This is a genomic window from Mesorhizobium sp. CNPSo 4670, from assembly GCF_057784235.1.
In genome coordinates this window covers 1-57,671 of record NZ_JBWJFQ010000031.1, presented here as the reverse complement: position 1 = coordinate 57,671, position 57,671 = coordinate 1, and the positions used below count along the sequence as shown (strand labels likewise).

46 protein-coding genes and 1 pseudogene (1 of these 47 running past the window's edge) are annotated in these 57,671 nt (G+C 60.0%); 19 read left to right on the top strand and 28 right to left on the bottom strand.

From position 1 onward, the window contains the following. Positions 1–109: the 5' portion of an aminoacyl-histidine dipeptidase gene (locus AC0ZT5_RS32910; protein WP_488499825.1), read on the bottom strand. The gene continues 1,394 nt to the left of window position 1, outside the view; only the first 109 of its 1,503 coding nucleotides appear in the window; its start codon is at positions 107–109; its stop codon lies beyond the left edge, outside the window. A gap of 201 nt (positions 110–310) precedes the next feature. Continuing rightward, positions 311–1,222 carry an SDR family NAD(P)-dependent oxidoreductase gene (locus AC0ZT5_RS32905; RefSeq protein ID WP_488499824.1) on the bottom strand — a complete coding sequence of 304 codons (912 nt, stop codon included), beginning with the start codon at positions 1,220–1,222 and terminating at the stop codon, positions 311–313. Positions 1,223–1,408: 186 nt separating this feature from the next. Between AC0ZT5_RS32905 and AC0ZT5_RS32900 the strand changes: the two genes are divergently transcribed. Genes AC0ZT5_RS32900 through otnC form a run of 11 tightly spaced genes read left to right on the top strand, consistent with a single transcriptional unit; the run spans position 1,409 to position 12,348 of the window. Then, complete coding sequence (locus tag AC0ZT5_RS32900; protein ID WP_488480650.1) at positions 1,409–2,539, top strand: substrate-binding domain-containing protein; 1,131 nt, start codon at positions 1,409–1,411, stop codon at positions 2,537–2,539. Positions 2,540–2,595: 56 nt separating this feature from the next. Continuing rightward, positions 2,596–4,182 carry a sugar ABC transporter ATP-binding protein gene (locus tag AC0ZT5_RS32895; RefSeq protein ID WP_488499823.1) on the top strand — a complete coding sequence of 529 codons (1,587 nt, stop codon included), beginning with the start codon at positions 2,596–2,598 and terminating at the stop codon, positions 4,180–4,182. Continuing rightward, complete coding sequence (locus AC0ZT5_RS32890) at positions 4,172–5,149, top strand: ABC transporter permease (RefSeq protein WP_488499822.1); 978 nt, start codon at positions 4,172–4,174, stop codon at positions 5,147–5,149. The genes AC0ZT5_RS32895 and AC0ZT5_RS32890 overlap by 11 nt, the downstream gene beginning before the upstream one ends. A gap of 33 nt (positions 5,150–5,182) precedes the next feature. Beyond that, positions 5,183–6,043 carry an NAD-dependent epimerase/dehydratase family protein gene (locus AC0ZT5_RS32885; protein ID WP_488499821.1) on the top strand — a complete coding sequence of 287 codons (861 nt, stop codon included), beginning with the start codon at positions 5,183–5,185 and terminating at the stop codon, positions 6,041–6,043. Between the two features lie 21 nt (positions 6,044–6,064). Continuing rightward, entirely contained in the window at positions 6,065–6,775 is a 711-nt protein-coding gene (locus tag AC0ZT5_RS32880) for a GntR family transcriptional regulator (protein ID WP_488499820.1), read from the top strand. 11 nt (positions 6,776–6,786) lie between these two features. Beyond that, positions 6,787–7,899, top strand: coding sequence for an isocitrate/isopropylmalate dehydrogenase family protein (locus AC0ZT5_RS32875; RefSeq protein WP_488499819.1), 1,113 nt, complete (start codon positions 6,787–6,789; stop codon positions 7,897–7,899). Next, on the top strand, positions 7,896–8,222 hold the full coding sequence (locus tag AC0ZT5_RS32870; RefSeq protein ID WP_488499818.1) for a putative quinol monooxygenase: 327 nt from the start codon (positions 7,896–7,898) through the stop codon (positions 8,220–8,222). The genes AC0ZT5_RS32875 and AC0ZT5_RS32870 overlap by 4 nt, the downstream gene beginning before the upstream one ends. A 2-nt stretch (positions 8,223–8,224) precedes the next feature. Further along, a complete protein-coding gene (locus AC0ZT5_RS32865; RefSeq protein ID WP_488499817.1) occupies positions 8,225–8,935 on the top strand; it encodes a haloacid dehalogenase type II in 711 nt (236 codons plus the stop codon). A 14-nt stretch (positions 8,936–8,949) separates the two neighbouring features. Further along, positions 8,950–10,428 carry an aldehyde dehydrogenase gene (locus AC0ZT5_RS32860; protein ID WP_488499816.1) on the top strand — a complete coding sequence of 493 codons (1,479 nt, stop codon included), beginning with the start codon at positions 8,950–8,952 and terminating at the stop codon, positions 10,426–10,428. 4 nt (positions 10,429–10,432) lie between these two features. After that, positions 10,433–11,704 carry a 3-oxo-tetronate kinase gene (gene otnK / locus AC0ZT5_RS32855; protein WP_488499815.1) on the top strand — a complete coding sequence of 424 codons (1,272 nt, stop codon included), beginning with the start codon at positions 10,433–10,435 and terminating at the stop codon, positions 11,702–11,704. Next, positions 11,704–12,348: a 3-oxo-tetronate 4-phosphate decarboxylase gene (gene otnC / locus AC0ZT5_RS32850; RefSeq protein WP_488499814.1), complete on the top strand. Its 645-nt coding sequence runs from the start codon at positions 11,704–11,706 to the stop codon at positions 12,346–12,348. Before otnK ends, otnC begins: the two co-directional genes overlap by 1 nt. Positions 12,349–12,432: 84 nt before the next feature. Here otnC and derI read toward each other — a convergent pair whose 3' ends face one another. The 6 genes from derI to tkt all read right to left on the bottom strand — a co-directional run bounded on the left by derI (position 12,433) and on the right by tkt (position 18,624). After that, on the bottom strand, positions 12,433–12,894 hold the full coding sequence (derI, locus tag AC0ZT5_RS32845) for a D-erythrulose-4-phosphate isomerase (protein ID WP_488499813.1): 462 nt from the start codon (positions 12,892–12,894) through the stop codon (positions 12,433–12,435). Between the two features lie 13 nt (positions 12,895–12,907). Next, complete coding sequence (locus AC0ZT5_RS32840) at positions 12,908–13,678, bottom strand: triose-phosphate isomerase (RefSeq protein ID WP_488499812.1); 771 nt, start codon at positions 13,676–13,678, stop codon at positions 12,908–12,910. Then, complete coding sequence (locus AC0ZT5_RS32835) at positions 13,675–14,451, bottom strand: DeoR/GlpR family DNA-binding transcription regulator (RefSeq protein WP_488499811.1); 777 nt, start codon at positions 14,449–14,451, stop codon at positions 13,675–13,677. The genes AC0ZT5_RS32840 and AC0ZT5_RS32835 overlap by 4 nt, the downstream gene beginning before the upstream one ends. A 108-nt stretch (positions 14,452–14,559) precedes the next feature. Further along, positions 14,560–15,612, bottom strand: coding sequence for a class II fructose-bisphosphate aldolase (gene fba, locus AC0ZT5_RS32830; RefSeq protein ID WP_488499810.1), 1,053 nt, complete (start codon positions 15,610–15,612; stop codon positions 14,560–14,562). Positions 15,613–15,622: 10 nt separating this feature from the next. Beyond that, positions 15,623–16,630, bottom strand: a complete 1,008-nt coding sequence (locus tag AC0ZT5_RS32825) for a class 1 fructose-bisphosphatase (protein ID WP_488499809.1) — start codon at positions 16,628–16,630, stop codon at positions 15,623–15,625. Then, positions 16,627–18,624, bottom strand: a complete 1,998-nt coding sequence (tkt, locus tag AC0ZT5_RS32820; RefSeq protein ID WP_488499808.1) for a transketolase — start codon at positions 18,622–18,624, stop codon at positions 16,627–16,629. Before tkt ends, AC0ZT5_RS32825 begins: the two co-directional genes overlap by 4 nt. A gap of 323 nt (positions 18,625–18,947) precedes the next feature. On the opposite strand from tkt, the pseudogene AC0ZT5_RS32815 reads away from it, so the two are divergent. Next, positions 18,948–19,469 (top strand): annotated as a pseudogene (locus AC0ZT5_RS32815) (NAD(P)(+) transhydrogenase (Re/Si-specific) subunit beta); the annotation flags it as partial. A 98-nt stretch (positions 19,470–19,567) separates the two neighbouring features. Here AC0ZT5_RS32815 and AC0ZT5_RS32810 read toward each other — a convergent pair. The 12 genes from AC0ZT5_RS32810 to AC0ZT5_RS32755 form a co-directional block, all read right to left on the bottom strand. Then, positions 19,568–20,470 (bottom strand): N-acyl homoserine lactonase family protein, encoded by a 903-nt coding sequence (locus AC0ZT5_RS32810; RefSeq protein ID WP_488499807.1) that lies wholly within the window; start codon positions 20,468–20,470, stop codon positions 19,568–19,570. After that, on the bottom strand, positions 20,406–20,906 hold the full coding sequence (locus tag AC0ZT5_RS32805; RefSeq protein WP_488499806.1) for a hypothetical protein: 501 nt from the start codon (positions 20,904–20,906) through the stop codon (positions 20,406–20,408). The genes AC0ZT5_RS32810 and AC0ZT5_RS32805 overlap by 65 nt, the downstream gene beginning before the upstream one ends. After that, positions 20,903–21,946, bottom strand: a complete 1,044-nt coding sequence (locus tag AC0ZT5_RS32800) for an aldo/keto reductase (protein ID WP_488499805.1) — start codon at positions 21,944–21,946, stop codon at positions 20,903–20,905. The genes AC0ZT5_RS32805 and AC0ZT5_RS32800 overlap by 4 nt, the downstream gene beginning before the upstream one ends. A gap of 234 nt (positions 21,947–22,180) precedes the next feature. After that, positions 22,181–23,137: an L-threonylcarbamoyladenylate synthase gene (locus AC0ZT5_RS32795; protein WP_488499804.1), complete on the bottom strand. Its 957-nt coding sequence runs from the start codon at positions 23,135–23,137 to the stop codon at positions 22,181–22,183. Then, the gene (locus tag AC0ZT5_RS32790) at positions 23,137–24,117 is read right to left on the bottom strand and encodes an aldo/keto reductase (protein ID WP_488499837.1); all 981 of its coding nucleotides are present in this window, start codon (positions 24,115–24,117) and stop codon (positions 23,137–23,139) included. The genes AC0ZT5_RS32795 and AC0ZT5_RS32790 overlap by 1 nt, the downstream gene beginning before the upstream one ends. Before the next feature lie 4 nt (positions 24,118–24,121). Next, positions 24,122–25,414, bottom strand: coding sequence for a 3-oxo-isoapionate-4-phosphate decarboxylase OiaX (gene oiaX, locus AC0ZT5_RS32785; protein WP_488499803.1), 1,293 nt, complete (start codon positions 25,412–25,414; stop codon positions 24,122–24,124). A gap of 5 nt (positions 25,415–25,419) precedes the next feature. After that, the gene (locus AC0ZT5_RS32780; RefSeq protein ID WP_488499802.1) at positions 25,420–26,454 is read right to left on the bottom strand and encodes an aldo/keto reductase; all 1,035 of its coding nucleotides are present in this window, start codon (positions 26,452–26,454) and stop codon (positions 25,420–25,422) included. A 71-nt stretch (positions 26,455–26,525) separates the two neighbouring features. Further along, entirely contained in the window at positions 26,526–27,524 is a 999-nt protein-coding gene (locus tag AC0ZT5_RS32775; RefSeq protein WP_488499801.1) for a substrate-binding domain-containing protein, read from the bottom strand. Positions 27,525–27,617: 93 nt separating this feature from the next. Further along, complete coding sequence (locus AC0ZT5_RS32770) at positions 27,618–28,580, bottom strand: ABC transporter permease (RefSeq protein ID WP_488480671.1); 963 nt, start codon at positions 28,578–28,580, stop codon at positions 27,618–27,620. Between the two features lie 38 nt (positions 28,581–28,618). Continuing rightward, positions 28,619–30,151 carry a sugar ABC transporter ATP-binding protein gene (locus tag AC0ZT5_RS32765; RefSeq protein WP_488499800.1) on the bottom strand — a complete coding sequence of 511 codons (1,533 nt, stop codon included), beginning with the start codon at positions 30,149–30,151 and terminating at the stop codon, positions 28,619–28,621. A 67-nt stretch (positions 30,152–30,218) separates the two neighbouring features. After that, a complete protein-coding gene (locus tag AC0ZT5_RS32760; RefSeq protein ID WP_488499799.1) occupies positions 30,219–31,106 on the bottom strand; it encodes a beta-keto acid cleavage family enzyme in 888 nt (295 codons plus the stop codon). A gap of 9 nt (positions 31,107–31,115) precedes the next feature. Next, positions 31,116–32,468, bottom strand: a complete 1,353-nt coding sequence (locus tag AC0ZT5_RS32755) for a four-carbon acid sugar kinase family protein (protein ID WP_488499798.1) — start codon at positions 32,466–32,468, stop codon at positions 31,116–31,118. A 147-nt stretch (positions 32,469–32,615) separates the two neighbouring features. On the opposite strand from AC0ZT5_RS32755, the gene AC0ZT5_RS32750 reads away from it, so the two are divergent. Both AC0ZT5_RS32750 and AC0ZT5_RS32745 read left to right on the top strand, forming a co-directional pair. Next, positions 32,616–33,434 carry an SDR family NAD(P)-dependent oxidoreductase gene (locus tag AC0ZT5_RS32750; RefSeq protein ID WP_488480675.1) on the top strand — a complete coding sequence of 273 codons (819 nt, stop codon included), beginning with the start codon at positions 32,616–32,618 and terminating at the stop codon, positions 33,432–33,434. A 32-nt stretch (positions 33,435–33,466) separates the two neighbouring features. Continuing rightward, positions 33,467–34,210 (top strand): FadR/GntR family transcriptional regulator, encoded by a 744-nt coding sequence (locus tag AC0ZT5_RS32745; protein ID WP_488499797.1) that lies wholly within the window; start codon positions 33,467–33,469, stop codon positions 34,208–34,210. Positions 34,211–34,579: 369 nt separating this feature from the next. Here AC0ZT5_RS32745 and AC0ZT5_RS32740 read toward each other — a convergent pair whose 3' ends face one another. The 4 genes from AC0ZT5_RS32740 to AC0ZT5_RS32725 form a co-directional block, all read right to left on the bottom strand. Continuing rightward, positions 34,580–34,873, bottom strand: coding sequence for a hypothetical protein (locus AC0ZT5_RS32740; protein ID WP_488499796.1), 294 nt, complete (start codon positions 34,871–34,873; stop codon positions 34,580–34,582). Positions 34,874–35,574: 701 nt separating this feature from the next. Then, positions 35,575–36,006, bottom strand: coding sequence for a ubiquitination-like system serine protease family protein (locus tag AC0ZT5_RS32735; protein ID WP_488499795.1), 432 nt, complete (start codon positions 36,004–36,006; stop codon positions 35,575–35,577). Beyond that, the gene (locus tag AC0ZT5_RS32730; RefSeq protein WP_488499794.1) at positions 36,003–37,190 is read right to left on the bottom strand and encodes a ThiF family adenylyltransferase; all 1,188 of its coding nucleotides are present in this window, start codon (positions 37,188–37,190) and stop codon (positions 36,003–36,005) included. The genes AC0ZT5_RS32735 and AC0ZT5_RS32730 overlap by 4 nt, the downstream gene beginning before the upstream one ends. Beyond that, complete coding sequence (locus AC0ZT5_RS32725; protein WP_488499793.1) at positions 37,165–37,620, bottom strand: multiubiquitin domain-containing protein; 456 nt, start codon at positions 37,618–37,620, stop codon at positions 37,165–37,167. The genes AC0ZT5_RS32730 and AC0ZT5_RS32725 overlap by 26 nt, the downstream gene beginning before the upstream one ends. Positions 37,621–37,804: 184 nt before the next feature. Here AC0ZT5_RS32725 and AC0ZT5_RS32720 point away from each other — a divergent pair, with 184 nt between their 5' ends. Beyond that, on the top strand, positions 37,805–38,185 hold the full coding sequence (locus AC0ZT5_RS32720) for a helix-turn-helix domain-containing protein (protein WP_023763549.1): 381 nt from the start codon (positions 37,805–37,807) through the stop codon (positions 38,183–38,185). Beyond that, positions 38,178–39,041, top strand: coding sequence for an ImmA/IrrE family metallo-endopeptidase (locus AC0ZT5_RS32715; protein WP_488499792.1), 864 nt, complete (start codon positions 38,178–38,180; stop codon positions 39,039–39,041). Before AC0ZT5_RS32720 ends, AC0ZT5_RS32715 begins: the two co-directional genes overlap by 8 nt. A 187-nt stretch (positions 39,042–39,228) precedes the next feature. Here AC0ZT5_RS32715 and AC0ZT5_RS32710 read toward each other — a convergent pair whose 3' ends face one another. Together AC0ZT5_RS32710 and AC0ZT5_RS32705 are read right to left on the bottom strand one after the other, a co-directional pair. Continuing rightward, on the bottom strand, positions 39,229–40,182 hold the full coding sequence (locus AC0ZT5_RS32710; RefSeq protein WP_488499791.1) for a hypothetical protein: 954 nt from the start codon (positions 40,180–40,182) through the stop codon (positions 39,229–39,231). A 413-nt stretch (positions 40,183–40,595) separates the two neighbouring features. Next, positions 40,596–41,561 carry a hypothetical protein gene (locus AC0ZT5_RS32705; RefSeq protein WP_488499790.1) on the bottom strand — a complete coding sequence of 322 codons (966 nt, stop codon included), beginning with the start codon at positions 41,559–41,561 and terminating at the stop codon, positions 40,596–40,598. 287 nt (positions 41,562–41,848) lie between these two features. Between AC0ZT5_RS32705 and AC0ZT5_RS32700 the strand changes: the two genes are divergently transcribed. Beyond that, positions 41,849–45,202, top strand: coding sequence for a DEAD/DEAH box helicase (locus AC0ZT5_RS32700; RefSeq protein ID WP_488499789.1), 3,354 nt, complete (start codon positions 41,849–41,851; stop codon positions 45,200–45,202). 309 nt (positions 45,203–45,511) lie between these two features. On the opposite strand, the gene AC0ZT5_RS32695 is transcribed toward AC0ZT5_RS32700, so the two are convergent. Both AC0ZT5_RS32695 and AC0ZT5_RS32690 read right to left on the bottom strand, forming a co-directional pair. Then, positions 45,512–48,982 carry an ATP-binding protein gene (locus AC0ZT5_RS32695; protein ID WP_488499788.1) on the bottom strand — a complete coding sequence of 1,157 codons (3,471 nt, stop codon included), beginning with the start codon at positions 48,980–48,982 and terminating at the stop codon, positions 45,512–45,514. After that, positions 48,979–50,238 (bottom strand): metallophosphoesterase family protein, encoded by a 1,260-nt coding sequence (locus tag AC0ZT5_RS32690; RefSeq protein ID WP_488499836.1) that lies wholly within the window; start codon positions 50,236–50,238, stop codon positions 48,979–48,981. Before AC0ZT5_RS32690 ends, AC0ZT5_RS32695 begins: the two co-directional genes overlap by 4 nt. A gap of 317 nt (positions 50,239–50,555) precedes the next feature. Between AC0ZT5_RS32690 and proA the strand changes: the two genes are divergently transcribed. Next, positions 50,556–56,543, top strand: coding sequence for an anti-phage protein ProA (gene proA / locus AC0ZT5_RS32685; RefSeq protein WP_488499787.1), 5,988 nt, complete (start codon positions 50,556–50,558; stop codon positions 56,541–56,543). A gap of 117 nt (positions 56,544–56,660) precedes the next feature. Next, on the top strand, positions 56,661–57,671 hold a 1,011-nt coding region (locus AC0ZT5_RS32680), incomplete at its 3' end, for an AAA family ATPase (RefSeq protein ID WP_488499786.1).

Here is a 57,671-nt window from a genome sequence, read left to right as displayed (position 1 = left end):
GCGGTATCGCGCTGATCTCCTCGAAGAACCCGAAGAATATCGCGGGCTCCAAACCCGACAGAACTGAATTGTTTTTTGAGCGCGCGACTATTCCAGCAGATACGTTCATCTGCCTATCCTCCCATGTGAATATCAGACAATATCTCAGCGTTCGCCGAATTATGTTCAGCGGCAGATAACGCTGTGATAGCTGCAATTCCTCCGTCTCAGCTCAGACGAACCGCTAAGGGCGCCTTTGCAATTGCAACATCATCTGTCTCTCTCGACATTTCAAACGCATTATTTGTCGAAATGGGTGAGAAAAATTCATCTAACGGCTAGGTGTCGTCGCGGCACCGGCCGCTGGCGCCGCTTGGTGTGCGCACCGCCTCATGTCTGCTGAAGCCAGCGCGGGAACTCGGCTTTCCAGTCGGGATGCCACCTCGACAGCGCCGGGCGGTTCTGAATCATATCTTCGGCTGCCCAGCGAATGCGCTTGGCGTCCAGCGCCGGCGTCACTGCATTGTCTGGACAGATGATGTAGAAGTCTTCGTTGTGGAACCGTTCGAGAAACAACTCCACGACCTGCTCGGCTGTCCATGGTTTCTTCGGGCTTCTGGTCGGACAGAGGGTTCAGACCGGAGAAGTTCATCGGCGTCCAGGTGTATCCGGGCGCCAGCAGATGAGCGGTCACCCTACCGTCCGTCGCCTTCAGGAGTTCGTGGGATAGTTGCTCAGTCAGAACCTTGATACCTGCCTTGGCTACAGAATAGGCGGCGTTCCCTGGCGGCGTCGTGATCCCTTCCTTCGATCCAAGGTTGACAAGCGCGGCAGGGCGATCGGCATCGATCATCCTGGGAACGAAAAGATGCTGGGCTTCGACAACGGCAAAGAAGTTCACGTCCATCTGCCGTCGCCAAAGCTTGCCGTCATCCCACGGGCCAGCTCGCTGAGCGATAGCTGCGTTGTTAATGAGCAACGCTACGTCTGCGAAGCGGTGATATACTTCATTGCATAGCTGCTCCACGGCAGACCGGTCCGCCACGTCGCCCACCATCGTGATGTGCTCCCCTTCGAGCGAAGACAACAAGTCGTCTAGGGCTCCAGCATCTTTGTCGAACAGGGCAAGCCGCATTCCCTCAGCGGCCAACCTTCGCGCTAACGCTGCTCCAATTCCCTTGGCTGAGCCGGTGACGACCGCGACTCTGCCGCGGGCGATGATCTGATCTGTTCGCTCGGCCATTTTTCCTCCGTTGGGTTTTAACGGCTCCAACACAGTCGGCGAATCGCGCGCGCAGCGTTGCCTGCTGATTGCTTGCGGCCTGAGAAGGGCACTACGAAATTGACTTGCATCAGGGCCTATTTTAATGCATACATTACCGAATGCAACGGCGTACTCATTGAAAATTTTGTCCATGGGAGGAACGAAATGAGCCTGGAGATCCGCAAACCAATTCGCAGCTTGGCGATGATCGCTGGGCTCGCGCTTAGCGCCGCCTATACGCCCAGTGCTTACGCGATCGACATTACGCAGCAAGTCAAGGAAATCGAAAGCAATCCCGCCCCCGGACCGAACGGCGAAAAGGCCACCCTCGCCAGCGACCTGAAGCTGACCCCTGAGGAGATCGAAAAGATAAAGGCGAAGAAGGCCACGGCTGCCATCGTCATGCACTACACGGCCTCGGATTGGGCCAAGGCTCAGATGGCTGGCCAGAAGAAGGCGCTCGATGAACTCGGCGTCAAGATCGTCGCCGTCACCGACGCCGGCTACCGTGCCGAGCAGCAGGTGGCCGACATCGAGAGCGTCATGGCGCTCAAGCCTGATATTATGATAACCGTACCTGCGGAGCAGTCGGCAACGGCCGCAGCCTACATGAAGGCTGCTGCAGCCGGGATCAAGATCGTCTTTCTCGACCAGGCGGGCGCCGGCATGAAGCCCGGCAAGGACTATGTCAGCCTGGTGTCGTCCGACAATCGCGGCATGGGGAAGGTCGCGGCCCTACTGATGGCGGAGGCGTTGGACGGCAAGGGCGAAATTGCGCTTATTCCGCACGCCTCCGATCTGTTCGCGACGGTCGAGCGCGTGGTCGGGTTCAAGGAAGCGATTAAGGCATTCCCCGATATCAAGGTAGTCGAGGAACAAGGCGTCGGTGGCCCCGACTTCTCTGGTGAGTCCGAGCGCATAGCTTCCGCGATGCTGACCGCGCACCCCAACCTGAACGGAATCTGGGCGGTATGGGACGTTCCAACGGAAGGCGTTTTGTCGGCTGCGCGGTCTGTCGGGGCGTCCACGAATCTTGTGATCACCACGTGCGACCTTGGCGTCAACATAGCGCTCGACATGGCCAAGAAGGGCTACGTCAAGGGCACCGGCTCGCAACGTCCGTTCGGCGCCGGATACGCGGAAGGCGTCCTGGCCGGTTACGCACTGCTTGCCAAGGAAGCTCCCCCCTACGTCGTGCTTCCAGCGCTCGCCGTTTCGCGTGAGAATCTGCTCAAGGCATGGCCTCTTTCCAATGGCGATCAGGCTCCCGAGATTCTCGTGAAGGCGATGAAATGAGGACCTGGGGAGCGGCGTTCGCCGCTCCCCACTTTAGCACAGCGATGGAAAGCGCTATGACCGACCCGAAGAAGGCGCATGATGATGTCGCGGCCGTCACCATGACCGACATCACGAAGTCCTACGGTGGTGTGCGGGCGCTGCGAGGTGTGAGCCTGACGATTCGGCCGGGCACCATTCATGCGCTGGTAGGCGAGAACGGCGCCGGCAAGAGCACCTTGCTCAAGATACTGCAAGGCGTGGTCACCCCCACCGATGGCTCGATCAAAATCTTTGGCGAGCCGATGTTGACCATTTCCCCGGAAAATTCGCGTCGCCTCGGAATCGAGATGATCTTCCAGGAGCTCAGCCTGATCCCCACGCTTTCGGTTGCGCAGAACATCTTCCTGAAGCGAGAGCCAAGGCGGTTCGGCATGTTGGTTGACCAACGCCGCGAGAACGAACTTGCAGCCTCGATCATCGGCGAGCTCAATCTGACGGTCGATCCGCATACGCCCGTTTCGGACCTAAGCCCGGGCCAGGCCCAGCTCACCGAAATCGCCAAGGCAATCTCCCAGAAAGCGCGCGTCCTGATACTCGACGAGCCGACATCATCGCTGAGCGCGCAGGAAGTGGACACGCTCTTTGGCATGCTGCGCAAATTGACGACCGTCGGCACGGCAATCATCTACGTGTCACACCGTATGACTGAAATCATGACGATTGCCGACGAGATCACGATCCTCAGGGACGGGCAGAACGTCACTAGCGGCAAGATGGCGGACTTCACGCTTGACCTTATCGTCCAGCATATGGTCGGCAAGCGTGTCACCGGCTTCGAATACCGCCCCCATCCCGTCGACAGGACGGGTCCACCGGCGCTCACAGTCCGGGACCTTTCGGGACCGCACGGAAAACCTGATCGCATCAGCTTCGACGTCCACAAGGGCGAGGTCTTGGGAATCGCGGGGCTCATGGGCGCGGGCCGCAGCGAGATGGCGCGCGTGTTGTTCGGCGTGGACGCCAAGACGGCAGGCACGATCGAGCTGGGCGGTAAGCCCCTGGAGTTGAGGTCCCCTTCTGACGCAATCGATGCCGGGATCGTGCTGATCCCGGAGAGCCGGCATGACGAAGGCTTGGTCGTCGAACACAGCGTCGGTCACAATCTCGGGCTTCCGCAAATCGGAAGTCTGGTCAAGGGGCCGTTCATCGACAGAAGGAAGGAAAGCGTGCTGACCTCGGACCTCATTGCGAGACTGAGGATCAAGACGCCGTCAGCGGAGAATCGGGTTCGGAACCTTTCGGGTGGCAATCAACAGAAGATCGTCATCGCGAAATGGCTTGCCACCGACCCGTCCGTGGTGATCCTGGATGAGCCGACCGCAGGTGTGGACATCGGATCGAAGGCCGAGATCGTCGAATTGATCCGTGGCATCGCAGCCGAGGGTAAGTCGGTCATCGTCATCTCATCGGAGCCGGCGGAACTGCTGGCGACAAGCGACCGCATATTGGTGCTGAGCAACGGCCGGCTGGCGCGAGAAATCGATCGTGAGGAGATCGACGGCTGGGCCACTGCCGTCGGTGACGAAGCGCAGTCGGCGCTGATCCGGACAGAACTGGGATTGCAGGTCGCGATACAGAAGGCTAGCCAAAATGTCCATTGACACCAAAGCCCTCAAAAAGGAGCTCCCGGCGGCGCAAACCCAGCCGTGGTACGGCAATTGGCGCGACTATGTCGTCTATATAGGGTTCGTTGCAATTTTTGTGGTGTTCGCCGTGTTGCTGCAGGAGCGAGGGTTCCTGTCGGCCAACAACCTGCTCAACATCCTGCGCCAGACGGCGATCGTTGCAATTATGGCGATGGCGATGTCATTCGTGCTTTCCGCCGGTGAAATCGATCTTTCCGTTGGCGCGATCGCCGGCCTGACTTCCGTTGTGGCCGGCATGGCGCTCATGCAGTACGGCATCGTAGCCGGCGTTGCCTCCGGGTTGGCGCTCGGGCTTCTCGTCGGCGCGGTGAATGGCGGGCTGACGGCCTATCTCAACATTCCCTCGTTTCTGGTGACGCTCGGCATGATGGGCATTGCCAGAGGCGTCGGCATGTGGGTCAGCGGCACCTCTCCGGTGCCGGTCGTCGACGACGCCTTCATCTTCGCCTTCGGGTCCGGCAACATCGGCCCGTTACCTGTGCTGGTGGTGTGGGTCGCCGTCCTCGGCGCGCTCGCTCACGTAGCGCTTCGCAAGACGCCGTTCGGACGTCAGGTCATGGCGGCTGGCGGCAATCCGATCGCGGCGCGCTATAGCGGCGTCAACGTCAGAAAGGTCAAGTTCCAGGTGCTGCTGCTGACCGGCCTGGCCGCCGCGATCGCCGGCATGCTCTATGCCGGCCGTCTGCAGTCCGGCAGGTTTCAGCTTGGAGAAGGTGACGAGCTCTCGGTCATTGCCGCGGTCGTCCTTGGCGACACCAGCCTTTTCGGCGGACGCGGGACCGTGATCGGATCGATCGTCGGAGCGCTGTTGATCGGCGTTATCAACAACGGCTTGATCCTTGCCGGACTGGAATACAGCCAACAGCTCATCGCCCGCGGGGTCCTGATCATCCTCGCGGTCGCCATCGGGCGCGGCCGGTAAGCGAGTGGCGCAACATCAGACGAGGATCTTGAAATGAGAGTTTTGGTAACAGGCGGCAGCGGCAAGCTTGGACGCGCGACGGTGAAGCATCTGCTTGATAATGGGCATGACGTCATCAATGCCGATACGATCGAGCCGCGGGAAAACCTCTGCCCCTTCATCAAAGTCAACTTTGAGGACATGCGGGCAACCCTTGAAGCCATTACCGGCTTTGACTGGGACCATAACCGCAAAACCGAAGCGGTCGTGCACCTTGCCGCTATCCCGATGCCGGGTAAGGTCGCGCCGGCCGAGGTCTTCAGGGTCAACACGGTCTCGACCTTCAATGTCTTCGAGGCCTGCCGCCTTCTTGGCATCAAGAACGTAGTGTGGGCGTCCAGCGAAACGCTGCTGGGCATTCCCTACACGATCAAGCCGGACTATTTCCCCGCCGACGAGAACTATGCTCCGCGTCCCGAAACCTCGTACTCGCTGTCCAAGCATCTAGGCGAGGAGATGGCCAAACAGTTCTGCCGCTGGGACAAGGACCTGAAAATCGTGTGCCTGCGCTTTTCCAACGTCATGGAAGAGAGCGAATACGCCGACTTCCCGGCGTTCGAAAAAAATCCGGGCGGGCGCCGGTTCAACCTGTGGACCTATATCGACGCCCGCGATGGCGCACAGGCAATCCGCAAATCTCTGGAATGGAGCGGTAAGGGAGCCGAGGTGTTCATTATCGCCAACCAGGACGGTGTCATGATGACGCCCAATGATGAGCTGGTCGAGCGCTTTTACCCAGGCGTACCCTTCAAGCGGCAGGTCGGGGATAACGAGACATTGCTGTCAATCGAAAAGGCAAAATCGGTGCTCGGGTACAACCCCGAACACAGCTGGCGCCGCTACGCCGGATCGTGAAGCGAACGAATAGGGAAAGAAATGGCCACTGCCACGAAACCGGAAGCCGCTCACCTGATCAAGGATGAGACGTTCGCCAAGACGATGACGACCACGGCATATCTGAAAATCCGCCGGTTGATTCTGGAGAACAAATGGTCGCCCGGTTTCCAGGCCACCGAGCAGGAGGTCGCAACAAGCCTGGGGATGAGCAGGACACCTGTTCGCGAAGCGCTGATGCGTCTTCAGCAGGAGGGACTGGTCTCCGTTGTTCCACGTCACGGCATGCGCGTCTTGCCGGTGTCGACGTCGGACATGAAGGAAATCTATGAAATCCTCACGTCGCTCGAAAGCACCGCCGCCGAGCTCGCGGCCGGCCGCGCGTTAACGGACAAGCAACTCAGCGGGCTGGAACGGGCAACCGCCGACATGGACAAGGCGCTCGCCGCCGACGACCTCGACCGCTGGGCGCAGGCCGACGCGCGGTTCCACGAACTGCTTCTGGATCTCGGCGGCAACCAAATGCTGAAGTCGGTGGTCATGAATTTCATCGACCGGGCTCACCGCGTGCGCATGCTGACCCTCAAAATGCGGCCGAAGCCGGTGAACTCGACCCGCGATCACGCTGAGCTCGTGAAGGCTATCCGGGCCGGTGATGTTGCGAACGCCGGACGCATCCACCGGGAACACAGGCAGCGGGCGGGGCGGGAGCTCCTCGATCTGCTTGATCGCTTTGGACTGAACCATCTCTGACTGGATCGAAAATGATGAAGAACCAGACGCTCACTATCGCCGTGCTTCCCGGCGACGGAATCGGCCGGGAGGTCATGCCCGCCTGCCTTGAACTCGTCGAGGCCGCCCTCGACCTCGTCGGCGCCCCGGCGCTAACGTTCCAAACATATCCGGCGGGGGCGCAGTATTATGCGGAGAGCGGCGAGGCGTTGCCGAGTGCAACGCTCGAGGCGTGTCGCAAGGCCGAGGCCATCCTGTTTGGAGCGATGGGCTGGCCCGACATTCGCTTTCCCGACGGCACCGAAATCATCCCGCAGCTCGATCTTCGTATGGAGCTCGGCCTGTTCGCCGGCGTGCGGCCGATTCGGTGGTTTCCCGGCTTGCCGCGGGTGCTGACCGACCCTCGGGCCGAAAACATCGATTTTGTCATCGTGCGCGAGCAGACGGAAGGTTTGTTTTATGCCCGTGGCCGCGGTGAAATCCGCGACGATGAGGAAGCCTATGACACCATGCAGATCACCCGGGCTGGTACAGAGCGCGTGGTGGAGTTTGCCTTCCAGATCGCCTCACAACGCAAGCGTCGCGGCAAGCCGGGAAATGTGACCTGCGTCGACAAAGCGAATGTGTTTCAATCGATGGCCTTCTTCCGCAAGGTCTTCAACGAAGTCGCGACGCGCCATCCGGACATGACGAGGGACCACGCCTATGTCGATGCCTTGGCGCTCAACATGGTCAAGAAGCCTTGGACCTTCGATGTGCTGGTAACCGAGAACATGTTCGGAGATATCCTCTCGGATTTGGCCGCGGGCCTGATCGGCGGCATGGGTATGGCGCCATCTGCTGACATTGGCGAAAATCACGGGCTTTTCCAGCCTGCCCATGGAACCGCGCCCGACATCGCGGGCAAGGGCTTCGCCAATCCCAGCGCCATGTTCCTCTCGGCGGCGATGATGCTGGATTGGCTCGCGGTTCGGCACGGCGAACAAAGCCTCGCCAATGCCGCAAGCCTAATCGAGGAAGCCGTTGAGCATACACTTTCGAGCAATCTCGCGGTTCCAATGGAATATGGTGGAAGCGCCAACTGCGCTGACATGACCCGCTCGGTAATTGATTCACTCAGGGCAGTCCGCAAGGAGGTGGCATGAGCGGTGAGAGCGCGGGAGGGTTGGTGGTTGCGGTGGAGTTGGTGGTCGGCGAGGAGCACATCAATGACTTCCAGGCGGCGATGATTGAAAACGCGGCGGCATCGCTCGGCGAAGAGCCAGGCTGCATCGTCTTCGACGTGTGCCAGGATCCGAAACGGCCAGGTCGCTTCTACCTTTACGAATTCTACCGCAGCCAGATCGACTTCGACATCCACCTCCAGTCAAGGCACTTTGCGCGCTTCAATGAGGCCACCACACCCTGGGTGCTGGAGAAGAGGGTTGAGACGTTCAACCGTGTTTTCCCGGTATGGCAAGGACAATAGCGATGGCCAACGACATCAAGGCTATTGTCTTCGACACCTTCGGCACCGTGGTCGACTGGCGCGGCTCGATCGTCGCCGACCTGTCTGCATGGGGTCGTAAAGAAGGTTTGACTGTCGACTGGGCCGACGTCGTTGATCGCTGGAGAGGCCGCTACGACCCGCAAAAGGCGCGCGTGCGGCGCGGTGAACTGCCGTGGACGAACCTCGACGAGTTGCATTTCGAGGCCCTGAACTCCGTATTTGAAGAGTTGGCGTTGCCCATTCTGGACGAGTCGAAGATGATGCACATCAACAAGGTCTGGCACAGGCTTAAGGGCTGGCCGGACGCGTCGGGCGGGCTTCATCGCCTGAAGCGGAAATTCATCATCGGTCCGCTGTCGAACGCCAATGTCGCTATTCTGGTCAATATGGCCAAGGGTGCCGATCTGCCTTGGGACGCGATCTTCTCCTGCGAGCTCTTCCGGCACTACAAGCCCGACCCCGAGACGTATGAGGGTGTATGTAGAATGCTCTATCTTGAGCCTGCCGCCGTGATGATGTGCGCGGCACACAATTACGACCTCGCCGCCGCCCGCAACGTTGGCCTCAAGACTGCGTTCATCCTGCGGCCGACCGAGCATGGGCCTGGCCAAGTCACCGATCTGGAAGCCGAGCAGGACTGGGATTTCGTCGCCAACGATCTCGAGCATCTGGCGCAACAACTGGGATGCTAGCAAAGGTGATGACGATGCAAACCTACAAGATGTTCATTGACGGCAAATGGGAAGCCGCAGCCGATGGCGAGACTTTCGCTTCCTACAATCCTTTCACCGCCGAAGCCTGGGCGGCCATTCCAAAGGGAAAAAAGCCGGATGCGGAGCGGGCGATCAATGCTGCGCACAAGGCGTTCACAAGCGGCCCGTGGCCAAAGCTGACGGCGAGCGAGCGCGGGCATCTTTTGCGGCGGCTCGGCGATCTGATCGCCGAAAACGCCGAGCGGCTGGCGAAGATCGAAGTGATCGATAACGGCAAACTTATCAACGAGATGCTGTTCCAGCTGAAGTACATCCCACAATGGTATCACTATTTCGGTGGCCTCGCGGACAAGATCGAAGGTGCGGTGATCCCGATCGATAAGCCCGAGACCTTCAACTACACGAGGCACGAGCCGCTGGGCGTCTGCGTCGGCATCACGGCCTGGAACTCACCGCTTCTTCTTTTGTCCTACAAGCTGGCCCCCGCCCTGACAGCAGGCAATACATTCATCGCCAAGCCCTCGGAATTCACCTCAGCCTCGACCCTTGAACTCGCCAAGCTCGTCGAACAAGCCGGTTTCCCGCCCGGTGTTTTCAACGTCGTCACAGGCTTCGGTGCCGATGTCGGCGAGACACTGACAACCCACGAGCATGTCGCCAAAATCGCCTTCACCGGCAGCGAGGCCACCGGCCGCAAGATTGGCGAGGCGGCCGCACGCAGTTTTAAGAAGGTCACCCTGGAACTTGGCGGCAAGAGTCCGCACATCGTCTTTGCTGACGCCGAGATCGACAACGCGGTCAACGGCGTCATTTCCGGCATATTTGCAGCCACGGGCCAAACCTGCATTGCCGGTTCGCGTCTGCTCATCGAGCGCAAGATCCACGACCAGTTCCTTGAAAAGGTGATCGCCCTGGCAAAAACCGCGCGCATGGGTGATCCGCTCTCGACTTCCACGCAGGTTGGTCCAGTGACGACGCCGCCGCAACTGGAGAAGATCCTCGGCTATATCGACGTCGCCAGACAAGAAGGTGCGGAATGCGTCCTGGGCGGCGCACGGCCGACCAACCCAGAGTTTTCCAAGGGCTGGTTCGTCGAGCCTACCATTTTCTCGTCGGTGCGAAACGACATGCGCATTGCCCAGGAAGAGGTCTTCGGTCCCGTGCTGGCGGTCATTCCATTCGACACCGACGAGGAAGCCATCCAGATCGCCAATGACAGCCGTTACGGGCTCGCCGCCGGGTTCTGGACGCAGGACATGCGACGCATTCTGCGCGTCTCGGCGGCCATCCAGGCAGGTACGGTCTGGGTCAACACCTATCGAACGATCAGCTACATGTCGCCGCTGGGTGGCTACAAGCACTCCGGCATCGGCCGCGAAAATGGGCTGGCTTCGATCCAGAACTACCTGCAGACCAAGAGCGTCATGATCTCCACGGCCAGCAGTGTCGCCAATCCCTTCATCATGAGGTGAGGCGATGGCGGCGCCGAAACTCGCCGTCGGCTGCGTCGCTGACGATTTCACCGGAGCAACAGACGTCGCTGGCATCTTTGCCAAAAGCGGTATGAAGACCACGGTCATGATTGGCACCCCGCCCGACCGGCAGGAGGTCGGCGCGGACGCCATCGTCGTGGCGCTCAAGACGAGGACCATCGAACCGGGGGAGGCCGTCAGCCAGTCGCTGCAGGCGCTTCGCTGGCTTCGGCGCCGCGGAGCATCGAAGTTCTTTTTCAAGTACTGCTCGACCTTCGATTCCACCGACGCGGGCAATATCGGTCCGGTGCTTGACGCCATGTTGGAGGAGCTAGGCAGTGATTTCACGATCGCCTGTCCCGCCTTTCCTGCGAACGCCCGCACCGTCTACAAGAGCAACCTCTTCGTCGGTGATCTGCCCTTGAGCGAAACGGGGATGCGCAACCATCCGCTTACGCCGATGACGGATTCCAATCTCGTCCGGCTCCTTGCTCCGCAGACCAAGCGCAAGATAGTCGCGTGCTATCACGAGACGGTAAAAGGTGGCGTTGATGCGATACGGACCTGGTCCGCGCAGGCACGCGCGGAGGGTGCCGGGATAGGCATCATCGATGCGATCGACGATATCGACCTGGAGAGTATCGCCCGGGCATTCGCCGAGGCTCCGCTTCTGACTGGCGCCTCAGGCCTTGCCTATGGGCTGGCGCGGTCGATGTTCATGGAAAGGCCAACGTCAATTTACCCTCGCGAAGGTAACCGCGCTCGCACAAGAGCTCGCGCCGTGATCTCGGGGAGTTGCTCGACTGCGACCAACGGCCAAGTCGAACGGATGCTTCAGGACCATGAGGGCTACCGGATAGACATCGGCAAGCTGGCGAATGGCCAGGACGTGGTGGCCGATGCGCTCAGTTGGGCCAAGGACCGCGTAGGAGACAAGCCAGTGCTCTTCTATGCAACCGCAGCTCCTGAGGAGGTGAAAGCCAACCAGGCGAAATACGGCGCGACGCAAGCCGGCGAAATGGTGGAGGCGGCGCTGGCGCGGATCGCAAAGGAGTTGGTTGACGGAGGCGTCTCGCAAATGATCGTGGCAGGCGGTGAAACCTCCGGTGCGGTCGTGAAGTCGCTTGGCATCAACCAGCTCGACATCGGCAACGAGATTGCGCCGGGCGTTCCATGGGTCAGCGCACCGTCCAGCGCGGGGCCGATTTCCCTGGCGCTGAAGTCGGGGAATTTTGGCGGCAAAGATTTCTTCATCGATGCCTGGAGCAAAATCTGATGACGGCGACCCTTTCAGAAGAGACAAACACACGGGATCAAATCGCGCGGATCGGCAAGTCAATTTTCGACCGGGGCCTCACATTCGGATCAACCGGAAACATGAGCGTGAAACTGTCGGATGGGCGGATGCTGATGACGCCGACCAATGCTTCGCTTGGAAATCTCGACCCCGAGCGGCTTTCGTTGTTTTCGGCCGAGGGCGTGCATATTGGAGGCGACAAGCCGACCAAGGAAGCCTTCCTGCATCAATGTATGTACTGCGCTCGCCCGCACGGCCGCGCCGTTGTGCATCTTCACTCGACCTACTCGGTAGCCGTCAGCATCCTTAAGGGCGTTGATGAGAGAGACGTGTTGCCGCCGCTCACCGCCTACTATGTCATGCGGGTCGGCCGCCTGCCGCTTGTCCCCTATTTTCGCCCGGGCGATCAGAAACTGGCAGAGGCGGTGCAAGAGGCCGCGAAGGACAGCAACGCCGTCCTGATGGCGAACCACGGTCCGGTCATCGCGGCAAAGTCGCTCGAGGAGGCGCAATATGCTACCGAAGAACTCGAGGAGACCGCCAAGCTGTTCCTCATGCTCCACGGGCGCGAGTTGCGCCCGCTTACTCCCGAGCAGCGAAACGAGTTGGCGGGCGGCAACTGAGGCGCCCTAAAGGATGCCGTGCCCGACAACAATTGTTGCGATCTCTGTCTGGTGTTGCCATCGGTGCAAGGAAGGCCGTCAGGCTTAGCGGGGCGCTAAATTGTACTTGGCGTCAACCTCGTTGATCGCCTTGACGTTACCTGCCGAACGGCCGTTCTCATCGAAGCTGTGCGCGAGGAAGGCGTCGGCAATCGATTTAGCAAGCTCCGGGCCAATGACACGCGATCCCATGGTGATGATTTGCGCGTTGTTCGAGAGCGCGGCGCGCTCTGCCGAATAGGTGTCGTGCGTCAGGGCGGCGCGAATGCCTGGCACCTTGTTGGCCGCGATGCAGACGCCGATACCGGTGCCGCAAACAAGGATGGCACGGTCATATTCGCCCTTGAGCACGGCTGAGCCGACGCGGTCCGAAAGGTTGGCATAAAAGGCCTCGGGGCCGGCGTCGGTACGAGAGACCTCCTTCACATCGTGCCGATCCTTCAGGTGGTCGGCGAGAACCTTGGCGAGCCCCTCGCCCGCACTGTCTCCTGCAACAGCGATTTTCATGTTCGTCTCCTTTTCAGATTTTGGCGGCGCAGCGCGCCAGGATGTCGAGGTAGCCCTCGACCTTCCAGGCCGAGCGACCAATGAAGAGCCCGTCGACGTCGGGGCAGGTTATCAGTTCCTCGCAATTGCCGGGATTGACCGAGCCGCCATAGAGGCAGGGGATGCGACGCCCGAGGATCTCGTGGGCGAACCTGGCGATTTCGGCATGACGGGCGTTGGCATACTCAGCCGTTGCAGGGATGCCACGTTCACCGATCGCCCAGACAGGCTCGTAGGCGAGAAGGATCGGAGCCCCTCGCTGGCCGGCAGCCAGCTTGCCGAGCGCGCCGCGCACCTGCGTTGCCAGGACTTGGCTCGCCCAACCGCTTTCGCGGTCCGCAAGCGTCTCGCCGATACAGATCAGCGGCACGAGGCCGTGGCGGACGGCGGCCTCCGTCTTGAGGCCAACGGTTTCATCGGTTTCCCCAAAATGCTCGCGGCGCTCCGAATGGCCAAGCTCAACGATATCGAGATCGCAGTCCTTCAGCATCACCGGCGACACTTCCCCGGTCCAGGCGCCTTCATCATCCCAATGCATGTTCTGTGCACCGACCTTGACCGAAGTGCCTTTGAGCATCCTCTTGACTTCACGGACGGCGGTGAATGGCGGGATGACGAAACGCTGGAGGCGGTCATGCCGGCCGGACTCGGCGCGGCACAAGCCATCGGCGAACTCGCGGGCTTCCTCCAGGGTCTTGTTCATTTTCCAGCTGGTGCCGACCCAAAACTGCTTGTTCCCGGTCATTGTGTTGCCTCTGCGGTAGCGATCCTGACGACGGTTTGTCCACCTTCGAGCTCGACTGCCGTTTGGTGTGGCAACGGTTTGTCGGAGATGATCGTGCTGAAATCATTGAGATCGGCGAGTACATGCAACGCCGTGTGGCCGAAGCGTCGGCTATTGACCAGGAGGCAGCTTTGTCTGCTCGAGGCGATCATGGCGCGCTTGCTGCGCACGACGGTCTCGTCCATGTGATAGGCGAGGCGGCCCGACGCGGCAGGCGCCGAAACAAAGGCAATGTCGGCACGCAGGCGCGAAAGCGCCTCCTCGGTGACAATCCCAAAATAGGCGTTGAACTTGGAGGAATAGACCCCGCCTACAGCGATCAGCGTGGCGCCGCTCTCGCCCTTGTTGCGATCAATGATCGCTGCATTGTTGGTGATGATCGTAATTGCCCTTTTTCTTGCCAGCACGTCGCCGAGCATCGCCGCCATTGACCCGTCGTTGATCATGACGGTCATGCCTGGCTCGACGAGCTCGGCCGCCGCGGCCGCAATCGACCGCTTCACATCGGCTTCCTGCAGCTCACGGAAGCGGAAATCGCTCTCGAACTGGGTTCCTGGTTCGATCGTCGCGCCACCGCGCACTTTGCGCAGCACACCGGCTCGCACGAGGTCGTCAAGGTCGCGGTGTATGGTCATCTTCGAGACCGCGAACCGAGTGGCGAGATCATCAAGCTCAACCGCGCGGCTGGCAACGAGAAGATCGATGATTTCCTGCCTGCGCTCTTCTCGTCTCACGATCATCTCCATTGCTGCGTCGCCGGCTGCCGGACGAGCTCCGACACGTGGCATGAGGCGCTTCGCCGGCGTGTGTAAGCGCTTGCGCCAATGTCCAACATGTCGCTCTCAATGGACAGTCCCGTTGCGATAGCGCTCAGCCATTTCGGACAGCGTCAAGGGGACGATGCCATGAGCGTGGCCCGCCGATCCGAAAGCCTCGAAGCGCTCGCGGCATAGCTTGGAAAGTGCTGCCATGGCGGGCTTCATGTATTTCCGCAGATCGAATTCGGAGGGATCCTCGCTCAGCACGCGTCTGACCTGCCCGGTCATCGCCATGCGGCAATCTGTGTCGATGTTGATCTTGCGAACCCCATGCCGGATGCCGCGCCGGATTTCCTCGAGCGGCACCCCCCAGGTGGGTTTGAGCTCCCCGCCGAACCTGTTGATGATCTCCTGCAGTTCGTCCGGCACGGAGGAGGAACCGTGCATCACAAGATGGGTATGGGGCAGCCTGGCATGGATGGCCTCGATCACGTGCATTGCAAGCACGTCGCTGTCGGGCTTGCGGGTGAATTTGTAGGCGCCGTGGCTGGTGCCCATCGCGATCGCCAAAGCGTCGACCTTGGTCTCCTTCACGAAGGCCGCAGCTTCATCCGGATCGGTCAGGAGCTGGTCGTGCGACAGTTGGCCTTCCGCGCCATGCCCGTCCTCGGCCTCGCCCACGCCGCTTTCCAACGAACCGAGCACGCCAAGCTCACCCTCTACCGACACACCGCCCCAGTGAGCGAAATCCGCAACACTCTTCGTCACGCCAACATTATAGTCCCAGTCGGCCGGTGTCTTGCCGTCCGCTCGCAGCGATCCGTCGATCATGACCGAGGTGAAGCCGGCCTGGATCGCTGTCATGCAGCTGGTTGGCTCATTGCCGTGATCGAGATGAACACAGACCGGGATGTTGGGGTAGATCTCCGTCACGGCGTCCATCATGTGCCTGAGCATGACGTCATTGACATAGGCGCGGGCACCGCGGCTGGCCTGCATGATAACGGGCGAGTCCGTCAGGTTGGCCGCCTCCATGATCGCAAGCGCCTGTTCCATATTGTTGATGTTGAATGCTGGTACGCCGTAGCCATGTTCGGCCGCGTGATCCAGCAATTGACGTAAGGTAATTCGCGCCATGGCTTTCCCCTTATACTTTCCGGACCAGACCTGAGATCAGTTCGACTTCGTTGACAGAGCCGAAGACCAGCGGCGTGCGGCAATGGTGGGACGCCGGCGGCTTGTCGAGTATGTCGATGCTGCCGTCGGTGGCGAGGCCTCCGGCGGCCCGCATCAAAAATGCGATCGGATTGGCCTCGTAGACGTGGCGCAAGCGGCCCTGCTCGTAGCCTGGACGGCCATCGGCGCCGTAGAGGAAGACGCCACCGCGCAAAACAATGCGATGGAGCTCTCCAACGGCGGCGCCCAGCCAGCGCATGTTGAAGTCGCGGTCCCGGGGACCCGAACTGCCCATCAGGCAGTCGTCCACATAGGAACGGGTCGACGGCACGAGATGGCGATGCAAGGACGCATTGTAGGCGAGATCCGCCGTGTCGGGCTTTATCCGGACACTTTCCCGGATGACGTAGAAACTTCCATCGTTGGGGTTGAGCGTCGCCAGGACGACCCCTTCCCCGACCGAAAAGCCAAGATCGACGGTGTTGCCATAGGACACGTAGCCGGCAGCGACCAATTCCCTTCCCGGCTTGAGGAACGGATCCTCGCCGACCTCGAATGGAACGATCGAAAAGAGCGTGCCAAGGGAGGCCCCAAGTCCGACATTGCCCGATCCGTCAAGCGGATCAATGGCGACGGCGAGGCCTGACGAACCAAAGACAGCCGGCACCTCTGCCTCCTCGGACAGCACCTGCGCCGCGCCGGCATCCCGCAGCAGGGCCAGGAACAAATGATGTGAGGCGACGTCGATCGCCTTCTGTTTGTCGCTGTCGGAATTGACGCCGACGATCTCGGCCGGATCGCCAGGAAGTTCACCGAGGGCGATCCTGGCCGACAAGGCCCGCGCGCCCGTCATCACGGCGTCGATTTGCTTTGTGATCGCGAGGCGGAGCGCGTCCGAGCCCGCCCAATCCTCCAGAAAATCCTCCACGGCTCGCAGTGCGCGAGCCGGTTGATCATTGGCAAGCCTGAGCACGTTCATGGCGTTGCTCCGAGCTTCTCGAGAGCGAGCGCGACGATCGCCTGGCTGGTGATGCCGAATTTCTCATAAAGCACATCGGCGGGCGCCGAGGCGCCGAAGCCGGTCATGCCGATGACGTCGTCCTCGCTGTCCACATAGCGGGTCCACCCGAATTTCGACAACGCCTCGACCGCGATGCGCGGCGCGTTGCCGAGCACGGCCTCCCTGTAGGCTTTCGGTTGCTTCTCGAAGAGATCCCAGGCGGGCATTGAGACGACCGCTGCATGAATGCCCCTCTCCTTCAGTTGCTCTGCCGCGGCAACGGCGAGCGAAACCTCGGTCCCGGTGCCGAGAATGGTCAGGTCACGAGTCGGACCGGACTCCTTAATGACATAGGCACCCTTTTGCGCCCGGTTGGCGGCGTCGCGCTCCAACCGGAGTTGAGGAACATTTTGACGCGAAAGCGCCAGAACCGATGGAGTGTTGCGGTCGCGCAGAGCGATGTCCCAACACTCCAGCGTCTCAACGGCATCGCAGGGTCGGAATACGTGCAGGTTCGGAACGGCCCGCAGGCTGGCCACGTGCTCGACCGGCTGATGTGTTGGACCGTCTTCGCCAAGCCCGATCGAGTCATGCGTCAACACATATATCGAGCGTACCCCCATCAGCGCCGACAGCCGGATTGCGTTGCGACAATAGTCTGAAAAGACCAGGAACGTGCCCCCATAAGGAATAAGTCCGCCGTGCACGGCGATGCCGTTCATGGCCGCGGCCATGGCGAATTCACGCACCCCATAGCTGACATAGCGCCCCGAGCTGGTCGGCGTGAAGTCGCTGTCGACGGCGGCAACGCGGGTAAGATTGGAATGGGTAAGGTCAGCTGAGCCGCCGATCATCTCAGGCAGGGCGGCGGCGAGGGTTTCCAGAGCGATCTGGCTTGCTTTTCGGGTTGCGACTTGTTGGGGATGGTCGAGGAGCTTGGTCCGGGCTACCTCAACCTGCCCACCATAGTGATCGGGAAGCACGCCGGAGACCCGGCGCAGGAATTCCGCTTTCTTGCCGGCGTCAATGGAATCGAGCCGCCCTTGCCAATCGGCACGTGCGCCAGCTCCCTTTGCGCCAATGGCGCGCCAGCGTTCGAGGATCTCCGGCGGTATCTGAAATGGCACGGCCTGCCAGGCATAGGCAGCCTTGGCCGCAGCCGCCTCGGCTGCCCCGAGTGGCGCGCCATGAGCCGAGCTTTTGCCGGCCTTGGTTGGCGAACCATAGCCGATGACGGTCTTCATCGCGATCAGCGACGGCCTGCCGGTATCTGCCTTAGCGCGAGTGATTGCCGCATCGATGGCGGCCGGATCATGGCCGTCGATGTTTTCGACATGCCAGCCATAGGCCGCGAAGCGGGCAGGAACGTCCTCGGTGAACGAAACGGCGGTGGAGCCGTCAATCGTAATTGCATTGTCGTCATAGAGCACGATCAGCTTGCCGAGCTTCAGGTGACCGGCCAGCGAGGCCGCCTCCTGTCCGACGCCTTCCATGAGGCAGCCGTCGCCACAGAACACGTAAGTGTGGTGATCGACCAGGTCCGCGCCAAACTCATCCGAAAGGCGTCTTTCGGCTATGGCCATGCCCACCGCTCCGGCTATGCCCTGCCCGAGCGGCCCAGTGGTGATCTCCACGCCAGCGGTATGACCGTATTCAGGATGGCCGGGGGTCTTGGAACCCCATTGGCGGAAATTGCGGATCTCCTCGATCGAGACGTCCTCCACACCGCTGAGATAAAGCGCGCTGTAGAGCAGCATGGACCCATGCCCGTTCGACAGAACGAAGCGATCGCGGTCGGCCCAGCGAGGCTGGCTGGCGTCGAATTTCAAATGCCTTGCAAACAGCACGGACGCGGCGTCAGCCATGCCCATCGGCATCCCGGGATGACCCGAATTGGCTGCCTCCACGGCATCGATGGAAAGAACGCGGATCGCGTTTGCTAGATCAGAAATCGATACCTTGGCTGGGATCATTCGGCACTCCTCTGTCGACGTGCGAGAGACCCCCAAAATATAACATATCTTATCACAATTCAACATTACTTTTCGTGATAAAGCTAACATTATCACATCCCGACAGGGCCCAAGCCCCGCGAACCCGCAAGGATCGGAGGGGATGGGCCTAATGCGAGATACCACACAATGTAATAGAAATCTTGGTTGATTTGATGTTATTTTGTGAGTTTCCTTGTAACATTTAACACATGGTGGGTACGAGCGGCCTTCCCGTCGCGAGACAGAAAATGGGAGGGATTGAGTGAAGATCGGAGCGGTGCGCGAGCGGCTTGCCGGCGGATCAGATCTCGATCGACGGCGAGGGGGTCGCCGCGGCCCTCAACGACGCGCAAAGTGTCATTATCGTCCCTGGTTATGGGATGGCGATCGCGCAAGCCCAGGGTGCAGTTTCCGAACTCACCCGCAAATTGCGTGCGGCAGGTAAGACCGTACGCTTCGCCATCCATCCCGTCGCGGGTCGACTGCCCGGCCACATGAACGTGCTCCTCGCCGAAGCCCGAGTCCCTTACGACATCGTCTTGGAAATGGACGAGATCAGCGAGGACTTTCCTGACACCGACGTCGTTATAGTCATCGGTTCGAACGACATCGTGAATGCGGCGGCCCAGGAAGACCCGAATTCACCGATCGCCGCAATGCCAGTCATCGAAGTCTGGAAGGCCCGGCAGGTCTTCGTATCGAAGCGTCGTCAGGGGACGGGCTATTCCGGGATTGAGAATCTGCTCTCCTTCAGGGAGAACACCCACATGTTCTATGGGGACGCGAAGAACTCGGTCACCCAGTTGATCCCCTTGCTCAGGTAGATGTGAAGGAAGCGAAATGGAAAAGGCCGGGGTCGTCGACACCCGGCCATTCCCTGCGCATCGTCTTGGGAGGACGATTGTGAACTGCGCAACTTTCATCACACTCTTGAAGGTTCTCCGTCAGCCAGACATATCTCGACGAGCATGAGCTCGCGATCTGTCGCGCGCGACGGATAGATCTTTGACAGCCGTTCCTCGTGCATGGGAATGATGCGGCGCTCGTCGTTGCCGACGATCCCAAGCATCTCCTCGGCGGTCTCGATCAGGCGCGTTTGACTGCCGTTGGCGAGGCCCGGCGGAACGAAACACGGATCATTCGAGTCGCCCCCGTTGAGGTTTTTATAGGTATAGACCACGTCGCCGGACAGGACGATCTTGTCGTCTCCCTCGCCGTTCTGCACCACCACATATTGCGAGCCCGCAGTGTGCGTGTCGAATGCGGGATAGAGGTGAATTCCCGGCAGCAGATTTTCTCTCTCGCCTTCCACCAATTCGAGACGACCCTCAATGTTTGCCTGGGTCAGGTAGAGGATGTCGGCAGGGTTCAATCCCGCCTGCAGGGAGCGGAAGCGGCGGCCCTTGGCGAGGATCCACATCCATGAGTCCAGCTCTTTCTTCTGGATGTAGATCTTGGCGTTGGGGAAGAATTTTAGGCCTCCGATGTGATCGAAATGTGCATGCGTCAGGATCACATGGGTGACGTCCTGTGGCCTCACGCCGCACTCGCCAAGGACGATGTCGGGACCTGTCCATCCGGTGACGCCAATCGAGTTGGCGATCTGCCCTCCGAAGTCGCCGGCGTCGTGTCCAACGTCGACCAGGACGACGGCGTTGCTGGTCTTGATAAGTATGTAGGCGAACGGCAGGTTCATCGTTCCCCGATTGTGCTCGCCGTAATAGACCCCGCTGACCGGGTGCACCGGGCTGCGCGAGTATTCAATCACCCAGATTGAATGTGCTCCCATGGTATTCCTCCCCATGACCAGATAGAGACCCTGCACAGCAGCTGCTTGTGTCAAAAGTCGTTGTGTCGAGTATTGCGGCCGAACGCTCGAGCTCGGTCACGGCGTTTGCAAGCAACCCCAAGAGCGGCGCGTCTTGGACGAGGACGCCGCGCTGCAGCAGCGTGTCCGCGTCAGCGAGCAGACGGTCTGCCTTTACCAGATGGGCGAACGCGTGCTGTTGGCCAGCGACCCCCGGCAAGACAGAGCGTGCTGCCGCGACCGACCGTTTGATTTCGGCTGCACGGTCGGCGAGTTCGCCGACCAAAAAGCGCATACCCTTCTCCTTCAATGCGAGATGCATGAACGAGTAAATCGCAAGAAGCTCTCCATAAGTTCTGACGAGCGCTTCGACGCCCTTGCGCGCTTCCGCTGACGCAACCGGCTCGACCACCGCGTCACATTGGAAAGCACGGCCGATGGTGGCGCGATTCATCGTCCGTCCTTCGGCAGCGGAGCCTTCGACGGAAGGAGGTTCGCAGCCTTCAAGGCGTCCCAGAACGCCGATGGTATCGTCTCGTTGATCGCCTTGATGTTCTGGTCCACTTCGGCGGCGCTCTTCGCTCCCATGACCATGGTGGCCACAGCCGGATGTGCGTAGACGAATTGCATCGCCGCCGCCGGCAGACTCACCGAATATTCCACGCAAACGCTCTCGATGGCCTTCACCTTCTCCACGACGGCGGCCGGGACCTTGCCGTAGTCATAAGTGGCTGTGGCTGCGCCAACGCCGGTCGCAAGGATTCCGGAATTGAAGATGCCCCCGGCGATCACCGATACGTTTCGCTCGAGCAACTCGTCAAAGGCGGCTTCGAGGGGCCCGTGGTTCAACAGCGTATAGCGCCCTGCGATCAGGGAGCAGTCTATCTGAAACTCGCGCGCAACACCGACGACCGAGTCCGTTTCGTTGACGCCCAAACCTATGGCCGAGACGGCGCCGCTCGACCGGAGCTCGTCGAGCGCCTTGTAACCGGAAGCGCGCAGCTGGTCCCAGTAGAATTCGCTTTGGTCACCGTGCCAGGCGCGGCCGACGTCATGGACAAGAAGGACATCGATGTAGTCGAGACCGAGCCGCTGCTGGCTGTCCTCGAACGCACGCATGACACCGTCATACGTGTAGTCGTAAGTGTCGAGGAACGGCAATGGATCGATCCAGTCGATGCCGTACACGGTCTCAAGTTTCTTCGTCATGCTGGCGGGCTTGAGGACGCGCCCGACCTTGGTGCTGACCACGACGTCTTGGCGCAGCTTGTTGGCCCGGAGCGCATGCCCAAGGTAGTGTTCGGACTTCCCAAAGCCGTACATCGGCGCGCAATCGAAGTAGCGGATTCCGGACGAATACCCTGCAAGGATCGTGGCTTCGAACTGGTCATATGAGACGTCGGCGTTGAAGCCGGAGAGCGGCACCGTGCCGAGCCCCAGCGAAGTCACCTGCACTTTGGTCTTTCCGAGTGGCCTGAGTTCGAGGTCGGTCATTGGTCATCCATTGCGTATGTCGTTGGAAGGCGCGCTACCGGTGGGCCGCCTGGAGGCCGTGGCGAGCAAGCACCGCCAATACGGCGCCACCCGTGAAGATTGATGTCGTGAATTGTTCCCACGAAACCTCCCAGCACGGCTCCTCCAAGTCGGCGATAGATAAGGTATAAGGTCATACCTTTAGACGCAAGTGATTTTTGGGCTGACCCCCGCATTTACCGCACGTGATTCTAGTCAGGTTAAGCGCGGCGCGGCGGCGCGTCTCAATCGGTCGTTTATGGCGCGGCCAAGGTCGACCATCGGTAGCGGCGCGAACCCGATCACCTCGCCTGCTTTTGCAAGAGCATCAGCCTCGGTCATGACTGCGTACAGGTTTCGAGCAGCCTCTTGCAGGTCGCCGCAAGCGGAGAGCGTCAAATGGCAACCCTCGCATGTCGGTCCGAAACCGACCCAAATCATGTTCGCCCTCGGCTGGTCGACTTCCATCCTGACGGCAGCGTGAGGAGCGTAGTGGCTTCTCAATTGCCCCGGCGCTGATATTTCACGCGGGTCGCTGTCCTCCCCCATCGAGCCAAGTAACTCTTCGAGCGACTCTTGCGGAACCGAACCCTGACGCAGGAGTGTAGGCGCTCCGACCAAGGACAGGATTGTGGACTCTAGCCCGTGGTCGCAGGTGTCATCTTCAATAATTCCCGCTATGCGGCTGTCGAGTTGGCGAACCACTTGCGCGAAACGCGTCGTGGATATCTTCCCGGAAAGGTTGGCTGACGGCGCGGCCACCGGGAATCCAACTGCTCGGATAAGGCGTTGGGCAACCTGTGAAGACGGAAACCGGATCGCTACGTTCGCCAGGCCCGCGGTCACCGCAGGGGCCAATCCGCAATCATCCTTCTTCGGCAGCAGTATCGTCAGGGGGCCTGGCCAAAACCGGGCAGCGACTAACTCGGCATTCTGGTTGAACTGGGCAATCCTGCAGGCCATATCCATGTCGGCAACGTGGACAATCAGCGGATTGTGCCGTGGGCGTCCCTTCGCCTCATAGATGTTTTCAATTCCGGCGGAATTGCTGGCGTCGGCTCCAAGCCCGTAAACTGTCTCCGTTGGAAAGGCCACAACTTCACCGTTGCGGAGCATTTCGGCCGCTATTTCTATGTCGTGGTCTTCGTTGCTGAAACGGCGGGTAATCCGCATTAATTCAGGCCCACGACCTGATGGGGCGCATAGGGGGCTTCGAGTTCCTTGATTTCCTCTGCAGTCAGCTTCACGTCAAGGGACGCGGCCGCATCCTTCAGGTGCGATAGTTTGGTCGCGCCGACAATCGGAGCAGTGACGCCCGTCTTCGAGTTGAGCCACGCCATAGCGACAAGCGACCGAGAGACGCTCTTTGCGGCGGCGATCTTGGCGACGACATCCACCACGCGCCGATCCGCCTCGTCGGCATGTCCGTAGAATCGTGCTGTCACGTTGTCGGTCTCAGACCTCAGGCTGCTTTCTTCCCACGGTCGGCTAAGACGTCCGCGCGCCAAGGGGCTGAAGGCTATTATGCCGACGCCTTCGCTCCTGCAGAGCGGCAGCATCTCGCGTTCCTCCTCACGGTAAAGGAGGTTCATTTGCGCCTGCATAGAGATGAAGCGCGACCATCCGGAGGCGTCCGATTTGTAGAGCGCGCGCGCGAACTGCCAAGCGTAGCAGTTGCTTGCGCCAATGTATCGTACCTTGCCGCTTCGCACGAGGTCGGTCAGCGCCTCCAACGTCTCCTCGATCGGAGTCGAGTTGTCCCAGAAATGGATCTGGTAGAGGTCAATGTAGTCGGTCCCAAGTCGCCTCAGGCTAGCCTCTGCCTCGGCAATGATCGCCTTGCGTGACAGGCCGACGGCATTGGCACCATTCCGCATCTTGCCGTAGACCTTGCTAGCGATGACGACCTCGTCGCGCGGCGCCATCTCTTTGAGAAGTCTTCCGACAATCTCCTCGCTGGTACCGTCAGAATAGACGTTGGCGGTATCGAAGCAGTTGATGCCAAGTTCGAGGGCTTGCCTGATGAAAGGCCTGCTATCCTCTTCAGACAACGTCCACGCATGGTTGCCGCGTTCCGCGACGCCGAAGCTCATGCAGCCCAGGACCAATTGCGAAATTTTCAGGCCAGACCGACCAAGTTGACGGTACTCCATGGCGTCATTTCCCTTCTGATATCGGTGATTTCGAGCCAAACTTGGCGAGCGCCTGCGCCAGCTCCGGATGAGACTTCGCGTGTTCCTGGAGCTCGATCCCTGCGACGGCAGCGTCCCATGCGGCGCGAACAGCCTTCACCCCGGCTGCAGGTCCGCCAGGATGGCTAACCACACCACCACCACACAGATAGAGGTGGTCGACTGTCTGTCCGGTCCGCCGATAGGTCTCGGGTGCCTGGCCGCCCCATTGGCCCGAGCAAACGACAGGCAACGGGCGGTCGGCGTCATGGAAGATCGGCTTCTGTAGGTCGTGGAAAGACTGAACGAAAGAGTCGTCCGGCTCCCAGTATTTCGCTGCGATGCCGTTGATCTGGAACTGGTCGACGCCCAACAGGCGCCAAAGCTGCTGATAAACCGAGAAGTCGAAACCGAGGCCCGGATGCCGGGTGATGAGGTCCCAACCGTTACGGTGGGCGTGCAGCACGAGCGATGAACGCCGGCGCAGGAACAGGAATGCGCCCATGCCGATTGAGTTGATGTTGATGACCGCGGCGTTACCGCCTTCGCGAACCACCATGTCATGCTTCCGCACCATCTCGTCGGGATCGACGTCGGAAATGCCGAAGGCGTACATGACCTTCTTCCCGGTTCGCTGCTCGTGGTCCCGAATGAGCGGCATGATGGCCTTCACGCGCGCTTCCAATGGGGAGTAAGGCGGCGACATCAGCTTCTCGTCGTCCTTGATGAAATCAACGCCGGATGTGATCAACTCGCCGACGACTTTCGCCGTTTCATCAGGGGTAAGACCCAGCGCAGGCTTGATGATGGTTCCTATAATCGGTCTGTCGTAAACCCCTGTAAGCCGCCGCGAGCCTTCGATCCCGAATTGGGGTCCGGGATAAATCCCGTCGAACTCGGACGGCAACTTAAGGCCGATGACCCTAAGTCCCGTGAACTCCTTGATCGACCAGACACCGCCGAGCGCCACCGTCGCCAGGGCCGACAGGTCGGTTCCGACAGCTTCGAGCGGATACGCAATCGTCACCTGCGCCCGATTGAAGGCCGCTCCCTTGGCGGGAAGAGAAGGGATTTCGGTGGTGTCCAGCTGCTCGAAAGCGACAATCCGCGCGGCCGCGCGGGCTTTGAGTTCAGCCGTCTCTCCCGGCAGGTCCACGAACGTTCCGGTGGACTGATCGCTTGCGATCTTGGCCGCCAATGTCTCGGGACTTCCAGCCGTTTCGACACGGTAGGTGACGAGGACATCCGAGGGTCTTGGCCGAGCCAACTCCACCGTCATCGGCTTTACGCCGCAGGCACTGGGGCGGCCGCGGGAATGAGACCCGACGATTTGAGGTCATCCCAAAATGCCGTTGGGATTGGCGTGGAAATCGCGGCGACGTTCGCCGCCACATGTTCCGGCGTCAAAGCCCCCTGGACGACCGCGGTCACTGCGGGATGCGCGTAGACGAATTGTGTCGCCGCGGTCGGAAGGGATACGCCGTGGCGTTCGCACACGGCCTCAAGTGCCTCGACCTTGCTAACAATCGCCTCGGGTGCGGGCTGGCAGTCGTAGGTCCGGGTCGTCGTCCTAGATTTGCTGCCCTCGGCCAGGATGCCTGAATTGTAAATGCCGGCGGCGATGATGCCGATACCTCGGCGCTGCATTTCCGGGTAGAAATGGTCGAGGGCGCCATGGTTCAGGAGGGTGTACCGCCCAGCGACCATCGAGCAGTCCAGATCGAACTCCTCGGCTACCTGCAGGACCGACGCCGTTTCGTTGACGCCGAGGCCGACGGCTTTGACAGACCCCGTGCGGCGCAGCTCGTCGCAAGCCTTGTAGCCGCTGGCCCTCAAGGCAGAGAGATGCGTGTCATATGACTCGCGATGCCATTCACCGCTCACGTCATGGAGATACAGGATGTCGATGTGGTCCATGCCCAGGCGTTGCTGGCTGTCTTCAAAGGCGCGCATGATGCCGTCGTACGAATAGTCGTGCTCGTCGACAAACGGCAGCGCCTTCACCCAATCGATGCCATAAAGACTTTCGGCGCGCTTGGCTCGGCTCTCAGGCTTGAGGATACGCCCCGCCTTGGTGCTGACCACCACCTTACCGACAAGATCGTTGTTGCGGAGCACATGGCCGAGCGAGTGCTCGGACTTACCGAGACCGTAGAGCGGCGCGGTGTCGAAGTAGCGGACCCCGAGTTCGTAGGCCTTGAGGACGACTGCTTCGAAAGTCTGAAAGCTCACGTCGACGTTGCAGCCACCGAGCGGTGAGGTCCCCAGCCCAAGGGAGGTCAGCGTCACCTCGGTCTTTTCGAGTTTTCTTTCTTGCATGGTGCTCAATCCTCGATTTCGGAGCAGATCGTGCGGACGGCCCAGGGGCCGTCCGCAGTCAAGCCTTCTGATTACATGTACTTCTCGACATTTGTGGAATCGAGGATCAGCCACGGCACGACGTAGTCCTTCTCTTTGCCGTCCTTCCATTCCATCAGAGAGCCCCAGATTTCTGCCTGCGGCTTGTAGCTGTCGCCCTTGATCGCATGCAGAGCGAGATCGACGGCACCCTGGCCCTCGGCACGCGCATACTTGTAGAGCGAGACCGCCAGTTCGCCCTTCTTCACCGCGCGCTTGGCGTCGGGGATGCCGTCGATCGACAAAACGGGTACGGTCTTGAGATCGATGCCGGCGCTCTTCATCGCCACGATCGCACCCAGCGCCATCTCGTCGTTTTCGGCAAGCACGCCGTTGATCTGGCCGGGATGAGCCAGCAGCCAGTTCTCCATAAGGGCCTGGCCTTCGGCACGGCTCCAGTTGCCGGTCTTGGCCTCGATAAGCTTCAAATTCGGGAACTTCGCGAGCCCGGCGTCGACACCAGCGCGGCGCTCGATCTGAGCGGACTGGCCGATCGGTCCTTCCATGAGAACGACGTTGCCGCCCTTCGGGAGCCGCTTGCCGAGTTCCTCGGCGATGATGCGGCCGCCCTCGGTGTCGTTGACGATGATGGACGCGGTGTAATTCGTTGACTTCGTCTTGAGCGCCGAGACAATCAGCGGGATTTTGGCCTGCGCTGCCTTGTCGATCGGCGGAGCCGACGCCTGGAGGTCGAACGGTGCCATGATGATGGCGTTGAACTGCTGGGTGATCGCGGTATCGATCTGGTTAGCCTGGGTCAGCGGGTCATATTTGCCGTCGAAAACCGTGATCTCGACCATGCCGGACTTGACGGCCGGGTGGTTCTGGATTTCCGTCGACCAAGCCTTCATGTATTCACCGGACTCGCCGAACGATAACGCAGCGATCCGAATTTTGTCCTCCGCCAACGCCATCCGTGTTCCGGCCAGCATGGCCACGCCGATTGCCATTCCCACGCCTGCCTTGAGCAGGTTCCTCCGAGACATCTGCATTTCAAACTCTCCTCTGGTTGAAGCCGCCCGAGCGCGTTGCTTGCGTGATCGGGCATTGTCGCCGACCTGTCGGCGGCAATTCCTGAAATTGCGTCATTTGCGGATTTGATCGGCGATGACCGCGACCACGATGATGGTGCCCTTGAGCACTTGCTGGTAGTAGGAAGACACCCCCATCAGGTCCATGCCGTTGTTGATGGTGCCGATAATCAGCGCTCCGATGAGCGTGCCGAGCAGCGAACCGCGGCCGCCGGCAAGGCTGGTCCCTCCAATGACGACAGCGGCGATCGCGTCGAGCTCGTAGCCCATGCCGGCCTGCGGCAGGGCTGCGGTTGTCCTGGCTGAGAGAACGATCCCAGCCAGGCCCGCCAGAAGCCCGGAGATGACGTAGGTCGAGCCGACCACGATCTTCGTCGAGACGCCGCTCGTACGTGCCGCCTTCTCGTTGCCACCGACTGCATAGACATAACGTCCGAAGGTCGTGTAGTTCAGGACGGTCCATCCAATCAGAAAGACGAGCAGCAGGACCAGGATCGGAACCGGCACGTACATGATTTGGCCGCCGCCGATCCATGTGAAGGCGTCCGATAGATTCGGAATCGGTCGGCCATCCGAGAAGATCAGGGTTAATCCGCGGGCGGCACTAAGCATGCCGAGGGTTACAACGAACGGCGGAACCTTGATCGCAGCGACGAGCACTCCGTTGACCAGCCCAAGGACGGCGCCGACGGCAAGCCCCGCCAGGATGCCCCAAAGCACGAAGTGCTCGTTCGTGTCGGTGACCAGGCTGGCGGCGATCATTCCGGCCAGCGCCATGACGGATCCCACCGACAGGTCTATGCCCTTGGTGAGGATCACGAAGGTGACGCCAATAGCCAGAATGCCATTAATGGACGACTGCCGGACAAGATTGAGCCAGTTCGGCCACGTCAGGAAATATTGGCTGGCGAATGAAAAGAACGCCACGATCAGGAAGAACACCAGGACGATGCTGAACTGCCTGATCAGTTCTCCTGCCCGCATGCTTCCGGGCTTCGCCGCAGCGATTGTATTCATTGCTCAAATCCTCCCTTTGAGGAACCAGCAGCCATCGGTCAGCTCGCCAGGTCCATGAGCGTCTGTTGTGTTGCGTCGGCACCGTCGATGATGTTGACGAGCTGCCCCTGTTTGAAGATTGCGATCCGGTCGCTGAGCTGGATGATCTCGGGGGCCTCCGAGGAGACCACCAGAACGCCATTGCCCTTTGCGGCGAAATCCCGCAGGAACGCGTAGATCTCCTGCTTCGAGCCTTCGTCGATGCCGCGCGTAGGCTCATCGCAGATCAAGAGCCGCGGGTCGGTCAGCAGGCAGCGTGCCAGAACGACTTTCTGTTGATTCCCACCAGACAAGGTCTCGACGGTGACGTCGGGCGACGCCGACTTGATGCGCTGTGAGTCGATCATGTCGCGCACGGCGCTTCGTTCCTTGTCGCCGCGGATGAAGCCGCTGACTGCCATCAGGGCGAGCGACGAGAGCGTGATATTGTGGGCGATCGACGCCGAGAGGACGAGGCCGCTGTCTTTGCGGTCCTCCGTGACCATGGCCATCCCGCGCCTGATCGCTTCCTTGGGGCGGCCGGGTCTCACCTTGTCGCCGTTGAATATGACCTCTCCGCTCGTGGGAGAGTGAAGTCCGAAAATCGTTTCTAAGAACTCGGTCCGTCCTGAGCCAAGCAATCCATAGATGCCCACCACCTCCCCCGACGCGACTTCCAGGGAGATGCCGCGGAAGTGTGATCCACGTGCCAAGTTCGACACCGAAAGGAGGATCGGTGCGTCTTCAAGGGGTTTACCCTTCTCCACCAGCTTCACTTCGCGACCAACGATCTGCGTCACGAGGTGGCGACGATCGATGTCCTTGATGTATCCCGTCTCGATGAACCGGCCGTCGCGGAAAACGGTGTATTCGTCCGCGATCTCGAAGATTTCGGTGAGCTTGTGGGAGACGTAGATGATTGCGGAACCGCGCGCGGTAATCTTGCGGAGCGCGTTGAACAGAACATGGACTTCATGTTCGCCGATTGCCGAAGTGGGCTCGTCCATGATGACGATGTGCGCGCGGTAGCTCAGGGCCTTCGCGATCTCGACGAGCTGAATCTGCGCGAGGCTCAGTTCCCCCATCTTTGCGCGCGCGTTGACTTCGAAACCCAGTTCGTCGAGGAATGCCTGGGCGTCCCGTCGCATTTGAGCGAAGTTCACGAAGACCCCAAGTCGCTTAGGTTCACGACCAAGATAAAGGTTCTCGGCGACCGTCATCTCCGGAACCGGAGAAAGCTCCTGCGTGATGATCGCGATGCCATGGCGCAGCGCGTCCGCCGCGCTCTTGAAGTCGACCGGTTCGCCGTCGATTTGCACCGTACCGCCGTCGCGGCGTAGCAGACCCATCGTTATGTTCAGAAACGTACTCTTGCCCGCACCGTTGCCGCCGCAGAGGGCGTGTACCGTGCCAGCTTTGAGTGTCAGTCTTCCGTCCACCAGCGCGGGTACACCGTTGAACGACTTCTGGACTCCTTCGGCCTGGAGAAGAATGCGAGCCGTCGGCATCTGCCCGCCTTCAAAGAGCTCCTGCTGTGCGTTCACCTCAACCATGATATGACGTCATACCTTTGAAAGACTACAAATACGCCACTGGCCGAGCGGCGCCATATCGGATCGTTTACTTACTGTCCAATCCCAGGATCGTCCGCGCCTCTGCAGGCGTGGCGGGCTCGCGTCCGACTCTTTGGGCGATCTCGACCGCACGGGATATGACATCCGCGTTCGTGGGCGTTCCAAGCTCGCGATACGGGTAGTCCCCGATGCCGATGGCCATGTGGCCACCCAGTCGGCAAATCGCTGGCGCTATGTCCAGCAGGTTTCCCCCCAGGCAGTTCACCGTCCATTCGATAGGCCTGTCGTCGGGCAGAAACGCAAGGTGCGCCAGCAATCCGGCCTCTGTCGCCGGATGCCCGGTGATGTAGCGTCCTCCGGTCAGATGGAGCAGGAAGTAGGCCGGCCCCGCGACCAGGCCTGCATTCATTAGGGCGATCGCCCGCCGCGTGAATCCGACCGACCACGTGACTAGCTTTGGCTTGACGCCAGTTTCTGCCAACCTCCGGGCATAATGGATCAGACTTTCAGTCGTGTTGAGATAGAGCCGGTCCGGGTTTTCGAACGCGGCCCGCTCCGGGTCCCAAAGCTCCAGGTTCGCCGATCCTGTATCGATCGGAGCAATGTCGGGCTTCGTTGCCGGATCCAGCGCCAGAGTGGCCACCGTATCAATACGCTTCTTGGCGTCCGAATCATTGGAGATGAAGCCAAGGGTTGGGAGGATGAGCAGATCGGTGGCCGATCTGACTTTGCGGATGATTTCGGCATTGGCTTCGACGGTGTTCGTCGCCCCCCCATCCGGAGTTCTCGCGTGATAATGCAGGATCGCCGCACCTGCCTTGCGGGCCGCGACCGCGGCTTCCGCGATCTCATCGGCGGTGTACGGGATGTTGGGGTTGGATGTACGCGGCGCGTACTCGTTGACCCGCGCTTCGAAAATGATCTTCTGATGCATTTCTCTTCCCTACGCCGCGACCGAACCGACGGTGCCCCTCAGGGCGCGCATGAAGAAGTCGTCGGCACCGATCTGTCCTCCCTTGAGCATGACTTCGAGGCCGTCGATTTCGGCGTCACCCGGCGCGTCAAGGCGGCAAACGTGGCAGTTCTGTACTTCGTCGAAAACCGCGATCTCAAGAGCTTCCGCACCGACCGTTCTGACGGCGTAGCTTGAGCTGTCCCCGCCGGAAAAGACGATCCGCGGCAGCGACACGGCGCGCCGCACCGTCCGGGCAATGTCGCAGTAGATCGCTCCAAGGCGCTCCGCTGGAACCTCGCCATCGACCACCCGGCCGGACTCTCCACGGGCGGTGTAGATGACGGTAGGGCGACCGCGGTGGAGAGCTTCAACAGCCTTCAAAGCTGCTTCGCGCGCAGCCGCGGCACCTTGCTCGCCTGAAGCGATCTTTGAGACGTCGAGATGAACCATCTTCCAGTCGGCAGCTTCCGCAGCAGCGATCTGGCGTCCAGTCTGAAGGGCGCAGCTGCCGGACAATACGAGCAGCTTCTCGACCCCGGGGATCTCGGTATTGACGGGCCTGGATCTGGACAGGAGTCCCAACCGAGCCCAGAGCGCGCCAAGCTGCTGGGCAAGGCCTTGAGCCGCAAGCGCGAAAATCGGCTGCGTCGAAGCCCTCGCCCACAACAAATCCGCGACCGCCGCCAGGTCGTCATTTTCGACGCCATCGAAAATAACTCCCGCTCCGCCCCGGAAAGACTCGAAGACCCATTCGTCCATCTTGGCGCGGTTGTGGATCATGGGCAGTGTGACGTTGACGAACTCCTTGTCCGTCTGCCCGGCCAGATGCATGCGAAGATCGGCCTCGTGCATCGGCGTTTTAGGATGGCGGCACATACTGGGATGACGGTCTAGCCGCTCAATCCTGTCTGCGAAGCGCGCGAAATGATTTCCGAAGCAGGTGTAGCGTCCGAAGTCGGGTGTGGCCGCGAGCACGGGGACGTCACGTTTTCCAAAGTGGATCGCGGCGCGGTCGAGCACGGCACCATAACTCCCGACCGTCGGCGACGAGTCGAAGGTCGAACAGATTTTGTATTGAATGAAGGCGTTGTTCAGCCGGGCTATGATCGAGAAGGCGCTGTCGAGTTCGGCGTCAAGCTCGACTCCCGACAGCGCCCGGGCGGTGCCGGCGAAACCGAGTACATCGTAACGTTGGGCATCAGCGGCAACCTTCTCCGTCGCGGGACGCGCCAAGTATAGCTTGCCCTTGACGCCGTTCCGATGGAACTGCGCCAGATTCTCTGACGAACCTGTGAAATCATCGCCGTAAAACACGGCTTTTAACTTCGCAGTTGAAGGCACGCTAATCTCCCACACTCCCGGTCGAGGAAACCTACCTCCTCACCCCGACCGAAGCTCCACTCTTGACAAGACTCATAGAAGGAGCCCATAACCCTGTCAAGATCATACCTCATACCTTATACCTTATTCTTCCAGGGAGGACTGCAAATGAGACTTTCGGACCGGACCGCAGTGGTGACTGGCGCAGGACGGGGGATCGGGCTCGCGGTAGCGGAAGCTTACGTTCGCGAAGGGGCGAATGTGGTCATCGTCGATCGTGATGTGAACGTGGCAGACGAGGCTGCGGCGCGCCTGGGCGAAAAGGCGTTGGCGGTTCGTGCCGACATTTCTGTCGACGAGGACGTCGCAGCTATCGTGGAGAAAACTATCGAACGGTTCGGCACCGTCGACATCCTGGTCAACAACGCGGGCGTTGGTGCAACCACGTTGTTCCTCGAAAGCACGAGAGAAGAATTCGAACGCGTCGTTCGCATCAACCTGACCGGGACATTCCTGGTAGCGCAGGCGTTTGCCCGGATCATGGCGGCGAAGGGATACGGAAGGATCATCAATATCGCCTCCCTGTCCGGTCAGAAGGGAGGCGTCGGGCGCTCGGCATATGGCGCATCGAAAGCCGGCGTCGAACTCCTCACCAAGGTGATGGCGGTCGAGCTTGCTGAATCCGGGATCAACGTCAACAACATTGCGCCCGGCCCCATCCTCACAGAGGTGTCAAAGGTCATGCACACGGTCGAAACCCGGGAGGCGTATCATCGGCTCGTCCCGCAGCGCCGCTACGGCGAGCCTTCAGAAATCGCGGACGCGGCAGTGTTCCTGGCGAGCGATGAGGCAGCCTACATCACCGGGCACACGCTCAATGTCGACGGCGGCTTCCTTGCTGCGGGGTTGATGTTCCCGTTCGATTCGAAGGCATCCACGCGGCTGGGACAAATCAGCGAAAATTCTGCATGCCCTGGCCGCCCGTAGTCGGGTGTTTGTCGCAAAAGGCGAAACGCGGTATGACCTCGTACCATCCTCAATTAGGACCGGAGCGACTAGGAATGCTGTCCGTTGATCCAAAGAAAATCCCCAGCAGATTGGATATTGCGCTCGACTACATCACAGGCGAGATCGCCAATGGAAACCTCAGTCCCGGCGACAAACTTCCGAACGAAAAGGAGCTGGCCCAGAAGCTTGGAATAAGCCGGACACCAATCAGGGAGGCGATCAAGACGCTCGCAGTATCGGGGATCGTGGATACCAGGCACGGATTCGGCAATTACATCCGCAAGGACGAAGGCCTCCCGGCAATGCCGCTGGCCATGTTCAAGCTTTACCTCCAGAGTTCGACCCCCGAAATGCTGATGGAACTGCGATACATTTTCGACCGCAACTGCTCGGAGCTCGCTTCGATGAGGCGCACGGACGTTGACCTCGCTGTCATGAGGGAGTGCATCGACCGCTTGAAGAGACTGTCGGACGACGAGAACTCGCCAATCGAGGAACTCCTCAAGGCCGACCTCGATTTCCATCGCGCCATCTACAAGGCAGCCGGCAACCCGCTGATCGTGGTGATCGCCGACTTCGTTCTGAAAATGGTCGCGCCGTGGGTACAGAAGTCTTTGGAGGTCAGTGGTAAGTGGCGCGCGGTCGGACTGCATGAGCGCATGTACGAAATGATCCGCGACAGGAAGACAGGCGACCTCAGCCGCGAAAGCGTCGAAGAGAACATGGAGCACTTCCGCACGTCGTTGCTGAAATGACGGCCTGAACTCGAGGTACTCAAACTACACACGCCGCATTCCGCGCGACCGCAGAGGCGTCGATCCCCGGCGCTACTTGAGACTCCCTGCGTAAGCGGGGTCCTCGCGGAATGGACGATAGTAGTGGCCCTAGCGTCTCCGCGAAACTACCTGGCGCTGGGCGCGCGCGCTGGTCGTTCGGCTTCGGTGGCTGCGAGATCGCATGAAAAGCCGCAGAACAGGCGACCGCCGAAACGGCGCCCATCACAGCGGTGGCGAATCACGCCGAAACAGCTCAGCTCCCGACTGCGTCGGGACCCGAATGGGATCAGAGATCACGGATCGGATAAGGCGCGTTCCACTGTGGCGTTGAGAATTATCTGTCTGGAATTAAGCGGGGCTGCCGACCTCTTGTGCGAAGTCGTTTCGGCGCTCGTGCAGAAGCTTGAGCGCGTCGCTGCCGCATGACATGCCGCGAAGCGTGGTCTCGATCCGCGGAAGACGAATGCTGCTGTCGCCGTTGGCAGCGGCAGCACAGTTCTGAAGCAGGTGGCAAAGCGTGCGGAGGGAGGTGTTCTGACCGTAGGTGGCGACTGCCTGAAAGGCATCGGCTCCCTCAACGTTATGTTCGGCCCCTACCCTCACGCAGTCCTCGCGCGTCGGCTGCCCGATCTCGAAACGCATGCCGGGTATCACGCCTCGTGCCGGCTAGCCATGCGCACCGCGACGGGAACGAACCGCAGCAGAACTGAAAAGAATCCGCCGAGAGGCGCGTGGCACTCACCCGATGAGGGTTACCAAACCTGTCGCTGATGGGTTACCAATTCGCGTAACGGATGGCCTTGGGTTACCAATCGAGATCGCAATTAGCTCAAAGAATACAGCGCCTTAGCGCCAGTTAGAAATTAACTGTCGTCGGGGCATATTGGTAACCCTGTTAGCCCAGGGATTGGTAACCTAATCGGGCGAAAGCGGTGGGATATGAGCCATTTAGCGGTCCGGGTGACGATAAATAATTCTGGACGCCGACGACAGATAATTCTCAACGCCATATCAGTTTGCCAATTATGCGACTTTGGAAGTACAAAACGCGAACATTGAGAGGCCATCGTGTGTTTTTGATTTCAATAGGCCTGCCCCATTCCGCAGTTCCGGTGATCATTGGCAATGGCTGGAACAGGGCCGATAGCCGTCGGCCCGCTATCGGAGCGAGTTTAGCGAATTGCTGCCATTCGGCACCGGCTCTAAGCAGCCATCAACTCAACCTGACATCGATGAATCACATGGCTATGCCGCCTACTTACCTCTCCCGCATCCACCATGGCGACAGCGTTTATGGTCGGCAGGGATGGGCCGCGAGGGCAGAGCCCTAAGCCTCGCAGTTGCTAAAGACCGCCGGTCAACCATGCCCAGAAGCCTCTAGATTTGGTTTTCGCGACCTCGGCCTTGGGCGAAACGAGCGGTTCGACATGGCCATCGAAGTGACCTTCGCGCGCTGCCTTGTCGCGGATCCGGCCCCACGCAATCTCGTCCTCCGACATGTCGCCTGCCCAGACCACCGTACCCATACGGATGAAATAGTGGGACCGGCAGGCGAATGACCAGTTCCCGACGGACGGCGAGAGACTGACGCTCTCGCCGTCAAAGGTGAGTTGCCAGCCTACCGGACTAATCGGTGTCACCACCTTGGTGCCACAACCGCAGAAGCAATCATGGACTGCGGTTGCATACGGGATCGAAACATAGAGGACACCGGCCTCGCGGACCCTCGGGACGAACTCCACGAACTCGTGTCGGATCTTGAAGGGTCTCTTCATTCGCTGTCCTCGTTGATCGTCTCGGCGCCCGCGAGCACGAAGATGCTGAAATGTTCGTGGCTGTCGTCATCGTAGAAACCGAAAAGCTTCTTGAACTTGATGACTGCGAACGCAGCATTCAGAGCGTTCAATTCCACCACCTGAATGTTTTTGTCATACTCGTTGACCTCTTCGGCCGTGGTGAACGCGATGCGTTTCCCGATGTGGACGTGCTCGCGCTTGGTCGGAGTACTGGTCGTTGTACGTATCTGGCCCCGCAGACTCTCGTTGTGCACGGTCAGGCCCATGCCGACATCCACGAACGGGATATTCATCGCCTCCAGTTTTTCGACGATCGGCCGCTTCCCGGCCCCCTCCATGCACAGGAACACGAAGTCAAGGCCTTCCAGCAAGTGAAGGTTCTCTGGGGTGACCTTGATCTTATGTGGGACGATGCCGCGGCGCATCTTGCTGTAGGTACGCGCGTGAAACTCGACCTTGGAGAGCTCCTCGTCCAGTTCTTCGCCTGAAGGCGCGCCCGGCGCCCGAAAGGCGTTGTGCTGAATGAACCCGTCGTTGTCGAAGAGATGGATTTCGCGCACGTGCGTCTTGGCAAGATAATCCAGGACGTAGGAACCCGTGCCGCCCAGGCCGACGATGCCGACCTTCAGCGGCTTGAGCTTTAGGGCGATTGCCACGATGTCGGCGCGACTACTGGCCGTGTCCTCGTAAAGAAACACGCTGTCGTCCTCGTCGGGCGCGTAAGGCTTGAAGGATTGCGCCGTTACACCCGGCTCGATCACCTGTGCCGGGCCCGAGATTTTCGCCACGTAGTGCGCCATCTTGTGATGGAAATCGTCGTAGCGGTCAGCGGGCTTGGGCTTACAGGAAAAGTTCCAGCGCACCGGCATCCCGTCGATCTTCAGGCCGTCACCCAAGTCGCTGTCGCCAAGCCCCTGGATCTTGCTGCCGTCCTCGTTGCAAGGGAGATCGCCGGACCACTTGGTCTGGTGATCCTTGGGCGGCTTCGCAACGTCGTTGGTCACCTCCAATGGGGCGAACAAGACGCCGCGCTTTACCTGCCGGTCGCTGTCAACATAGGGCACGTCACGGATCACGAGATATCCCGTGATCACGTCGACGTTGTAGCCCTCGTCGCGAAGCCGCTTCAGCGGCGGGCTACGATCGATCGGTCGCCGTGACATCGAACTTCATCCTGTTTCTGATCTTCACGGAGTGGCCGGCCGTCAGCGTACCTTTGGGATTCGCCGGAGGGCCGTCACGATAGGTCACCGTGAATTCGATGCACGTGCCAGTCGGCGGGGTGGGGAACGCGATCTTCACCAGTTCCTCGAATGAGAGACGGGTTTCCGTGGTTTCGTACGGCTCGCCGTTGACGCCAACGGTGACAGCCTTCTGGCTGTAAAAGTGATCGTCCTTCCTCAGGTCGATCACGGTGTCGTCGCGCGGTACGGGTTCGTCCTCGTGATCGCCGCGGATTTCACGGAACAACTCACGGTGGTTCGGGATCTGGGCCAGCGCGTAAAGCGCTTTGCCCGTCGTGGGGTCGGGCGACTCGAAAATCTCCCGGTCGACATGGATACGCACCAGGTGCGCAGCGACATTGACTGACATTTTTACTACTTTCTCCGCTTTCGCGGTGCTTGCGTTTCGCTCTGCCGGATGGCATCTTGCTGTCCGGCCAGACAACACCTAGGCTCTGAAAAACGCCCTGTTCGGCGCGAGACCAATCCAGAGCGCGTGTTGTCTGTCTGGACAACAGATTGGGAGATATTGTGTCGAATGTCAAGGAGGGCGGATGCCGGAGTCTGCGTTAGGAATTTGGCTGAAGGGGCTTCGCGGCGATCTTAGCCTGCGAGAGTTGGCTCAGCGGAGCGAAGTCGACCACGCCTACATCTACCGCCTCGAGACGGGTGCGAAGGAAGCGCCGTCCGACGAGGTGGTGAACAAGCTGCTCGGCGCCCTGGCGCCCTCCGAGCGGGAAGTCAAAATCCTGCGGTTTCTATCAAGTCACCCCAATGTCGACCCCGATCTTGCCGAGTTCGCGAGGGCCGATGATCAAGTTTCATTCGAGGAGTTCCACATGCTTACCACCGTCGTGAACCGTGGCGCCCGCCCCGACTACGCGACCTCCCTTGCCCGCATCCGCCGGTTCATGAGCGAGGACGAAGATGGATGAACTCTCCGTGGCGATGAAGGCGCGCGACTTCATCGCCAAGTGCGGTCCATTGGCGCTTCCGGTTTCAGTAAATGCCTACGCGGCGCAAGTCGGAGGTACCGTGAAGCAGGAAGTGCTTCAGGAACATGAGGACGCATGGTCGGTGCGGTTGTCGAACGGCAAGTACCGCATTTGCGTGAACTGCGCCCACAACAGCCGTCGGCAGCGTTTTAGCATCTGTCACGAAGTGGCTCACGAAGCCCTCGGCATAGCGGCGGATCATACGTCGCCGAGTTGGAGTTTCACGCGTAGGCCGGCCGGCGAGATTGCCTGCGACGTGTTCGCAGCCGAGTTATTGCTTCCCTTCAAGCTGTTCAAGCCGAGAGTCGATGCGGCTAACATGAATTTCGCCGCGGTCAGCGACCTGGCCGACGAATTCGACGCTTCCTTGATGTCGACGGGCTCACGTTTCGCCACCTTCTCGCGCGAACTGTGCGCCTTCGTGCTCTCCGAGGGCGGCAAGGTTCGCTACTGCTCGCGTTCCACATCCCTGCGAGGCGCCAAGGCTTGGGTGCGCCTTGGAATGGATTTGCCAAGCGACTCTTACAGCGCCCGGGTGCGGGCGGGGGCAGCGGCGTTAGGCCCCGAGGAAGCCGAGCCGGATCAGTGGTTCGAGGGCTGGGAGCGTGAAGGTTCTCTCTACGAAGACGTCCGCCACCTCGCCGCCTGGGATCAGACCTTGACGCTGCTCTGGTTCGACGATGAAGATCTCCCGCCCCCGCCGGCTGAACGGAAGCGATGGGTGGAGGAGACCTACGGCCTCCGCGAGCTTGACGGCGAGCTGCCTTGGCCCGGCAGGTCGAAACGTAGGAAATAGTGCCTCCAGCACCCCTTAGAAATCACAATACAAATGCGGGCGACCGGTAACGGCCAGCAATAAAACAAGCAGTTACCCTTTAAGGGCGGTTACCCGGCCTCACTCACAAGCGAGCGCGGTTCGGCGGGAGGTGCCTGACAGAAAGCTCGGAAAATTTCCAGGACCGATGCGTCGAGTAGATCCCAATTTACACAAGACGCGGATAGAGATCACGAACCGCAATAAACGCGTGCCCTGTCTCAGCGGCGTGCCGCTTCTTGAAATCAATCACTTCCTCCAGGCTTAGGGCGTGCTCCAGAATCAAGTACAAATCATAACCGTCCATACAAACAATAGATGTCGGCTTGCCCTGCCTAAAAGCAAACAGCCCATCGTCGGTAAAGCCGGATTGGCTGATAAACAGCCCTCGGCCCCATGCGGACTTCGTCTCGACCTTGCTAGCGAAGTTGTAGAGATCCCTGATCGCCGCCTCCTTGGCCTGCCATTTCGCTTCTAGGAGAAAGGTATCGTGACGATGGACGAAGCTGCCGTCGATCTGTTCGCCTCTATTACGGAACGGCTTGCGAGGAGCCATGCCATGCACGTCGAATATTCGGTTCAAGAAGGCCTCGAAACGGAATCCCCTGCTCTGAGGATTTGCGTCGTCGGCAGTCAGACTCATCAACTCCGCCTTCAGCACTGCGCAAGTCGCGCGATCAACGCCCTTCGGCTGCGGAACGGGAGGTGTTGAGGCGGGAGGGGGCTGCTTCGACGTCGCCGCTTTACTCGGCAGTCGGTCAAGGAAGGAGGATTCATTGAGAGACCGAATACGCAGCTTTAAATCAAGAAGCAGATCGTTTAACCGAATGATCTCCTCGCGGCAGATCGGCTCCTTGTCCCCCCGACTGCGGTATACGAGGCCGAGGTCAACGATTTGCTTCACGACAGCTAGCAACTTGTTCGGGCCTTCCTCATATGCAGCCTTAAACATACGCGCGACCGAACCCTTCTTGCCTCCCTCATAATGCCAATGCTGCTGTACCCGTGCGTTTCGGGCTGCTATGGGGAATGAAGTTGTATTGTTAAAGCTCGCGGGCAGGAAGTCAGTAACCACTTTAGCCATTTCGGTCAGAGTATGGCTCTGCTGCATTGTCACTGGCATTGGAATCTTCACCTGTAGACTGCTATTGTTTTCTGAGTTTGACTGACCTGCCGAAGTGGTTCCCTCGGAAGCTTCGATCCCAGCGCAAACTAATGGGCATATCTCTTACGCTAGACTGTCCTGCAGAATTCTAAACTGGCACCGACATTTCGAAAGGCCGCTGAGTTGAATGACAAGACGACGGCGACCACGTCAGCGGGCACCAAGCGTCAACAGCAGTGTCAGGTCCAATCCTCGCAGCTACGCTTCCTTCTATGGACGCTCGTCCGATCCTCCGAGAGTCGATGAATCTTCGACTACCCCAGTCTTCCGGCCCAGACGGAATGAAGGCTCACGGCTAGCTAGTCTTCTGTCAACGCGGATCAAAACCGCCTACTGCGCAATTGCACCCACAAAATACGGAATGACATATTTCAGTGCGATGCCCGCGTTATGCGAGGATGGAAATTCCTGTCCGTAGATGCCGGAGGCCTATCGGGAAAGTGGCAAACCCGGTTGGGTATAGCCGTGACATAAATGAAAGGCTTATCCCACATAGAGCGAATAACCCCGTGTGTCGTTTCAACTGAGGTTATGTTTGTCGCCCCAGCCTGCTGTGCTTTCAAGATAGAGTTAGTATCTGTGTCGCAATACGGTGGAGCCTCGTTAACTGAACTGATCCCAACTGCATCAGCTGCAATAATGAGCTGAAGGACGCTCGCAGCGCGGTTCTGCGGCGCGATCATTTCGGAATTGATAGCCACCAAGGTCCTCTGATCGGCGGAAACGTTAGAAAAGAACGACGCGGGTGTTGTGCTCGGAACAAGCGTATCCATATGGCCAGGCCAAGACCAGCTGCCTGGGGCACCATTTGAAGCATCGTGGATGAAGATCGTGCCACCAATCGTGGCGCACCCGTCATTGGAGACTATGCCTGGATATGCGGCGGTGCCAAATGCAATGACTCCATCCGGCGCACTAGCCGGATTCGTGTAATTCGTGATTTGCTGCATGGCGATTACCTTTTTGCCGCTGTTGCCTCCGGTAATAGCAAGGTCGTCAATGCACCAAATCTCCAGTGTTGCTGTTGCAGCCGTGTCAGACTGCGAGGAAAAAACGTCAATTAGGCACCGAGGTGCTCCTGGATCCCTAGTTGGGGTGGGTGGATTGGGTTGAACGCGTGCCCAACGTGGCCAATCAACATTGTATGGAGCGCTGAGGTTGGGGCTATGAGCCATTTGATTACACAAAGCAGCCATAAGACCGTCGGCCTCGTGATTGCGATTGGCAACGACGACAACGCGAAGCTTCTTGTTAGAAGTTGTTTGGGCGAGCGATCCCTTGGAACCGGTGATCAGCGTTACGCCAGCAGTGGCTAGAAACGCTCTTCTGTTGAGCATAGCTCCCCCCGGAAAAATCGAAGGACAGTTTGCACGGTCCATTGGCCATTGTCGAGGTCGTAGAATTAAGTTGGCTTACGACTGCCGACTGGCAGTAGAGCACCCCGCGATAGACCGCCCGATGGGTGCAAGTTAGATTATCTTCATCAACTTCTGGCGTAAGGTCGGGCCACTGCGTAGACCTTACTTTCTCTCGAAATAATAAGGTGTTACGCTTCAATTTTGGGGCGAGACTTAGAACAGTTTGCACATTCAGTGCGTCGCACTGCTCGGGCTAGGTAACAAAAGTGATTTTGAGAGAACTCGTTAGAGATGAGCGCACCTCGATACGGCAGGATGGGATTGATGGTGCAGCCTATTGGCGGGGAATGCGCTATCTCGGAGGCTACAGCTTTTGGGATGGCGAGGAAGGTTCGCCGCGCCTGTGGGAACACCAACAAGCAGCGATCGCTACAGTTGTCGCCTATCTGAATGGTGACAAGGCGATCCCGGAGCGACCGGAGCAAAAAGAAGCGGCACTTCTCAAACTTCCAACAGGTACCGGAAAATCCGGCATCATCGCCGTGCTCGCGCGCTGTCTTCCTAATGTACGCCGCATACTGGTACTCACGCCCCGCACTGCGCTGACCGAGCAGCTTATAGCGGACATTCGTTATCGCTTCTGGAGTCATATGGGCTTCGAGCATGAGGGAACGGCGCTATTTACTGCCGCGGCGGAAGATTTCGGCAATGCCTTGGAAAGCGTGTATGTCGAGCAATTTCTGCCAAAGAACGTAGGCATGATCGCGCAGCACCTCACCGAACCGGGCTCCGATCGTGCAATCCTCGTCGGCACCCATCAGGCGCTCGGCGATATCCGCAAGACGGCACATGATCCCGACGATGGCGGTTCCCAGGACGCGACGACCCTGCTTGCCCATATTCGTGACCAGTTCGATCTCGTGATCGTCGATGAAGGTCACTACGAGCCTGCAATCTCGTGGTCACGCGGCGTTCGCGAATTCAATCTGCCGACTCTTCTGTTGAGCGCAACGCCCTACCGGAACGATTACAAATCGTTCCGTGTGCGCGGGCGCTATCTTTTCAACTTCCCTTACCGGCAGGCTGTAGACGAGCGCATTATCCGTCCTGCTGACATCATCGTGCCTCAGGGCGACGACCACAGACCCGTAGGACGGGAAGCTGCAATCCCACAGTTTGTCCGCATTCTGCACCATGAATTGCCGGACCGCCTTAGGGAGGCCGAGCGCTGGTTTCGAAATGGTGCAACGCCAAAGGTCATGGTGCGGGGCGACGATGTCGAGACCCTCGCGCTTTTGCAGACCGAGATTAACCGCGTCTTCCGGACCCGCGCCGTCGTTATTCATGACCGGGCCAAGAAGACGCCCGAGAACAGCGACATGTTCACCACTGTAGCGTCGGCTCTTCGGTCGCGCGGCGACGCCCAGTTCTGGATTCACCAGAACAAGCTCATGGAGGGGATCGACGATTCGTCATTCGTTGCCATCGCCATCTTCGATCTCATGGGAAATGCACGTCAGCTTGTGCAGCAGATTGGACGCGCAACCAGACATTCGAATGGCGAAGACGGTGTGCCGCAGACCGGTTGGGTTCTTTCCACGCCTTCCAATGCCGAGCGCATTCGAACCGCGTGGGAACGCTACCAGGGCTACGAGGACTATGCGGCACGGAATACGGCACACATCGTCACGAACGAGGTGACGTTACCGGATCGCCTGCTCGAATATATGGCCGAGTACCAATACATTAGCGGTGAATTTCGGGGGCGCTTCGAGTTCGAGCAGCCGCTGGCAGCAGGTGATATTCAGCTTCCCCGAACCGCCGCTGTGCTGAGAACAGCCGCGCCGCTTCCCGACATCCGCGCGTTTGGCACGGTGATCGAGGAAGCCATCATGGACAAGGACCGGTTCAAGATCACGCCGATTGAAGGGATGCCGCAAGGGTCGATGGGCTTTTCCTACTATGCATGGCGAAACTCGCCGTACCTGATCGACCGCTTTTTTTCCGAATGGAAGCTCGGGATATTCCTTGCCGTCCAGCAGGGCGAATTCGTTTTCATGCACGATACGGAGGGCCTGGTGGTCGATATGGACGGGCTTAGCCTCAAACGTGCGGGCAGGTCTATCATGGAGAAGGCATTTCCCGAAGACGAAGACAACCCGTCTCGACTTTCCCGCATGTCATTTTCCTCGCTCGATATGTCTCAACACGCAATCCGGGCAATGGCGCTGCGCACTCGTTCTTTTGCGGATGCCTTCACCGATTTGCTGGACCCCTCGCTGGTTCCTGCAACTGCCGCCGGTTTTGTGAACGGGACCGCGCGGTATGTTGGCTTTAACCGCTCGCGCCTGCGCGATGCTTCCGAGCGCTATGTTCCAGTTGAAGACTATATTGCATGGACGGCAGAAATTGCAGCTGATTTCGCGGATGCTGATAGAAAGCGGAGCCATGTCTTCGGGCGCTACGCAGCGTTGGTCGAGGATATTACCGACCATGAAGCCCAGCCGGTTTCGATCTTGCTTGACCCATCGCTTGACGACATGCGGGACGACGAGGTCGGTGGGGCGGCTTGGGTTCTCCATGAGGACATAGATTATTTTGATCTGTGTGCCGAGGTGGACGGCGCCACCGGCGACTTCACAATCCAGATCGGTGACGAGGAAGTGTCTTGCAGCGTCGAGTTCGTTCCTGAAACGCGCAAATACAGGCTCACCAGCACCAAGCTGGATGAGCTTGCTCGCGCGCCGGAAGGGGACGGCAGGCATCAGGCGCTGACACTCGTACAGCGGCTTAATAAAGGGCAGGCCTTCCGCATTCTCACGCAACGCGACAGCGTCGTGTATTCGGAGGGCAGTTTCTACGAGCCGAAGATGCAGTGGGTCCAGGACGGCGACACCAAGCCGGTTCTCGAATACGTTCATGGATCGGCTACGCTCGACGCAGTCGAGAGTGAGAAGGGTGAAAACAACTACGAGGCCAACCGGGGCAATTGGTACCGAGAATCCATTTTCGGCCTCCTTTCGGTAACTTGCGATGGTCAGCGCGTTGCGAACGGAATCGCGGACGACAAACTAACAGCCGCAATTGAAGCGCTTCCCGTCTGGCTTTGTGACGACGACAACCGTGAGGCTGCGGATTTCATTGGGATTGATCCCGATGCCAAAAAGATCGTGCTTGTTCACGCCAAGGTCGGTGATCAAGGTCCGAGAGGTCACGGTTTCAACGTTGGCGGATTGCAGGATGTAGGTCGGCAAGCCCTCGCCAGTCTGGGATTCATCACGCGAGGGCAGCCATCTCCTGTCTGGACACCCGATCGGTGGCGAGCCGATGTGCAGGCCAACCGGGTTACACTGAATGGCCGCAATCGCATCTTTAGGAATCCTGACGGTCTCACCGCCGCACAACTCAACGATCTGCTCTTAGCGTCGTGTCGCAATCCGTCATTCAATCGTGAAATCTGGATTGTCGGCGCAAAGATGGCGCGCAGGAAAGCGCTCGCGGACGGTCTGGACGAAACACCATGGGACAACCGTCTGCGGCAGTTCCTTATGCACTGGGACGCCATGCAGACTGCCTGTGCCAGAGCGAATACCCGCCTGAGGTTCTATTGCTCTACTTGAGCGCACTATCCGGCTTCCGCTGACCAGGCTTCGTGTACCGGGCCAACCCCGAAGGCGCGTCTCGGCACAGCGTGCGTTTATGTCCGCACAAAAACCGGCAAGGATTGAATGACTGCTCTGTCTTCTGAGAGAGGCTCGAACAAGGTGAAGCGAACGTCCTCGTCCCAATCGTCCCATGCTGTCAGCTATCTCAAATGGCAGCTCCCGGGCACCGCATCGGAGAGCCTGAACCGCCGAAATGAGGCGCAAAGCCGTTGTTGACAATGCGACTTGCCTCGCGAGACGGGGCAACAATGAAACCAGCGGAAATTACCCGAGCTCGTGGATCATTGCGTCGGGGACCACCGTCTTGGCGATCTCGCACAGGTGCTGATGATGCGTGAGGTAGATTACCTGGCCCACAGTGGCCATCTTGCCGAACAGGCGGAAAACTTCCTCCGACCTGAGATGATCGAACGTTTCCATGATGTCGTCTGCGATGAACGGAACAGACGGCCTGAGGTTGGCAAACTCGTAATATCCGGCGAGGCGTAGAGCCAGATAGAGCTGAAAACGCGCGCCTTTTGACAAAGCATCTGCGACCTTCGACTGACCATCCCGCTGTGTCGCGATGAGGACCTCGCCGCCCTTTACCGGCTGGGTCGTCAACCCCGTGTACTGGCCTCTCGTGATCAGTGCGAAGGCGTCGGAGGCCTCGTTCATCATTCCAGAGCGGTGACGTTCGCGGTAGACCCGAAGCGCGCTCGCGGCCGACATCACCCCAAGTTTCAATTCGATGTACCGGGCAGCCTTCTCCTCGATGTCGAGAAGGACGGTGCGGCGCTCAGCATCGATCCGGGCAACTGCGCTGTCGCCGCCGATCGCATCGATCTTGTCAGTCGCGCGGGTACGCCGGACGAGCTGCTGTTGCAGTGATTCATCGACGTCGGCGAGGCGACGCTCGACTTCGGCCTTTTCAATAGTGAGCCCATCGAGATCGAGGCCTTCCAGCAAGAATCGCGCCTGGGCGAAATCGTCGAGAGCGAGCTCGCTCGTCAGTCTTTCCTCAAGCTCGACCACGGCACTGTGCAGACCGTCTCGCTCGCGAAGCTGTTGATCGCGCTCTGCGACCTCCGGCAGAGTTCCTACCCCAAAGGCACCGAGCACCTCCTGTTTTGTGGTGTCATTTGCCGCGACCTCAGCGTTCAGTGCCTCTCGAACCTCGTGCAACTTTTGAACGTCAAGGAGGAGATTTGCCTTCGCCTCACGGGCACGCTCGGTTTGCTCCAGACGCTCAGTCAGCCCGACGCTCACCTGTTCTGGCGCGTCGTCCATTGCACGCTCGCCGACTTGCGCACCAAGGCGGGCCACCTCTTCAGCAAATGCAGTCCTGTCCGTCTCCATCTTGCTTATGCGGATACGCATGGCCTCACGATCCTGCAGGGCCTTTGACAGCTCTGACAACTGATCGAGCACGCTGCCAAGTCCAGTCCCGGCGATGCCTTCTTCGAGCCAGCTCCCCTTAAGCGTTTCCTTGACCTCGGCCTGCCATGCACTCTCTCGCCGCTCTGCAATTTCAACCGCGAGCCGCCTAGCGGCGAGCTCCTCTTCCTTCGCCGCGACGCTCCTCAACGCTTCCGCCCGTTCCGCGTCGACCTTTGCCTGCCTCTCCAGAAATCGGTCGGCGGTGACCACCATTGCCTCCAAGGCCTCCACAGCTTCCGGCTGAATTCCAACGCTTCGAAGGGCCGAGGCCAATCCGAGACGGATCCGCTCTCCTTCGGCCTTTGCCCGTTCAATCCTTGCGCGTGCGAGCAGGATGTCGTCCCAGGCGGCAAGGGCGTCGGCGCGCGCGGAGAGGCGATCCTCGAGAAGTCCGATCAGGAGGTCGAGCGACTGGGCCTCGCAATCCTCAAGCAAGGCGCCAGACATTCGCCTGATTTCGGCGGATGCCGTTTCTGCGCGCCTGGCCACTCCCGCGATTTGGCTGCTTACGCGCTCAATTGCCGATTCGGCCTCGGCAACCTTTTGCCTGATTGCGCGCAGATCCGCGAGCTCGCCCGCATGGGCCAATCGAGCCGCGCCGACATGATCGTCCTTTGCGAGTGCTGCGGCAAAGATAGCTGCTGTTTCGGCCTTGAGGTCGGCCCGGTGATTTCGCCAGGCCTCGTCCCTCCCTCGGCGAATGGCTTCGGCTGTGTCATCGTCGGCGATGTCGACCGAGGCGCGAGCAGCAGCTAGACGTGACAACGTCACGATCCGACTTTGTTCATGCTCAGCCAGGCGCTCCGAAAAAACCGCCTTCTCCCTTTGAAGGTCCGCGGCCAGTGTCTTCCACCCAGCCATCTGCATGGATCGCGGGATCGGCATCTTCGAAAGTGCGTCCGCATCTCCCGACCAAGGCCGAAGGCGCCGCATCGCGTCGGCCAGCCTTGTTTGCTGCTCGTCCTCCAACGCGCGAGCCTCTCTGATCTCGCGTGCGTGACTACTGGCCTTCGCCTCCGACACGGCTGCCATCAGCCTGGCTCTTGCGGGCTCGGGCACCGCTCTCTCCTCGCCAACGCGACCTCGCGCAGCGTTAAGCCCGTGGAGCGCGGCAGCGGCTTCGTCGCGGGCCATCCGCAGGCTGGTCGTGATGCCGGAGCGTTGTTCGACCATAGTGCGGAGCGTGCCGACCACAACGGCCGGCAGGATGAGCCGAGATGGATCCTGTTCGGCCGATCTTCCGAGCGCGGCGAGACAGTTCACCACCACCTGGTCAAGCATCTGGACTTCCATCTTGCGGGTCGGCAGATCCATCCCCGCGGACGCATAGCGCGCCTTGCGGTCGGCTAGTCCTCGCACCTTCTCGGAAATCGCCAGCACAGCGTCGTCGACAGCGATTGCTTCTATCTTTGCCTTCGCCCGGTCGATCTCATCGGCATTCGCCTGGAGACGGGTCCTAAGCTGCGCGTCCTGATCGATCAATTCCGCGACGCTGCCACTCCAGGTCCTGGGGGGAGACGGTATGTCAGGCAGCTCAGCCAGCCTGCTTGCCTTGCGTTTTATCTCGGCCAGGAGCGGCGCGGCGCGCACATATCGGTCGATTGTAGCCAGCCGCGCTGACAACACCGCGCGTTCAGCCAGGCTGCGGTCATACTTGTCCTGGGCTTCCACCCGTTCCGCCTCGAGCGCCTCGAACGTCGAAGCCAGGGTGTCGATCGCCTCCTTGCGGGACTTGAGCTCCGCGAACCGCTTCTTCAGCAACGCGATTTCGGTGCTCTGGGCCTGTTTTCGATGAAGACTGTCGGCCTCGGTCTCCAGTGCGGCCAGGACATCGCTGGCATGGCCAAGCCCAGCACTGGCGGTGAAAAGGAGCTTGCCGAGATCGCCGCGCGATTCGAGGATCGCCTTGCCGCCCGCTTCTAGCGTCTCGTCATCGAGCGAGAACATGCTGCTGTAGGCATCGCGGGACAAGCCCGCGAGGTGCGCCGAAATGGCCATTTCGCTCAGCGGCCTGCCTTCGGCGTCGTGCAGGGAGTTGCTGCGGCTTTTGATGCGTGAGACGGCAAGCGTCCGTCCCTCGAATTCGAGCAGTCCGCCGATGCGCATCGAGCTATATTCGTGCAGGAAATTGTAGCGGCTGCGCTCTTCGATGCCGAAGAGCAGATCAAGGTAGGCGGAAAGCGCGGTCGACTTGCCAGCCTCGTTCAGCCCGAAGACAATGTGGAGATCGGGGCCTGAAACCGGTTTCTCTCCGAAGTCGATCGCCTTATCGGTAAATTTGCCGTAGCGGGTCAGGTCAAGGCGCCGCAATCTCATCGCGTCGCACCTGCCTTGAGCCGGGCCGTGACCAGGTCAACGCTTCCGGCAAGCACATCGTCGAGAAACTGTTCGAGCCCTGCTTCGTCCTTGCCGGCGAAGCCCCGAGCATCGGGCGGCAGGTCCGCGATGGTCTTCAATACGAATTCGCGCGCTTCGGATCGAAATGCTTCTGAGCTTGCATTGGCGCGCATGGACTGCGCGAGTTCCAAAGTTGGATCCACAATATTTCTTGGATCTCTGGCAGCGGGCGTCGAAAGATCAAGCTCCAGCTTCTCCACCCAGGTGTCCCCCACCTGTTCCGCTGCCTGTTCGGCTTCTGCGACTGCCAGGTCCCGATCGCGCATCAGCGACCATGAAAGGGCAGACGTGCCGACCAGCCCAAGGCGGGCAACAAGGTAGCGCGACCCGGCCGCCTCGCGGGATCGCTCCAGTCCTGCTCGGATGCGGACGATGGCCTCGCTCCATTCGGACGTCCCGGTCAGATCGACGCTCACCCGCTCGAACTGCGCGACACTGGTGGGCCGCTCCTCGATCTCGACGGAGCGATCGTCGCGAATGGTGACCAGCGTGATCGACTTCTCGCCCGCCTCGTTAATGTCCCTACCCTGAGGGATCCCGGGCATTACCAGCGTGCTCACGCCGGAATAGACCTGGCGAACGTGGATATGGCCAAGCGCCCAATAGTCAAAACCGTGACCGTGCAGGTCCGCGACACTGCAAGGTGCATAAACATCGTGGCTTAGGGAGCCGGACAGGCTCGTGTGCATGATGCCGATGTTGGCAACTCCCTCCTGTGGACCTGCGTATTTAGGCAGCAGGCTTTCGGGCGCCTTCGGACTGGCGAAGCTCAGCCCATGGAACGCAACGTCCACTCCCCCGCCAGACTGGATCACGGATTGGCAGCCACCGCCAAAAGTGGTCACAGTGTCGGGCAACACGAGCTGCTTCGTAATCCGCGACATGGCGTCATGATTGCCGCGGATCATATAGACCCTGACACTGGCCTCCTGGAGACGCCTCATCTGGGATGCCAGAAAGCGCGCCGTCTTCATCGAAGTCTGGTCGCCGTCATAGAGGTCGCCAGCGATCACAAGCGCGTCGACACGTTCCGCAAGGCAAAGATCCACGATTGCGGTAAATGCCTGTCGGCTAGCATCTCCGATGAGATCGGCGAGGTCGGCATTGCGCAAAGCGAGCGAACGCAGCGGTGAGTCGAGGTGAATATCGGCCGTATGAATAAATCGAAATGCCAACGGAATGCTCTCCAGCACCAAACTGCTCAGGCCAAACACAGTCAAAGATCCGCCCAGACCATCAGGGCGTGCAGCGAAAACGTGTCGGTTTCGGTAGCAAAGACCGGTAGCGTTCCGCAACAGTCGCGGCAAATTGGAGTCACGGCGCCAACGGCGACCTTCGTCGCACTTCCGGCCATGCGTTACGTTCAGAACCGGTCGATCTTGCTTGGCCCAATTATCGAGTGGACAAACGAACCCTTTGTATTCGTGCCGCCCACATCGAGCCTTTTATCTCCCGAAAATACTGTTAATCTGAACTCGGGGGACTGGAGTCAATGCAATCTGCCGATAGTTCAGAGTTAGTAACAAATGATAGTGTCGCAGCGGAAAGCCCGACTATCCCGCGCATAGTCGCGGACGTAGCGTCTAGCTTCACATATGCATCCTATCAGAATGCAATTCCGGTTGTTCGATCCATCCGGCTCGATAACGACACCGCGCGCAGTTTGGACAATTGCCGGCTCGAACTGACGTCATCGCCGTCGTTCCTGCGGCCGAAAACCTGGACAATTGACCGCCTCGTTCCCGGCGACCGCCTTCAGGTGAGCGATCGGAAGGTCGAGCTCGACGCCGGTTATCTGGCAGGCCTCAACGAGGCCGAACGGGGTGAGATCACCTTGCGGCTGTCGGCGGCGGGCGAGGTCTTCGACGAACTGCGTCTGACAGTCAGGTTGCTTGGTCGCGACGAGTGGGGTGGCGTTGCCGACATGGCGCAGCTGCTCCCGGCCTTCGTGATGCCGAATGATCCCGGTGTTGCACCGATCCTCAGGGCAGCCGCGGAACGACTCGCCGCGCACGGGCATCCGAGTGGCCTTGACGGCTACCAGTCGCAAAGCCCGCAACGGGCATTCATGCTGACGGCTGCCATCTATTCGGCGGTCGCCGGCATAGGGCCGCACTATGCCGAGCCTCCTGCGAGCTTCGAGAGCCGTGGCCAGAAAGTCAGGCGTCCTTCCACTATAGCGGAGGAGCGGCTGGCTACCTGCCTGGACAGCTCACTTCTTTTTGCCGCCGCCCTCGAGGGAGCCGGCCTCCACCCTGCTGTCCTGATGTTTGATGGACATGCCGCTGTGGGGGTCTGGCTCACCAAGCGCACCTTTTCCAACGCGGTTGAAACGGATCAGATGGAGGTCCGCAAGGCGCTGGCCTCGCGCGAGTTCATCGCTTTCGAAACCACAGGCGTCACGCACCGGCCCGCGCTAACGCTCGAGGCCGCCCAGAACGCGCTCGGCATTCGCCTTGCGGAGGAGCAAGCGCATGCCTTCGTCGCGGCCATAGACGTGCGTCGATCGCGCAGTGGCGGCATCACGCCTCTTGCTTCGCACGAGCCGGTCAGACGCAATGCGGTCGATGAAGAGGCGGCGGCTGGGGTGGCTTTGCCCCTCCCCGCGGCGCCAGCAGTCGGCGAGATGCCGGCAGAAGCCGTTGAGATCAAGCCCACCACTGCGGTGGGTCGCATCCAACGTTGGCAAAAGAAGCTGCTCGACCTGACACTCAGGAACCGCCTTCTCAACTTCCCAGATTCGAAGAAGACGATCCCGTTCTTGTGCACCGACGTGGCCTATCTGGAGGACAGGCTGGCAAATGGTGCGGCAGTCCGCATCATCTCCTTGCCCGAGCAGAACCCATTGGGGGAGCGCGACGCGGAACTCTACCGCGATGTGCACGGTCGCGATCTGCTACGCGGTTACGCGGCCGACGCGCTGCTGCGGGATGAACTCGCTTCGACGCTGGATGCCCGTCAGCTGGAGGCGAGGCTGATCGACCTCTACCGGCAAGTGCGCAACGACTTCGCCGAAGGCGGGGCAAACACGCTTTTCCTTGCTGTGGGTTTCCTTCGCTGGAAGAAGAAGCCCGAGGACGAGCGCAGCTATCGGGCGCCGCTGCTGCTGGTGCCGGTCCGGCTCGAACGGCGCAGCGCGAGCTCACGTTTTACCATCCGCTTCCACGAGGACGAGCCTCGCTTCAACGCCACGCTTCTGCTATTCCTGGAACGCGATTTCGAACTTCGCCTGCCCCAGTTCGCCGGCGACCTGCCGCTCGACGACAGCGGCATCGACGTGCCGCGGGTCCTGTCTTCGATGCGACACGCGGTGCGCGATGTTCCCGGCATGGAGGTGGTCGACGAGACCGCGCTGTCAACCTTCTCCTTCGCCAAGTTCCTGATGTGGAAGGACCTTGTCGAAAGAACCGACGCGCTTCGTCAGAACAGGGTCGTTCGCCACCTCATCGATACACCCGAGCAGGCCTTCGATGGTTCGGGCAATCAACCCGCCTTTCGCGACGAGGCAGAACTCGATCGGGTTTATGAGCCTTCGAACATAATTGGCCTTCTCCCGCTGGATTCCTCGCAAACGGCAGCAAGCATGGCGGCCGCCGAGGGGCGCGATTTCGTCATCGTCGGACCGCCAGGGACGGGAAAGAGCCAGACCATCGCGAACATGATCGCCAACTGTCTGGCCGTGGGCAAGACGGTCCTGTTCGTTGCCGAAAAGACCGCGGCGCTCGATGTCGTCTATCGACGACTGCGCGAGCATGGGCTTGGTAATCACTGCATCGAGTTGCATTCCAACAAGGCCGACCGCAAGCATTTCCTCGCCCAACTGAAAGCCTCATGGGAACAAGGAGGACGAGCAGACGCCTCGCAATGGGTCGCCACGAACGAGCGGCTTCGCCTTCGCCGCGATGAGCTCAACGCCTATGTCGAGGCACTGCACAAGCGCTACCCAAACGGTTGGACGCCCTATCTGGCCTTGGGCATTGCGCTCAGGTCGCATGATGCTGCCGCACCGGCATTCACCTGGTCGGCGCCTGACGGACACGACGCGCAATCCCTCCTCAAACTGGAGGAGTTGGCGGCGCAGGTCGGCCTGATCTTTACCGCGGTCGAACGCCAGCCAGCGCTGGACCTGGTCGATGTCAAAGAGTGGAGCGGCGACTGGCAAATGAGGCTGCTTGGCGCAGCGAAATCGCTTCATTCGGCAATCGGCCAATTGACGGCATCGATACGGGATTATCAGTCCTGTCTCGGCCTCGCGGCCGGCGAACTGCCTAAGGCAGAGTTGCAGTCGCTGACCGAGTTGGCGCAGCTGCTGGCTCAGTCGCGTAACCGCGATGTCTCGATTGCCTACGACCGGGATTTCCCTACCTTCGGCGAAGCGCTCGCCAGGCTGGAGCGCTCGATCGGGGACTATCGCGAGGCAGAGCGTGGCCTTTCCGCCGCCTATGACATCGCGGTCGTCCGCGACATCGACATAGATTCCCTCGACCGACAATGGCGCGATGCGCAGGCTTCGTTCTGGCCAAAGTCAGTGCTTGGCACGCGCAAGGTCCAGAAGCAGCTCCAGGATCGCGCGCTACGCGGGACCGCGGAACCCGGCAAGGATCTTGACCTATTGCGCCGGATGAAGGCAGCCCTGTCGGCCATCGACCAAAGCCACTTGGCGGGCAAGCCATTGCCTGTCGACGGGCTGACAACGGACGTAAAAGACGTTGCCAATATCCTTGATCTCGCTCGCCGCCTTCGCCTGTCACTGCGGATTCCCGGACGAAGCCCGGACGAGTTCCGCACCGTCGTGCGGGCCGTGGCGCCGAGTCTGCGCGGCACCCTTGAAAACGATCGCTTGCGCGGAGCGGGCGACCGGCTGCTGGCCGCCATCAAGGATTTCCATGCCTCGCGCCTGGCACTCAGCGATACCGCGGGACACGACATTCCGGATGCCGCCGATGGTCCCGGCCTCGAGGCTCTGCGCGCAAAGCTGATCGCGCTGGCAGACTCCCGGAACCTGCTTCGCAATTGGGCAGCCTGGTGCGGCGTGAAGGCCCAAGCGGTCCAACATCATCTGGCACCCCTCGTCGAGCAGATCGAGACCGGCGCCATTGCGCCCGACCAGGCGCGTGAGGCTTTTCAGATCGGCTATGCCAGATGGTGGCTGCCCACGGTTCTCGACAATGACGCGGTGTTGCGCAACTTCCGCAGATTCCAGCATGAGAATGCGATCAGCGAGTTTCGTGAGATCGACGATCTGGTGCGCACGCATGCCACGCAGCGCGTCGTCAGCGCGCTTGCACATGGGCTGCCTTCGGTACAGAGCGTGTCGCGCAACTCCGAGCTTGGGTTGCTGCGCTATCAGATGGAACTCCAGCGACCCAGCCAGTCGATCCGCGACGTCATTGGCAAGATACCACAGAGCTTTGGCAAGCTCGCCCCTTGCATGCTGATGTCACCGCTCTCGATCGCGCAGTACCTGCCGCCCAACCAGGCGCTGTTCGACGTGGTGATCTTCGACGAAGCCTCGCAGATAACCACGTGGGACGCCGTCGGCGCCATTGCCAGGGCGCGACAGACCATCATCGTTGGCGATCCAAAACAGCTGCCGCCGACCAATTTCTTCGGCCGCAACGAGGAAGAGGAAGATATCGCCGACCACGAGAAAGACCTTGAGAGCATCCTTGACGAAGCAAGGGCGTCGGGGATTCCGGTGCGCAATCTCAGATGGCACTATCGAAGCCGAAGCGAGTCGTTGATCGCCTTCTCCAATCACCATTATTACAACAACCGGCTTGTGACGTTCCCGTCCCCGGCGGTCGACGATCGCGCGGTGAGCCTGCGCAAAATACCCGATGGCATCTATGACCGCGGCAAGAGCCGGACGAACAAGGTCGAGGCAATGGCGGTCGTGCGCGAGGCCGTCGGGCGGATGAAGCAATGGCTGGCACTGCCCGAGAATGGGCGTCCAACGCTCGGTGTGATCACCTTCAACGCACAACAGCAATCGCTGATCCTCGACCTCCTGGATGCCGCGCGCCGGGATCATCCGGAACTCGAATGGTTCTTTGCCGAAGACCGGACTGAACCCACGATCGTCAAGAACCTTGAAAACGTCCAAGGCGATGAGAGGGACGTGATCCTGTTCTCGATAACGTTCTACAAGGATCCATCCGGAAAGCCGCCTGCGATGGATTTTGGGGCGCTGAACCGTGAGGGCGGCGAGCGCCGCCTCAATGTCGCGGTGACACGAGCCCGCCAGGAGCTCATCGTCTTTTCCGGCTTCACCGCCGACCAGATAGATCCGTCGCGAAGCAAGGCGATTGCGGTTCAGCATCTCAAGACATTCCTGGACTACGCCGAAAGAGGCCCAATCGCCTTGCCCAGCGAGAATTTTGGATCCGTCGGTGATTTCGATTCTCCGTTCGAGGAAGCAGTCGCCGATCATCTTGAGCAGCGCGGCTGGACAGTCGTTCCGCAAGTCGGAATTTCCGACTTCCGGATAGACCTCGGCATCCGGCATCCGGATCTCGCAGGTGCGTATCTGGCAGGCGTCGAGTGCGATGGAGCGACTTACCATCGGTCCGCAACGGCGAGAGACAGGGACAAGGTTCGCGAACAGGTCTTGACTGGCCTCGGCTGGACAATCCTTCGCGTCTGGTCAACGGATTGGTGGTTCGATGCCGGGGGCTGTGCCGAGCGTCTTCATACAAGTCTGATGAGTCTGCTCGAGCAGAACCGGGCGCGCCACTCGAGCGAACAGACGCAAGAGGCGACGGTCCGCTGGCAAATGGGCCAAGCGGTCGAACCGACAATCGAGACTGCCGAGCCTCCGTCAACGGCGACCGAAGAGCTCCCACCCCTGCCGGCCACATTGGAGGTCGATCTCGTTTCGGCAAATGCTACGACAAATCCTGAGGCTTTGGGCGTTTCGGCGCTCGCAACAATGGCGGACCAGGGCAATCTGGAGGAAAGCCGTTACCGGATAACGGACTTCGCCGCCTTCCGGCCAAACGCGGAGCAATTCTTCGAGTTTGCTTACGGAACCACGTTACGGGGAATGATAGAAGCAGTCGTTGAGGTGGAAAGCCCGCTGCGCGCTGATGTTCTTGCCCAACGCATTGCCCGTGCACACGGGTGGCTGCGCACGGGCGGACGCATCCGTGAACGGATCGACCTTCATCTGCGCGATGTGGATCGTACACAGGAATCGAGCGGCGAATTCATCTGGAAGAAGGGAGCGGTCTCGGAATTCTTGTCCTATCGCCGGCCGCTCAATGAAGAGGCCCGACGCTCCATTGCCGACATACCTTTGGCGGAGCTTGCCTCGGTGGTTTTCGACAATCCCGGACTTCTCGACATGCCCGACCCCGCACGCGACCTGGCCCATCTTCTGGGGGTGGAACGCCTCGCCGCAATCTCACGGGCGCGCCTGGATGAGGCAATCGCCAAAGCAAAGCAGCACATGGCAATCCCCTCTCACGGGCAGCAATAGGACACGGCGCCCGATCTCTATCGCTTCTTTGCAACTTGAACCGGCTCGACACGGTCGGAACTCTGTGCGGGTCACGCGTCTAGAATCTAACCACGGCATCCGCGAGTTGGGGGTGGAATGAAACATGCGAAGGGACGTCACCCGGGGGCGGTGTGGCGAAAGACCGACTTCCAGATCCATACGCCGCGCGACGCCGGATGGACAGGCGGCGGTGGCTTGCCAGGCGGATCCGAGGAGAAGGAGCTGGCGCGCGAAGCGTGGGCGGATGAATTCGTGGCGGCATGTCTCAAGAGGGAGATCGGAGCGATCGCGATTACCGATCATCACGATATAGTCATGTACCCCTATGTGGCTCGGGCAATCGAGAGATCACCGGCAGCCAAGTCGACGCTATGGTTGCTCCCGGGCATGGAGGTGACGTGCAACGACTCTGTCCAGTGCTTGATCCTTTTCGACCAGGATACGTCAACCAGTGTCATAGGTCGCCTGTTTGGCATGATGCCCAAAGTGCCTGCACCAGATCAACTTGCCGCTCGAGCCCCGCAAGCCAGCCTCTGCGGAAAAGACATTGAGGATCTGTTGGGGGCGATCTTCCAGGACGAAATGCTCAAGGGCAGGAACATCACTCTTCCGCATGCTAGCAGGGGCGGTCACAAGGACATATTGAGGCAGGGCTTTCATCAGCGTTTCGCCGACCTCGAAGTCGACGGGGTCTATAACGAGAAGCCGTTTGCAAGCCTCGACGAGACGACGCGAAAGAAGATCTACGGGGAGATATCAGATTGGGGTGATCGCCGGCACGGCATCATCACCACCGGCGACAATCGCGCTTCCAACTATGCCGACCTCGGCATCAATGCATGTTGGATGCGGCTCGGCGAGGCTACGGCGGAAGCCGTCCGCCAACCGGTGTTGGCGGATGAGGCGCGCATTACTTATGCGGAGCCGTCCATCCCCAGCCAGCGCGTTTTGGAATTGCGGGTAAGCTCGACGCTGACGGGAGACAATTTCACCATAACATTCAACGATGGCTTCAACACTCTGATCGGCGGCCGAGGCTCCGGGAAATCAGCAATCCTGGAATATCTGCGGTTCGCGCTTGGTCGCAGCACCCTGGACGCTGCCGAC

Bases quoted from the DNA above. Each gene is read 5' to 3' on its own strand.
- AC0ZT5_RS32840 (WP_488499812.1), bottom strand. From the start codon at position 13,678: ATGACCGGGAACAAGCAGTTTTGGGTCGGCACCAGCTGGAAAATGAAC.
- AC0ZT5_RS32885 (WP_488499821.1), top strand. From the start codon at position 5,183: ATGAGAGTTTTGGTAACAGGCGGCAGCGGCAAGCTTGGACGCGCGACG.
- AC0ZT5_RS32760 (WP_488499799.1), bottom strand. From the start codon at position 31,106: ATGCATCAGAAGATCATTTTCGAAGCGCGGGTCAACGAGTACGCGCCG.
- AC0ZT5_RS32695 (WP_488499788.1), bottom strand. From the start codon at position 48,982: ATGAGATTGCGGCGCCTTGACCTGACCCGCTACGGCAAATTTACCGAT.
- AC0ZT5_RS32875 (WP_488499819.1), top strand. From the start codon at position 6,787: ATGATGAAGAACCAGACGCTCACTATCGCCGTGCTTCCCGGCGACGGA.
- AC0ZT5_RS32735 (WP_488499795.1), bottom strand. From the start codon at position 36,006: ATGAAGAGACCCTTCAAGATCCGACACGAGTTCGTGGAGTTCGTCCCG.
- AC0ZT5_RS32740 (WP_488499796.1), bottom strand. From the start codon at position 34,873: ATGCGTTTCGAGATCGGGCAGCCGACGCGCGAGGACTGCGTGAGGGTA.
- AC0ZT5_RS32825 (WP_488499809.1), bottom strand. From the start codon at position 16,630: ATGAACGTGCTCAGGCTTGCCAATGATCAACCGGCTCGCGCACTGCGA.
- derI (WP_488499813.1), bottom strand. From the start codon at position 12,894: ATGAAAATCGCTGTTGCAGGAGACAGTGCGGGCGAGGGGCTCGCCAAG.
- AC0ZT5_RS32800 (WP_488499805.1), bottom strand. From the start codon at position 21,946: ATGACCGACCTCGAACTCAGGCCACTCGGAAAGACCAAAGTGCAGGTG.
- AC0ZT5_RS32765 (WP_488499800.1), bottom strand. From the start codon at position 30,151: ATGGTTGAGGTGAACGCACAGCAGGAGCTCTTTGAAGGCGGGCAGATG.
- AC0ZT5_RS32900 (WP_488480650.1), top strand. From the start codon at position 1,409: ATGAGCCTGGAGATCCGCAAACCAATTCGCAGCTTGGCGATGATCGCT.
- AC0ZT5_RS32790 (WP_488499837.1), bottom strand. From the start codon at position 24,117: ATGGAGTACCGTCAACTTGGTCGGTCTGGCCTGAAAATTTCGCAATTG.
- AC0ZT5_RS32725 (WP_488499793.1), bottom strand. From the start codon at position 37,620: ATGTCAGTCAATGTCGCTGCGCACCTGGTGCGTATCCATGTCGACCGG.
- AC0ZT5_RS32730 (WP_488499794.1), bottom strand. From the start codon at position 37,190: ATGTCACGGCGACCGATCGATCGTAGCCCGCCGCTGAAGCGGCTTCGC.
- otnC (WP_488499814.1), top strand. From the start codon at position 11,704: ATGACGGCGACCCTTTCAGAAGAGACAAACACACGGGATCAAATCGCG.
- AC0ZT5_RS32770 (WP_488480671.1), bottom strand. From the start codon at position 28,580: ATGAATACAATCGCTGCGGCGAAGCCCGGAAGCATGCGGGCAGGAGAA.
- AC0ZT5_RS32890 (WP_488499822.1), top strand. From the start codon at position 4,172: ATGTCCATTGACACCAAAGCCCTCAAAAAGGAGCTCCCGGCGGCGCAA.
- AC0ZT5_RS32720 (WP_023763549.1), top strand. From the start codon at position 37,805: ATGCCGGAGTCTGCGTTAGGAATTTGGCTGAAGGGGCTTCGCGGCGAT.
- AC0ZT5_RS32860 (WP_488499816.1), top strand. From the start codon at position 8,950: ATGCAAACCTACAAGATGTTCATTGACGGCAAATGGGAAGCCGCAGCC.
- fba (WP_488499810.1), bottom strand. From the start codon at position 15,612: ATGGCGCGAATTACCTTACGTCAATTGCTGGATCACGCGGCCGAACAT.
- AC0ZT5_RS32805 (WP_488499806.1), bottom strand. From the start codon at position 20,906: ATGAATCGCGCCACCATCGGCCGTGCTTTCCAATGTGACGCGGTGGTC.
- AC0ZT5_RS32750 (WP_488480675.1), top strand. From the start codon at position 32,616: ATGAGACTTTCGGACCGGACCGCAGTGGTGACTGGCGCAGGACGGGGG.
- AC0ZT5_RS32775 (WP_488499801.1), bottom strand. From the start codon at position 27,524: ATGCAGATGTCTCGGAGGAACCTGCTCAAGGCAGGCGTGGGAATGGCA.
- AC0ZT5_RS32795 (WP_488499804.1), bottom strand. From the start codon at position 23,137: ATGCGGATTACCCGCCGTTTCAGCAACGAAGACCACGACATAGAAATA.
- AC0ZT5_RS32780 (WP_488499802.1), bottom strand. From the start codon at position 26,454: ATGCAAGAAAGAAAACTCGAAAAGACCGAGGTGACGCTGACCTCCCTT.
- tkt (WP_488499808.1), bottom strand. From the start codon at position 18,624: ATGATCCCAGCCAAGGTATCGATTTCTGATCTAGCAAACGCGATCCGC.
- AC0ZT5_RS32745 (WP_488499797.1), top strand. From the start codon at position 33,467: ATGACCTCGTACCATCCTCAATTAGGACCGGAGCGACTAGGAATGCTG.
- AC0ZT5_RS32705 (WP_488499790.1), bottom strand. From the start codon at position 41,561: ATGCTCAACAGAAGAGCGTTTCTAGCCACTGCTGGCGTAACGCTGATC.
- otnK (WP_488499815.1), top strand. From the start codon at position 10,433: ATGGCGGCGCCGAAACTCGCCGTCGGCTGCGTCGCTGACGATTTCACC.
- AC0ZT5_RS32905 (WP_488499824.1), bottom strand. From the start codon at position 1,222: ATGGCCGAGCGAACAGATCAGATCATCGCCCGCGGCAGAGTCGCGGTC.
- proA (WP_488499787.1), top strand. From the start codon at position 50,556: ATGCAATCTGCCGATAGTTCAGAGTTAGTAACAAATGATAGTGTCGCA.
- AC0ZT5_RS32710 (WP_488499791.1), bottom strand. From the start codon at position 40,182: ATGCCAGTGACAATGCAGCAGAGCCATACTCTGACCGAAATGGCTAAA.
- AC0ZT5_RS32870 (WP_488499818.1), top strand. From the start codon at position 7,896: ATGAGCGGTGAGAGCGCGGGAGGGTTGGTGGTTGCGGTGGAGTTGGTG.
- AC0ZT5_RS32865 (WP_488499817.1), top strand. From the start codon at position 8,225: ATGGCCAACGACATCAAGGCTATTGTCTTCGACACCTTCGGCACCGTG.
- AC0ZT5_RS32880 (WP_488499820.1), top strand. From the start codon at position 6,065: ATGGCCACTGCCACGAAACCGGAAGCCGCTCACCTGATCAAGGATGAG.
- AC0ZT5_RS32895 (WP_488499823.1), top strand. From the start codon at position 2,596: ATGACCGACCCGAAGAAGGCGCATGATGATGTCGCGGCCGTCACCATG.
- AC0ZT5_RS32715 (WP_488499792.1), top strand. From the start codon at position 38,178: ATGGATGAACTCTCCGTGGCGATGAAGGCGCGCGACTTCATCGCCAAG.
- oiaX (WP_488499803.1), bottom strand. From the start codon at position 25,414: ATGACGGTGGAGTTGGCTCGGCCAAGACCCTCGGATGTCCTCGTCACC.